The organism is Flavobacterium cauense R2A-7 (assembly GCF_000498475.1).
GTDB classification, from domain to species: domain Bacteria; phylum Bacteroidota; class Bacteroidia; order Flavobacteriales; family Flavobacteriaceae; genus Flavobacterium; species Flavobacterium cauense.
Window position 1 is genome coordinate 1 of sequence record NZ_AVBI01000010.1, and the last position, 57,671, is coordinate 57,671.

The 57,671-nt window shown below is 36.5% G+C and carries 52 protein-coding genes and 1 pseudogene (1 of these 53 running past the window's edge); 27 read left to right on the forward strand and 26 right to left on the reverse strand.

The features are described from left to right. Nucleotides 1-45: 45 nt before the first annotated feature. From FCR2A7T_RS03475 to FCR2A7T_RS03550, 16 genes and pseudogenes are all read left to right on the forward strand, one after another. Nucleotides 46-453, forward strand: coding sequence for a hypothetical protein (locus tag FCR2A7T_RS03475; RefSeq protein ID WP_035117222.1), 408 nt, complete (start codon nucleotides 46-48; stop codon nucleotides 451-453). Nucleotides 454-655: 202 nt separating this feature from the next. Beyond that, on the forward strand, nucleotides 656-1,105 hold the full coding sequence (locus FCR2A7T_RS03480; protein ID WP_023569893.1) for a hypothetical protein: 450 nt from the start codon (nucleotides 656-658) through the stop codon (nucleotides 1,103-1,105). Between the two features lie 256 nt (nucleotides 1,106-1,361). After that, complete coding sequence (locus FCR2A7T_RS03485; protein ID WP_023569894.1) at nucleotides 1,362-2,426, forward strand: DUF262 domain-containing protein; 1,065 nt, start codon at nucleotides 1,362-1,364, stop codon at nucleotides 2,424-2,426. Beyond that, the gene (locus FCR2A7T_RS03490) at nucleotides 2,423-3,103 is read left to right on the forward strand and encodes an MAE_28990/MAE_18760 family HEPN-like nuclease (RefSeq protein ID WP_035117225.1); all 681 of its coding nucleotides are present in this window, start codon (nucleotides 2,423-2,425) and stop codon (nucleotides 3,101-3,103) included. Before FCR2A7T_RS03485 ends, FCR2A7T_RS03490 begins: the two co-directional genes overlap by 4 nt. A 204-nt stretch (nucleotides 3,104-3,307) precedes the next feature. Beyond that, nucleotides 3,308-3,832: a hypothetical protein gene (locus FCR2A7T_RS03495; protein ID WP_023569895.1), complete on the forward strand. Its 525-nt coding sequence runs from the start codon at nucleotides 3,308-3,310 to the stop codon at nucleotides 3,830-3,832. A 176-nt stretch (nucleotides 3,833-4,008) separates the two neighbouring features. Beyond that, nucleotides 4,009-4,692 (forward strand): hypothetical protein, encoded by a 684-nt coding sequence (locus FCR2A7T_RS03500; protein ID WP_023569896.1) that lies wholly within the window; start codon nucleotides 4,009-4,011, stop codon nucleotides 4,690-4,692. A gap of 210 nt (nucleotides 4,693-4,902) precedes the next feature. Beyond that, entirely contained in the window at nucleotides 4,903-6,201 is a 1,299-nt protein-coding gene (locus tag FCR2A7T_RS03505) for a TIGR00341 family protein (protein ID WP_023569897.1), read from the forward strand. A gap of 210 nt (nucleotides 6,202-6,411) precedes the next feature. After that, a pseudogene (locus FCR2A7T_RS03510) lies at nucleotides 6,412-7,469 on the forward strand (IS30 family transposase). Between the two features lie 91 nt (nucleotides 7,470-7,560). After that, entirely contained in the window at nucleotides 7,561-7,965 is a 405-nt protein-coding gene (locus FCR2A7T_RS03515; protein ID WP_035117227.1) for a hypothetical protein, read from the forward strand. Nucleotides 7,966-8,286: 321 nt separating this feature from the next. Continuing rightward, nucleotides 8,287-9,321, forward strand: coding sequence for a sensor histidine kinase (locus FCR2A7T_RS03520; RefSeq protein WP_023569901.1), 1,035 nt, complete (start codon nucleotides 8,287-8,289; stop codon nucleotides 9,319-9,321). Further along, nucleotides 9,314-10,003 (forward strand): LytR/AlgR family response regulator transcription factor, encoded by a 690-nt coding sequence (locus FCR2A7T_RS03525; RefSeq protein ID WP_035117229.1) that lies wholly within the window; start codon nucleotides 9,314-9,316, stop codon nucleotides 10,001-10,003. Before FCR2A7T_RS03520 ends, FCR2A7T_RS03525 begins: the two co-directional genes overlap by 8 nt. A 134-nt stretch (nucleotides 10,004-10,137) precedes the next feature. Continuing rightward, nucleotides 10,138-11,787 carry a serine hydrolase domain-containing protein gene (locus FCR2A7T_RS03530; protein ID WP_023569903.1) on the forward strand — a complete coding sequence of 550 codons (1,650 nt, stop codon included), beginning with the start codon at nucleotides 10,138-10,140 and terminating at the stop codon, nucleotides 11,785-11,787. A gap of 142 nt (nucleotides 11,788-11,929) precedes the next feature. Then, nucleotides 11,930-12,883, forward strand: a complete 954-nt coding sequence (locus tag FCR2A7T_RS14660) for a hypothetical protein (protein ID WP_023569904.1) — start codon at nucleotides 11,930-11,932, stop codon at nucleotides 12,881-12,883. Between the two features lie 172 nt (nucleotides 12,884-13,055). Beyond that, entirely contained in the window at nucleotides 13,056-13,553 is a 498-nt protein-coding gene (locus FCR2A7T_RS03540; RefSeq protein ID WP_023569905.1) for a hypothetical protein, read from the forward strand. 186 nt (nucleotides 13,554-13,739) lie between these two features. Further along, nucleotides 13,740-14,531 (forward strand): hypothetical protein, encoded by a 792-nt coding sequence (locus FCR2A7T_RS03545; RefSeq protein ID WP_023569906.1) that lies wholly within the window; start codon nucleotides 13,740-13,742, stop codon nucleotides 14,529-14,531. A gap of 332 nt (nucleotides 14,532-14,863) precedes the next feature. Continuing rightward, on the forward strand, nucleotides 14,864-15,712 hold the full coding sequence (locus tag FCR2A7T_RS03550) for a class I SAM-dependent methyltransferase (RefSeq protein ID WP_023569909.1): 849 nt from the start codon (nucleotides 14,864-14,866) through the stop codon (nucleotides 15,710-15,712). A gap of 33 nt (nucleotides 15,713-15,745) precedes the next feature. Here the strand turns inward: FCR2A7T_RS03550 and FCR2A7T_RS03555 are convergent, their stop codons facing one another. The 11 genes from FCR2A7T_RS03555 to katG all read right to left on the reverse strand — a co-directional run bounded on the left by FCR2A7T_RS03555 (nucleotide 15,746) and on the right by katG (nucleotide 31,966). Further along, on the reverse strand, nucleotides 15,746-16,924 hold the full coding sequence (locus tag FCR2A7T_RS03555; RefSeq protein WP_023569910.1) for an AIR synthase related protein: 1,179 nt from the start codon (nucleotides 16,922-16,924) through the stop codon (nucleotides 15,746-15,748). Between the two features lie 170 nt (nucleotides 16,925-17,094). Beyond that, nucleotides 17,095-17,949, reverse strand: coding sequence for an OmpA family protein (locus FCR2A7T_RS03560; protein ID WP_023569911.1), 855 nt, complete (start codon nucleotides 17,947-17,949; stop codon nucleotides 17,095-17,097). Nucleotides 17,950-18,007: 58 nt separating this feature from the next. Beyond that, the gene (locus FCR2A7T_RS03565) at nucleotides 18,008-18,766 is read right to left on the reverse strand and encodes an OmpA family protein (RefSeq protein WP_023569912.1); all 759 of its coding nucleotides are present in this window, start codon (nucleotides 18,764-18,766) and stop codon (nucleotides 18,008-18,010) included. Between the two features lie 591 nt (nucleotides 18,767-19,357). After that, nucleotides 19,358-21,547: a glutamine synthetase III family protein gene (locus tag FCR2A7T_RS03575; protein WP_023569914.1), complete on the reverse strand. Its 2,190-nt coding sequence runs from the start codon at nucleotides 21,545-21,547 to the stop codon at nucleotides 19,358-19,360. A gap of 222 nt (nucleotides 21,548-21,769) precedes the next feature. After that, nucleotides 21,770-22,285, reverse strand: a complete 516-nt coding sequence (locus FCR2A7T_RS03580) for a hypothetical protein (protein ID WP_023569915.1) — start codon at nucleotides 22,283-22,285, stop codon at nucleotides 21,770-21,772. A 114-nt stretch (nucleotides 22,286-22,399) separates the two neighbouring features. Continuing rightward, nucleotides 22,400-23,002, reverse strand: coding sequence for a hypothetical protein (locus FCR2A7T_RS03585; RefSeq protein ID WP_023569916.1), 603 nt, complete (start codon nucleotides 23,000-23,002; stop codon nucleotides 22,400-22,402). A 59-nt stretch (nucleotides 23,003-23,061) separates the two neighbouring features. After that, nucleotides 23,062-26,487, reverse strand: a complete 3,426-nt coding sequence (locus FCR2A7T_RS03590) for a methylmalonyl-CoA mutase family protein (protein ID WP_023569917.1) — start codon at nucleotides 26,485-26,487, stop codon at nucleotides 23,062-23,064. A gap of 116 nt (nucleotides 26,488-26,603) precedes the next feature. Further along, nucleotides 26,604-27,158, reverse strand: a complete 555-nt coding sequence (locus FCR2A7T_RS03595) for a DUF4494 domain-containing protein (protein ID WP_023569918.1) — start codon at nucleotides 27,156-27,158, stop codon at nucleotides 26,604-26,606. A gap of 135 nt (nucleotides 27,159-27,293) precedes the next feature. Further along, nucleotides 27,294-28,589 carry an erythromycin esterase family protein gene (locus FCR2A7T_RS03600; protein WP_035117230.1) on the reverse strand — a complete coding sequence of 432 codons (1,296 nt, stop codon included), beginning with the start codon at nucleotides 28,587-28,589 and terminating at the stop codon, nucleotides 27,294-27,296. Beyond that, nucleotides 28,582-29,361, reverse strand: coding sequence for a hypothetical protein (locus tag FCR2A7T_RS03605; RefSeq protein ID WP_023569920.1), 780 nt, complete (start codon nucleotides 29,359-29,361; stop codon nucleotides 28,582-28,584). Before FCR2A7T_RS03605 ends, FCR2A7T_RS03600 begins: the two co-directional genes overlap by 8 nt. A 394-nt stretch (nucleotides 29,362-29,755) precedes the next feature. Further along, a complete protein-coding gene (gene katG, locus FCR2A7T_RS03610; RefSeq protein ID WP_023569921.1) occupies nucleotides 29,756-31,966 on the reverse strand; it encodes a catalase/peroxidase HPI in 2,211 nt (736 codons plus the stop codon). A gap of 207 nt (nucleotides 31,967-32,173) precedes the next feature. Here katG and FCR2A7T_RS03615 point away from each other — a divergent pair, with 207 nt between their 5' ends. Beyond that, complete coding sequence (locus tag FCR2A7T_RS03615; protein WP_023569922.1) at nucleotides 32,174-32,884, forward strand: DUF4197 domain-containing protein; 711 nt, start codon at nucleotides 32,174-32,176, stop codon at nucleotides 32,882-32,884. A 316-nt stretch (nucleotides 32,885-33,200) separates the two neighbouring features. Continuing rightward, the gene (locus FCR2A7T_RS03620; RefSeq protein WP_035117242.1) at nucleotides 33,201-34,358 is read left to right on the forward strand and encodes an MFS transporter; all 1,158 of its coding nucleotides are present in this window, start codon (nucleotides 33,201-33,203) and stop codon (nucleotides 34,356-34,358) included. On the opposite strand, the gene FCR2A7T_RS03625 is transcribed toward FCR2A7T_RS03620, so the two are convergent. The 3 genes from FCR2A7T_RS03625 to pyrF are packed head-to-tail and all read right to left on the reverse strand — an operon-like array spanning nucleotide 34,355 to nucleotide 36,462. Beyond that, nucleotides 34,355-35,200, reverse strand: a complete 846-nt coding sequence (locus tag FCR2A7T_RS03625) for an ABC transporter substrate-binding protein (protein ID WP_023569924.1) — start codon at nucleotides 35,198-35,200, stop codon at nucleotides 34,355-34,357. The genes FCR2A7T_RS03620 and FCR2A7T_RS03625 overlap by 4 nt on opposite strands. Before the next feature lie 18 nt (nucleotides 35,201-35,218). After that, entirely contained in the window at nucleotides 35,219-35,614 is a 396-nt protein-coding gene (locus FCR2A7T_RS03630; RefSeq protein WP_023569925.1) for a DoxX family protein, read from the reverse strand. A 35-nt stretch (nucleotides 35,615-35,649) separates the two neighbouring features. Next, on the reverse strand, nucleotides 35,650-36,462 hold the full coding sequence (gene pyrF / locus FCR2A7T_RS03635) for an orotidine-5'-phosphate decarboxylase (protein ID WP_023569926.1): 813 nt from the start codon (nucleotides 36,460-36,462) through the stop codon (nucleotides 35,650-35,652). A 255-nt stretch (nucleotides 36,463-36,717) separates the two neighbouring features. On the opposite strand from pyrF, the gene FCR2A7T_RS03640 reads away from it, so the two are divergent. From FCR2A7T_RS03640 to FCR2A7T_RS03655, 5 genes are all read left to right on the forward strand, one after another. Further along, a complete protein-coding gene (locus tag FCR2A7T_RS03640; RefSeq protein WP_023569927.1) occupies nucleotides 36,718-37,275 on the forward strand; it encodes a helix-turn-helix domain-containing protein in 558 nt (185 codons plus the stop codon). Between the two features lie 14 nt (nucleotides 37,276-37,289). Continuing rightward, a complete protein-coding gene (locus tag FCR2A7T_RS03645) occupies nucleotides 37,290-37,736 on the forward strand; it encodes a response regulator (RefSeq protein ID WP_023569928.1) in 447 nt (148 codons plus the stop codon). A gap of 18 nt (nucleotides 37,737-37,754) precedes the next feature. Next, on the forward strand, nucleotides 37,755-39,524 hold the full coding sequence (locus tag FCR2A7T_RS03650; RefSeq protein WP_023569929.1) for a CHASE3 domain-containing protein: 1,770 nt from the start codon (nucleotides 37,755-37,757) through the stop codon (nucleotides 39,522-39,524). A gap of 174 nt (nucleotides 39,525-39,698) precedes the next feature. Beyond that, complete coding sequence (locus FCR2A7T_RS15075) at nucleotides 39,699-39,851, forward strand: lmo0937 family membrane protein (RefSeq protein ID WP_023569930.1); 153 nt, start codon at nucleotides 39,699-39,701, stop codon at nucleotides 39,849-39,851. A 19-nt stretch (nucleotides 39,852-39,870) separates the two neighbouring features. Further along, entirely contained in the window at nucleotides 39,871-40,530 is a 660-nt protein-coding gene (locus tag FCR2A7T_RS03655; protein ID WP_023569931.1) for a hypothetical protein, read from the forward strand. A 56-nt stretch (nucleotides 40,531-40,586) separates the two neighbouring features. On the opposite strand, the gene prfA is transcribed toward FCR2A7T_RS03655, so the two are convergent. Further along, a complete protein-coding gene (gene prfA / locus FCR2A7T_RS03660) occupies nucleotides 40,587-41,660 on the reverse strand; it encodes a peptide chain release factor 1 (protein WP_023569932.1) in 1,074 nt (357 codons plus the stop codon). 134 nt (nucleotides 41,661-41,794) lie between these two features. On the opposite strand from prfA, the gene FCR2A7T_RS03665 reads away from it, so the two are divergent. Then, nucleotides 41,795-42,310, forward strand: a complete 516-nt coding sequence (locus tag FCR2A7T_RS03665) for a DUF6265 family protein (RefSeq protein ID WP_035117244.1) — start codon at nucleotides 41,795-41,797, stop codon at nucleotides 42,308-42,310. A 33-nt stretch (nucleotides 42,311-42,343) separates the two neighbouring features. Here the strand turns inward: FCR2A7T_RS03665 and FCR2A7T_RS03670 are convergent, their stop codons facing one another. The 4 genes from FCR2A7T_RS03670 to FCR2A7T_RS03685 all read right to left on the reverse strand — a co-directional run bounded on the left by FCR2A7T_RS03670 (nucleotide 42,344) and on the right by FCR2A7T_RS03685 (nucleotide 47,637). Then, nucleotides 42,344-44,686: a hypothetical protein gene (locus FCR2A7T_RS03670; protein ID WP_023569934.1), complete on the reverse strand. Its 2,343-nt coding sequence runs from the start codon at nucleotides 44,684-44,686 to the stop codon at nucleotides 42,344-42,346. Then, on the reverse strand, nucleotides 44,646-45,671 hold the full coding sequence (locus tag FCR2A7T_RS14665) for a hypothetical protein (protein ID WP_051369496.1): 1,026 nt from the start codon (nucleotides 45,669-45,671) through the stop codon (nucleotides 44,646-44,648). The genes FCR2A7T_RS03670 and FCR2A7T_RS14665 overlap by 41 nt, the downstream gene beginning before the upstream one ends. Nucleotides 45,672-45,794: 123 nt before the next feature. Further along, a complete protein-coding gene (locus FCR2A7T_RS03680) occupies nucleotides 45,795-47,258 on the reverse strand; it encodes an aminoacyl-histidine dipeptidase (protein WP_023569935.1) in 1,464 nt (487 codons plus the stop codon). A gap of 94 nt (nucleotides 47,259-47,352) precedes the next feature. Continuing rightward, the gene (locus FCR2A7T_RS03685) at nucleotides 47,353-47,637 is read right to left on the reverse strand and encodes a (2Fe-2S) ferredoxin domain-containing protein (protein WP_023569936.1); all 285 of its coding nucleotides are present in this window, start codon (nucleotides 47,635-47,637) and stop codon (nucleotides 47,353-47,355) included. A gap of 99 nt (nucleotides 47,638-47,736) precedes the next feature. Between FCR2A7T_RS03685 and FCR2A7T_RS03690 the strand changes: the two genes are divergently transcribed. Continuing rightward, nucleotides 47,737-48,798, forward strand: coding sequence for a DUF3810 domain-containing protein (locus tag FCR2A7T_RS03690; protein WP_023569937.1), 1,062 nt, complete (start codon nucleotides 47,737-47,739; stop codon nucleotides 48,796-48,798). A gap of 81 nt (nucleotides 48,799-48,879) precedes the next feature. Here FCR2A7T_RS03690 and FCR2A7T_RS03695 read toward each other — a convergent pair whose 3' ends face one another. Further along, a complete protein-coding gene (locus FCR2A7T_RS03695) occupies nucleotides 48,880-50,184 on the reverse strand; it encodes an NAD(P)/FAD-dependent oxidoreductase (protein WP_023569938.1) in 1,305 nt (434 codons plus the stop codon). Nucleotides 50,185-50,512: 328 nt separating this feature from the next. Between FCR2A7T_RS03695 and FCR2A7T_RS03700 the strand changes: the two genes are divergently transcribed. Next, nucleotides 50,513-51,007 (forward strand): RNA polymerase sigma factor, encoded by a 495-nt coding sequence (locus tag FCR2A7T_RS03700; RefSeq protein WP_023569939.1) that lies wholly within the window; start codon nucleotides 50,513-50,515, stop codon nucleotides 51,005-51,007. 13 nt (nucleotides 51,008-51,020) lie between these two features. After that, entirely contained in the window at nucleotides 51,021-51,662 is a 642-nt protein-coding gene (locus FCR2A7T_RS03705; RefSeq protein ID WP_023569940.1) for a hypothetical protein, read from the forward strand. A gap of 46 nt (nucleotides 51,663-51,708) precedes the next feature. Here the strand turns inward: FCR2A7T_RS03705 and FCR2A7T_RS03710 are convergent, their stop codons facing one another. The 6 genes from FCR2A7T_RS03710 to FCR2A7T_RS03735 all read right to left on the reverse strand — a co-directional run. Next, on the reverse strand, nucleotides 51,709-52,344 hold the full coding sequence (locus tag FCR2A7T_RS03710; RefSeq protein ID WP_023569941.1) for a DEAD/DEAH box helicase: 636 nt from the start codon (nucleotides 52,342-52,344) through the stop codon (nucleotides 51,709-51,711). A 66-nt stretch (nucleotides 52,345-52,410) separates the two neighbouring features. Continuing rightward, entirely contained in the window at nucleotides 52,411-53,574 is a 1,164-nt protein-coding gene (locus FCR2A7T_RS03715; protein ID WP_023569942.1) for a sigma-54-dependent transcriptional regulator, read from the reverse strand. Nucleotides 53,575-53,651: 77 nt separating this feature from the next. Beyond that, entirely contained in the window at nucleotides 53,652-54,956 is a 1,305-nt protein-coding gene (locus FCR2A7T_RS03720; protein WP_035117233.1) for an ABC transporter permease, read from the reverse strand. Continuing rightward, nucleotides 54,956-55,879 (reverse strand): ABC transporter ATP-binding protein, encoded by a 924-nt coding sequence (locus tag FCR2A7T_RS03725; RefSeq protein WP_023569944.1) that lies wholly within the window; start codon nucleotides 55,877-55,879, stop codon nucleotides 54,956-54,958. The genes FCR2A7T_RS03720 and FCR2A7T_RS03725 overlap by 1 nt, the downstream gene beginning before the upstream one ends. A gap of 129 nt (nucleotides 55,880-56,008) precedes the next feature. Further along, a complete protein-coding gene (dnaJ, locus tag FCR2A7T_RS03730) occupies nucleotides 56,009-57,136 on the reverse strand; it encodes a molecular chaperone DnaJ (protein WP_023569945.1) in 1,128 nt (375 codons plus the stop codon). A gap of 19 nt (nucleotides 57,137-57,155) precedes the next feature. Continuing rightward, a protein-coding gene (locus tag FCR2A7T_RS03735) for a nucleotide exchange factor GrpE (RefSeq protein WP_394330442.1) crosses the window boundary here: on the reverse strand, nucleotides 57,156-57,671 show its 3' portion. 21 nt of this gene lie beyond the right edge of the window; only the last 516 of its 537 coding nucleotides appear in the window; its start codon lies beyond the right edge, outside the window; it ends in the stop codon at nucleotides 57,156-57,158.

The window sequence follows — 57,671 nt, forward strand, 5'->3', positions numbered from 1 at the left end:
AGCCGGCGGGACGTTAGCAGCAATTTTTGACGAACGATTCGACATATGAAATCAGTAATATTTTTTCTTTTTCTTATTCTTGTAAAAAATCCTCTTCAGGAGAAATTTAGATTGAATGGAAAATACAAAGTAGTTCCATCAAATGGTAGAACTTACTTTATTGAATTTAATGATTCAATCTACGTCAAAACACGACCAAATGGCACTACAAGTACCGGAATTGTTCAATATGGAGGGAATCTAATTTATCTCCGTGATTTTGAACGAGAGTTAAAAATGGTAAACCGCCGTGTGATTACTGTAGAGACTAAACCGAAAGAAATGGATTTAATAGCTTTAAAAACTGGTAAACAAGATTCAATTGAATATTCTCACCATGCTTATCGTGAAGGTGGACCTATTAATTGGTTACATATTACTGACGAGCAAGGTAAATTAATCAAAATCAAATAAAACTGCTGCTAACAGCGGTTTTATGCAATGGCGGGGCTTGGGATTTTTTTGGAAAGTTTTTGCTCGCACTTTTTGTATTAAAATTCATGTATTTCTTTCACTCTTTTCGGTATATTTGTAAACGTCAGTAATAAAAATTCCGCCACTGACATAAAGCCGGCGGGACGTTGGCAGTAATTTTACAAAACAGACGTACTAACAAATGGAATGGTTAAATAATTTTGAAAAAATTGGACATTGGGAGTTAAATGATAAATTCAAATCTCATAAAGTTTTAAATCATTTAAACTTGAGAGGAATTAACTTTGTAGTAGACTATGAAAAAGCAAGATTGGAAAATGTAGTATATGTATTTAAGACAGAAAATGAGATATTATACATTGGTGAAACTACAAAAGGAATTAAGGAGAGATTTTCAAGTTATAGATACGGATTTGACAAATTAATTGATACCGATAATAGAATTAAAGTAGAAATTACAAAAATATTATTGGAAAACAAACCTATTGAAATCTATTTACTACAACCCAAAGCGATTGTTAAATTCAATAATGAAAATATAGAGCTACCAGTTTCAAAATCATTGGAAGACTATTTAATTACAACTTATCGACCAAGGCTTAATAAAAAAGAGAACAAATCCCTTAAATAAACAATTCACTATGTTGAAGATGTTGCAGACTAAGGGCTTGAAATTTTATTAACTTACTTAAAAAAATAAAAAACTACTGCCAACAGTGGTTTTATGAAATTGGGGCTTTAGGGCAAAATTAAAGGTAATTTCATATATTTGACTTCCGTGAGAATGGAATGGTTTGGGGATATATAAACCCCAACTTCATAAAGCCACGGGACGTTAGCGGTAATTTTAACATAACTAAATAGTATTCAAGATATTACAACAAAATATGATAAATAAATTAGAAAAAGCAGAAGAACAGATATATTCAGAGCAGCAAGAAGTTTCGTACGATACAAGGGAATTGACTATTGAATATCTTGTAGATAAGTATATGAAAGGAATTGAAAACGAAGATAATGAATTGTTTGTTCCTGACTATCAAAGGGATTTTGTATGGGAAGAAGAAAGACAAGCTAAATTTATTGAATCTGTCATCCTAGGTTTGCCTATACCCTTCATATTTGTAGCAGAAATAAAAGATAGCGGTAGACTTGAAATTGTTGATGGTTCTCAAAGGATTAGAACCCTAGCAGCTTTTTTAAATAATGAATTAAAGCTTAAAAAACTTGAAAAACTAACTCTTTTAAATAATGTTAAGTTTTCAGAGTTAAGCATTCCAAGACAAAGAAAGATTAGAAATATTCCTATTAGGATGATCGTTTTGACTGATAAAGCTTCTGAACAAGTTAGAAATGACATGTTTGAAAGAATCAATAGAGGTAGTGAATTACTTAAAGATATGGAGAAAAGAAAAGGTATCTACAAAGGTTCCTTTAATGATTTCATTTATGAAATCTGTGAAAAAGAATCTAAGTTTAAGAAACTAACACCTATTGTTAAATGGTTAAAAAATCGTCAAGAATTACAAGAACTTGTGTTGAGATTTTTCGCTCTGTCTGACCATTATCAACACTATCCAAGTGGAACTGGAATTTCTAAATTTTTAGACAATTATTTGGAAACAAAAAACAAAAATTTTACTGAAAAGGAAAAGGAAACAAGATTAAGGGATTTTAGAACAGTTGTAAACTTTGTGGAGAAAAATTTTGAATATGGTTTTGCTAAATCTAATGTTCCTCAAGTTTCCAGAGTTTATTTTGAAGCCATTGCTGTTGGAGTTTTAATGGCTCTTAAAGATAATCCTCAATTAAAAACTTCGAAAGTTGAAACTTCGAAATGGATAAAATCTAAAGCTTTTAACGAAGTCATAGCTGGAAAATATGAAACTCATAGTCCTCGTAGAATAAAAGAACGTATTGAATTTGTTAGAAACGCATTGAATAAAAAATGAATACTATAAAAAACGAATTTGATGAAAAATATGCACATATCAATTTATATTTTGATATGTTGGACAAACTTATTAATAAAGCCGCAAAATTACAAGATAACACAGGTGATATACACGAAGTTAATCATGATTTAATTAAGGTTTTGAAAGCAAATGTTTTTTTATTGCTCTACAATTTGTTAGAATCTACTGTTCGAAAATCTACAGAACATATTCATATATCTTTGTCAACTGATACCCTACAGTATAAGGATTTTCAGAAAGAAGTTCAAAAGATATGGATTGAGTTTAAATACAATAATTTGAAAGATCAAGGATCTTCACAAATTTTAGATGTTTTTGAAAATATTTCTACAGATTTAATTAATGTAGGATATGATGATTATATAAACAAACGAAAAGCTAACGACATGTCAGGAAATGTAGATGCCAAAAGTGTTCGGGAACTTTCAACAAAATATGGATTTTCGAACAATTCCAGGGTTAAAGGTGGCTCATTAGTTATAATAAAAAACAGGAGAAATAATCTAGCCCATGGAAATATAACTTTTGCTGAATGTGGTAAAGATTATACATATTCAGAATTAATTAAATTCAAAAAGGAAGTTTATCTCTTTTTGAAGGAATTTTTAAACAATGTGGAAAAATTCACTTCAATAAAATCCTATAAAAAATAAAAACTACCGCTAACAGCGGTTTTGTGCAAGTGGGGTTTTGGTGCTTAATGGGACGATCGGGAACCAAAAGTCTTTGCTCCTTTTCAACTTTCTTCTTTCAAACTTTTCGGTATATTTGTCAACATCAGTAACAAAATTCCGCCACTTCTTAAAGCCGGCGGGACGTTAGCAGTAACCTTTGCCAAAAATTACGCATAAAAAAATATGACGATTACAAATAAAGATTTAAAACTAATTATTCCATTTATTCTGTTTGTAGCGCTTGGTGTATATGGAATGTATTCCGTTAATTATATTTCAGTAAGTCAAACGATGAAAGCTACATTTAGTTGGTGCTTAATTCCTTCAATTGCTTTTGCATTGTACTATGCTTATTTTTCAACTTTTGGATATAAAAAAATATCGGTATCTCTTTGGAGAAAGATTATAGGTTTTATTGCAATGACAATTATAACTGGACTTATTGCATTATTTTCATTTCAGGGAATTTTAATGATTATAAATTCTAAACTTGGTAATCAAAAAGAATATTTACTCTCTGGAAAAATCATAAAATTGAACTATCCAAAAAAGAAAAAAAGTGGCAATAAATATTCTATAGAAATCGAAAGAAAATTAGAGAATGACACAATCGAATTAAATGTTCCAACAAATGAATATCAAATAGGGCAAAATTTCGAAAAACAAATGAAAATTGGCTCACTAAATTTTATCTATATAGAAAAATAAAAGGCTACTGCTAACAGCGGTTTTGAGCAAGTGGGGTTTTAGGGCAAAACTGAAACTCTTTTTTGTATATTTGGCTTAGTGATAAAACAAACTGAAGGAACAAAAACCCCCACCTTCTCAAAGCCGGCGGGACGTTAGGCGAAATACAAACCAACATACATCAAAAAACCAAAAATATGTTTACAGTCAACATCAATTCGAAAGGAACAAACAGCTGCTACGAACAATTCGAAGAAGAATTTTTAGAGATATGCAACCAACATAAAAATGAAGGACGAGCATTAGTTTTCGCTTTTATTGTTTATGATTTCGAAAATGCTCATATTTCTCAAATGCTCAATAATTCAGATTATTGGATCAGTCTAAATGCAGTTTCTGGAAACTACTTAACAGTCTTTAGTCTTCATTATAAACCAGAAGATATGAAAGAGAAATTGATGGAAATGATGAGACAAAAAATGGATGGTGCAATTAAAAATCTTCATTTCATTCCAGCAAATCAAAATCCTTCTTTAGATTCAAATAACTTAATAAAAAAATATTTTGGCAACGACATAACAATTAATTATCCTTCAGTGCTATTTTTTCAAACTAATGGTGAAAAAGTCACAGATTACAGACTAATAGAGTTAGACCAAGAACGTCTCGAAGATTCTTTCATAGAACTAAAAAAATATATTCGCTCTGCAGCAAATGCGTTGACTGAAGTTAATCGCGAACAATATGACGAAAAAACCGTTTTTAATTTGGTTGACCAAACCGTTTCAGGTATAAGACAAGCAATTCAAATTAAAAAGGGAATTAAAATTATCTCATCAATTACAGAATTAGCAACAACCGTGACAGGCCTAAATCAATAATGTACTTCGCCTAACAGCGGTTTTAAGAAATTGGGGGTTGAGTGTATAATGGAATGGTCTTTTTGTATATTTGACTTCAGTCTTAACGGAATGGTTTGGGAACAAAAATCCCCAACTTCTTAAAGCCGGCGGGACGTTACCTGCAACCCTAAACTACGACTATACAAACATTTAACAAAAAGACGAAAGTCATTATTATTATTATACAATATGATAAACAATTTTTTTGACTTTATAAGTCTTCATACAGGTGAAGAAAAAAAAGAAAAGGTTTTAGAAAATATTAAATCTAACATTTCTTTTCGTGGTTCAAATTTATGGATTTTAGCTTGTGCTATTGTAATTGCTTCGGTTGGTTTAAATGTAAATTCAACCGCTGTAATAATTGGTGCAATGCTTATTTCTCCACTAATGGGTCCAATTGTTGGAGCTGGGTTTGCTTTAGCTATTTTTGATTTTGATTTGCTAAAAAAGTCAGGGAAAAATTTGCTTATTGCTACCTTTGTTAGTTTATTAGTTTCGACTATTTATTTTTTTATTAGCCCTTTCAAAGAAACACAATCAGAATTATTAGCGAGAACTTCACCGAATATTTATGATGTAATGATTGCATTTTTTGGTGGTTTAGTTGGCGTTATTGCGTTAACAAGAGTTGAAAAAGGAAACCCTATTCCTGGAGTAGCTATTGCAACAGCATTAATGCCACCTCTTTGTACAGCAGGATATGGTTTGGCAACTGCAAATTTTTCTTATTTTTTTGGGGCATTTTATCTTTATTCTATAAACTGCTTTTTTATTTGCATTTCAACATTCTTAATCATTAAGTATCTTCAATACCCCCCGGTAAAGATTATAAATGAAAAGTTTGAGAAAAAAATTCGTTATAGTATCACAGTACTGATATTTTTAATGATTTTACCAAGTTTTTATTTAGCTTATACATTATTTCAAGAAAAAAAATTTAATCAAAAGGTAGAACAATTTGTAACTAATGAGTTTGCCAACAATGGATACACCTTGATATATAAAAACATTTCATACAAGACAAATCCCAAAAAAATAGAGTTTGCTTTTCTTTCAAAAAAATTTACACCACATGAATTGAAAGATTTGAAAAAGAAACTACTACAATACGATATAACCAATACAGAGATAAACATTCGACAAGACACCAAAGACATTAAAGGGGAAATTTTGAATGAGTTAAGAAAACAGAATAAAACTTTAACAGACAAAGACATTATAATTAATAACCTTAATCAAGAACTAAACGAATACAAAATTGACAACACAGAAACATTAAAAGAATTAGCAATTTTATTTCCTGAATTGAAAGATGTGTCTATTGGAAGACATATTACAAATCCAAATACTGACTCCACGACAACATTGACTGTTTTACTTTATCAAACAGATAAGTCGAAACAAGAAATTGATATAAAAAAAATAGACCTGTGGTTAAAGCAAAAATTTAAAACAGACGATATAAAAATAGTACAACAGCAATAAGGGCAGCAGGTAACAGCAGTTTGGCAAAATGGCGGAGTAAGTGCTAAATTGAGCATTTGGTTTTCAAATAAACATTAGTGCTAAATTGAAAGTAAGTGCTTCTAAATCCGCCACTTCGCCAAGCTGCAAACCGTTAACTACAATTTAGCCAAAAAATGGAGAATTCAATAACTTAATGCAACAAATGATAAATTTTATCTTTGTTGAATTATGGAAAAATCACGCAAACGATTAACCCTAAATGAAAGGGTAATTATTCAAACTTTATTGGGTGAAAATAGAACCAAAAGTTACATTGCTGCACAACTAAACAGATCACGTTCTTCCATCACTAGAGAAGTCAACAATTGGATTAGAAAACCTTCAGACAAATACGATGCACAAATGGCGCATTGGTTTGCTAAAGACGAATATCTAAACAAAAGAAATCTCGATAAAATCAATACCTATAAAAGACTCAAATTCTTTGTCTACAAAGGTTTATTATCCAAACACAGTCCAGAACAAATCGCAGGTAGAATCAAGGAACAATATCCTAATGATCCGATAATGTCCATCTCTCATGAAGCTATTTATCAGCACATTTACAGACACAGACAATCCTATTTGGGCAAGAAACTAATCAAGCTCCTTCCCTATCATCATCACAAGCGAAGAGAGAAACGAAAGTTTGCTAAAAACAGAATCCGAATCAAAGACCAAGTCAGTATTGACCAAAGACCAAAGCACGTGGAACTCCGAAAAGAAGTGGGACATTGGGAAGGAGATTTAATGATTGGTGTGGGGCAAAAAAGCGCCATTGCAACAGTAGTGGAACGTAAAACACGCTATACTTTAATTCTAAAAATCGATAACAGAAAATCCAAAACAGTAACAAAAGCAATGGCTAAGGCATTAAATACATTACCACAACACATCAGAAAAACAATGACTTACGATAACGGAATTGAAATGGCAAATCACAAATGGCTAACTAGTAATACGGGAATGAATGTTTATTTTGCACATCCCTACTCCTCCTGGGAAAGGGGTACAAACGAAAATACCAACGGCCTAATCAGGCGTTTTTTCCCAAAAGGAACCGACTTTAACAACATAACAGCCAAACAGATAAAAGAAGCTGAAGCAGCCTAAATAACCGTCCAAGAAAGGTGTTGGGATACAAAACCCCAACCGAGAAATTAAGAGAAGAAATACCATTTTCGGAAATAACTTTTGGCTCCTTAAAAAGCCTAAAAAGTTATTCTGAAAATAAACGCAATATTTAAGAAAAATACTAAATTTGAAAAACCGAATATTAACTGACCTTGTTGCATTAAGGTCTTGAAACCGCCCGTTAGCTTTCATATAATACCTTTAATGATGATGGATTTTATTTTAAAAACATGGATTTGGATTACTTTTATAAGAAATAAAGAAACATTACCAACTGAATCAAAAATAATTAATCCTAAAATGGAATATGAAACAATGTCTGGAGCATTTATTTGGGAAGACGAAGGGTTATGGGAACTTAGAAATAATCAACTAAAAGATGCTTTTAAATATGTCATTAATCATAGAATGAAATTAATTGTAGGTCGAGATAGTGATGTTGAAGTTATGCGCTCTAAAAATTTTGATAAAAGGATTTTTGAAATGGCAAAAAAATATTTTCCTAACTGGATTGGATTTGAAAAATCGAGATGCTCTTACAATTCTGAACTTGCAGATAGAATACTTAGAATTAAAAAAGTTGAAAATTGGAGATTTCAAAAATATTGAATGAATAATAATAAATAAAAGCGAACGCATAACAGCGGTTTTCTGCAATGGCGGGTTTGGGGATTTTTTGGAATGGTTAGTGCTTGCACTTCTCTCCTATTTTTCAACTTTTTTCTTTTATCTTTTATCTTTTCGGTATTTTAATAGTAACTGTAGCAAAAAAGCCCATATTTAAAATCCCACTTCTCAGATTTAGAATGAATCGAAACACCTACCAATATTTCCATTTTGCAGATGAATTAGCCCAGTTTACAAATTAATTTTGTTCCAAAAAAAATAAACTAAGACTTTTGAATCAGTTAATTATTTAAAACATTTATTATGAAAAAGTCGATTGTTCTTGCTATTCATATAGGATTTTGGTTCTCTTATTTTTTAGTGCTTTTTTTCATTATTGCAGCGGCGACTCAGGGTTTTTCTACAGGGCCAAATTTAGAATACCTCATTAAATTTGGCTTCCCATTTACTGTAGTACCTTCATTGTCTTGCTTTTATCTGTTTTATTTCTTCCTTTTTCCAAAGTACATTCAAAATCGAAAAATAGGACGTTCTTTTTTATACAGTGTTCTTATTTCGGTTGGCTGTGCTTTTATTTCAGGATTCATAATAAGCATGTTATTTGGAACAAAAATCATGTTCAAAGGAGGCTATACCAGCTTTATTTCCGAAATTGTAACAATGGCTCTTATTGGCTTTGTTATTGGTATTATAGGGGTTATTATCAGAGGATTCATAACATGGTATGATGAACTAAAAGTAAAGGAAGAGCTAAATCTTAAAAATCATAAAATTGAATTGGCCTTAGTGAAATCGCAATTGGATCCTCATTTTTTGTTCAATACCATTAACAATATTGATGTATTGATACTTAAATCGCCTGAACTTGCTTCTGAATATCTGAATAAATTATCCGATATTCTACGGTTTATGTTATTTGAAACAAAGCTTGAAAAAATAGCATTATCAAAGGAAACAGAATACATAAAAAAATATATCGAACTGCAGAAAATAAGAACGTCAAATGAAAATTTTGTACGCTTTACTATCAACGGTGAAATTTCAAATGAAACGATACCGTCAATGCTTTTAATTCCTTTTATCGAAAATGCTTTTAAACATGTAAGCAATAAAAAAACAGAGAATGCCATAACAATATCGTTATCGGTTGAAACTAAAAAAATAATTTTTGAATGTGAAAATAAATTCGGTGAAAGCAATAAATCTTTAGAATTTAATGGTTTAGGGAACGACTTAATTAAAAAGAGAATTGAACTTTTGTATCCAAAAAAACATACCTTAGACATCACAAATCAAAACAACACCTATAAAGTAAATCTAGTTTTATACAATGACTAAATTCTCATGCATCATCATTGAAGACGAACCTTTAGCGCTGGAAAGAACTAAAGGCTTTGTCATGAAAACACCTTTTCTGAATCTGTTAGATACTTTCGATAATGCACTGGACGGATTGGCTTTCTTAAAATCCAATAAAGTTGATTTACTTTTTTTAGACATTAATATGGATGAGTTATCCGGTATCGAACTGCTCGAAAGTTCCAAATTAGACTGTCGTGTAATTATTACTACCGCCTACTCCGAATATGCTTTAAAAGGATATGAACTCAACATCACTGATTACTTATTAAAACCTTTTACTTTCGAACGTTTTTTACAGGCCATCAATAAAATTCAGGACAACAAAGCTATTGTTTCTAATGAGTTGAATTCAAATTTTATTTTCGTTAAAACCGAGAATCGATTGGAAAAAATCAACATCGATGAAATTCTGTTTATTGAAGGAATGAGAGATTACAGAAGAATCCATACGATTCATAAAAGAATCATGACACTTCAGAATTTTTCGGAATTGGAACAACTTCTTCCGGCAAAATTAATATGCAGAGTTCACAAATCTTACATGGTTTCTATCAGTAAAATTGATGAAATTGAACGGAGCAGAATTAAAATTTCAAAGCACATTATTCCTATTTCTGAAACCTACAGAAATCATTTCTTTTCTCAGATTAACAGTTAAATCCATCTACTTTCTAAGTTTTTTTTAAACCTAATTCCATTTTGCAGATGAAAATACGGAGTTTGCATAATTAAGTTTTATAATCGTATTTCAGGTTTCAACTTTGTTTCATAATCAATTTAAAAACTATTAAAATGAAACAAATCACATTATGCTGTATAGCACTATTTATTGCTTTTTCAGCTGTAGGTCAGAATTCTAAAAATGATATCGATGGTTTATTTTCGGAATGGAAAAAACCGAATAATCCAGGAGGTGTTGTGATGGTAACACACAAAAATCAAATTATTTTTTCACATGCGTATGGGTTAGCCAATATTCCATACCGAATTCCAAATGACAAAGAAACGATATTTAATGTTGGTTCAATATCTAAACAATTTACAGCAATGGGAATTGTTTTATTGCAACTCGAAGGGAAATTGTCTGTTGATGACGCTATACAAAAGTACTTACCCGAAATGCCGCAATTTAAACAAACAATCACTATTCGACACTTATTGCATCATACCAGCGGACTAAGAAGTTCACCAGAATTGTTTGGACTTGCAGGATGGAGAGACGGTGATGCGATTACCAATGAGGATGTTTATCGATATTTGGCGAAGCAAGTTGATTTAAACTTCGAACCGGGTTCAGAATATATGTATTCGAATTCCGGATATATTTTACTTGCCAAAATTATCGAAAACGTGACGAAACAAGATTTTAAAAGCTGGATGAAAGAAAATATATTTCTACCGTTTCAAATGAATGCAACTTTTATTGAAGAAGATTGTTCTAAGCTAATTTCAAATACTGCGGTATCATACACTGAAATCGAACCGTCTGTTTTTAAAACCATAGAAAACAATGATTTAACCTATGGCGCCTCTAATGTATATTCAACAAGTACCGATTTGTTAAAATGGGCAAAAAACTTTTATGAAACTCCTAAAGAATGGCAAACAGCATTCACCATGCTTGAAACTTTAGAGGTATTAAACTCCGGAAGAAAAAACAATTATGCTTTTGGGATTTTTGTTGATGATTTTTTTGGAAACCGCAGAGTGCAACACACAGGCGCTATTGCAGGTTTTCGATCAATCCTATATTGTTATCCTGATGAAGATTTAGAAATTGTTATCCTTTCCAATTTCACATCCAATCAACTCTTCAAAATTGCCGATCAGATAAGTCAGCTATTCTTAGACAATAAATCAATTGCCAAGAAGGAAGAAATCGCCATAAATCCGGTTAAACTCAACAGCGAAGTTTTAAAAAAACACGAAGGTTTGTATTGGAATGATACCGATAATTATTCCCGCAAAATTTATTTCGAAAATGATACTTTATGGTACTTGAGAAGCAATAATAAAAAATCCCCTTTACTTCCTATATCGGAAACCGAGTTTCAAATGGGAGGCATAAATGAAAAATTGGTAATAAAATTTGAAGATCATTCGAATACAATGAAATTGATTTCCAGCGATAATTCAATTCTGAAATTTAAAAAATATGAATATAACGTCCCCACACCTAAAGAGTTAAAATCCTATACCGGAACTTATTACAGCCCAGAATTAGAAACTTCGTATACAATAAGTCTAAAAGACGGAAAACTATATGGATATCACAGTCGCTTTGGCGAATTTGAAATTCGAATTCTTAAAAAAGATGTTTTGGATTGGTCAGGAATGTCCATTTCAAAACACATAAGAGATAAAAAAGGAAATGTTCTTGGTTTCAAAATTACCCTGAATAGAATTCGAAATTTGTGGTTTGAAAAAAAACAGACGCTATAGACCACAAGGTTTTGCGAAGTTTAGGTGTGACTCTGTGTCAGGAAAAGTCAGGTTTTGTACTTTCTGAAGTAAACTTGGCTTTTTTCTTTCAGCTTTCGATATATTTGTTGGCAACAGTATTAAAAAAAACCGAAGCGAAAACATGAAATTAACCAACATTATACTTTTATTATTTACAATAAATATTTCTTTGGCACAAAAAACCGAAACTATTACTATTCCAAAAGGAATTGTTTACAATTATTGTGATAATAAGACGATTGAAAAAGCAAAGAAAACAATTGCTGATAACTTATCTAACAATAACAATTATACACTTTTGCAAGACAATCTCATTATTGGTCCTGAACTATGGAAACGGTTTAAAGACAACAAAAAAATACAACAAATTGAAAAAGGTAAAGTACAATTTCATGTTGATAATTTAGTTTTAGAAGGAAAAATGAGTCAGGAACTTAATGATTCAAAAATAATTTGGGATGAGTTTCGAAAAGAAATATCTCAAAAATATATCATTAGAAAAGCTAATGAAGAAGAATTAAAATATTATTGGTCTGTAATATCCTTTGATATTGATGAACCATTATTAATTATCGAAACAAAAGAACATAATTACATTTTAAACATTTTAAAGGATGATTTAAAATTAATGTGGTTAGATGAAGCACCCAAAAAAACAGAAAATCATAATGAATCCGGTAATGTGGGTTTCAAAAAATATCAAAACGGGAATGAAATTGAGTCAATTTCTAAAGGCATTAAAGAGACTGCGCTTGAAAAAGTTATATTGCTAAGTACTGATAAAGAACTGAAAGAAAACAGTTCAATTGAAGACATTAAAGCCATCATAGACAAAACAAATATAATATTTGAAGAACTATTCAAAAATTCAGAAAAACCCGGAAAAATCATGGTCTATTTTGAATTACAAAAGAAAAAAAATGAAATCCTATTCGCTGTTCGAGACGACTTAGATTTAGAAATAATGAAAGAATTTGAAAAAAGAGTGAATCGGGAAAAATATCCTAACTCAAAAAAAGACTCCATAAAACTTCAATTAGTCTACAAAGTAAATTCATTTAATGATACCGAGTAAAAGTTTTTGCCACTAAGGATTTAATGAAATTTGGGGCTAAGTATTAAAAGGAAGATCTTTTGCATATTTGGTTTCATTCCTAATGAAAAGGGTTGGAAATATACAAACCTCGACTTCAAAAAGCCATGGGGGCGCTATAATACATTTAAAAAAGACTAACCTTAAACAGATAATGAAGATTCTGCCGATTGAAAAATTAACTTTAGTTTCAAATTTATCAAAATCTGAAGTACTTGAAGAATTAAGTTCAAACACCAGACCAACACAAAGTTTAAGCTTTGGTAGTCCAAAAGTTGAAAATGCTAAACTTTTTCATGGAACTATTTATGAAGACAGTTTCAACATTAAAAGGGTGATTGATTACAGAAATTCATTTCTCCCAGAAGTTAATGGGAAAGTTATCGAAAAAACAAATGGGACAGAAATCGAAATAGAGCTGAAACCGGTTTCACTCGTTATGGCATTTATGATAATCTGGTTGGGTGGAGTTTCGTTTGCATTTATCACAGCTCTAATAGGAGCTATTACTGGCGAAAGTCCATTACAAATTTCATTGATTCCTCTAGGAATGCTGCTTATTGGTTTTGGAATGTTAAAATTTGGTTTCTCAACTGAAACTGAAAAAACAAAGAACAATATTATTAAAATTTTAAAAGCGAAAGTGAAATAAAAAGGTTGTTAACTTTGGCTTCTGTAATGGTCGGTTTAAGGCATTTTTTTTAAAATGGTCGGTGTTTGTATTTTCGCATTAAATTGAACTTTTTTCTTTCAGCTTTCGATATATTTGTTGGCAACAACAGCAAAAACCTCAAACTTAAAAAACCAGGGAACTTCGTAGCAATTATAAAAAACCGAAATGAAAATCCAGATTACTTTTATAATTCTTTTATTTTTTATCAGTTGCAAAAAAGATGATACTGAAAAATCTATTCAAAATTTAGAAAATCAGTCCCAAAACTTAATCAAATCAACCGATACCAGTAAAATTGGAAAAGTTGTATTTGAAAAACATCCGGCATTTGGAATCATTATATATCAGAACCATAGCCTGTTTGACGAAAACCTAAACGAAATAGGTCAAATCTATTCAAAAGGCTTTGAAAAAGTGCATATTGTAGAAAGAACTAAAATGATGTATAATCTAAAAAACAGCTCTGAAGATTGCGAAAAAGCATATTTCATAAAAATTAAATATAACAACCAAGAGTGCATAATTTTCGGAAAAGAAGTTTTTGAAATCAATACTGAGCAACTATTTTCATTTAAAAACTTAGATGGAGAAAAATTTTCATTATTTCCAGTTACAAATTTCGAAATGGGCGCATCAGATGAAAATGGATTAACCGGTTGTGATGATTATAGTATTTTAATTATCGAAAATAAAACCAGGCAAAATTTTGCTTCAATACGTTATCCAATAAACGGAACTAATCGCAATATTCAAAAATTAGAAAAAGCTGTTTTAATACATGACGAGGGTTCTGATGAAATCATACAAAATGTTTCTATAAAAAATGACACTTTAGTTATAGGAATAAAAGCAATTTATCAAGAAGGCGGAAGTTCATACAATTTAAAAACAACATTCAAAGACAATTTTTCAAAATCTATCATAACTGACAAAATCAATTTTGAAGAAGAAGAGTAAAATAACAACTGAGAAAAGTACTTTTTCGAAAATTAAACTTCAAGGCAATAATTAAAGCTATTACATACACTTTTCTTCAGAGCTAATGGAAATTTTAGGAACATCCAATCCGAAATTCCATGAAGCATGAAGCGTTTGTTGTCATTAAAAAATGCGTCGCTTAAAAAAATATTTCTAAAAAACAATACGATAAAACAATCACTTATTTTTCAAGATCAACTTTGCTTACCGTTGTTATAAGCTGTAACTTTACAATTGCAAAAATCTAACAACCAATAACTTAACCCAACGCTGTGACATTAAAAAATCATTAATTCTAAACTTCAGAAACAATGGAACAGCAACTTGAACAAATTCGCGAACAGCAAAAAGCTTCGTGGAATAAATTTTCTTCCGGATGGAAAAAATGGGATGACCTTACCATGGATTTCTTAAAACCAATGGGCACTGAAATCATAAAAGAACTAAATCTAAAAAACAACGATATTGTCTTAGATATCGCAGCAGGAACCGGCGAACCGGGTTTAACAATAGCCGCCGCGATTCCGGACGGAAAAGTTATCCTAACCGACCTGGCCGAAGATATGCTGGAAATAGCCCGTGAAAACGCTATGTTGAGAGGAATCAAAAACATTGAAACGATGGTTTGTGATGTTTGCGAACTGCCTTTTCCTGACAATACTTTCGATGCAATAAGCTGTAGATTTGGTTTCATGTTTTTCCCGGATATGCAGCTCGCTGCCAAAGAAATGATGCGGGTTCTCAAACCAAACGGAAGAATTGCCACTGCGGTTTGGAATGTCCCTGAAAAAAACTTCTGGGTTACAGCAATTATGGGAACCATCAATAAAAATATGGAATTGAGCGGACCGCCACCCGGAGCACCGGGAATGTTTCGTTGTGCTGCAGACAGTTTCATGACCGATGTATTCAAACAAGCCGGATTCAAAAATGTTTCACAAAAGGAAATTAACGGAAAACTAAACTGCAAAACAACTGATACCTATTGGAATATGATGACGGAAGTTGGCGCACCTATTGTCGCTGCCTTAAGCAAAGCTGATGAATCTATGAAAGAAAAAATCAAAAGAGAAGTATTTGAACTGGTAAATCAAAAATTTCCCGACGGCAATGTTGTGATTGACTCCAGTGCTTTAATCATTTATGGTGAAAAACCTTAAAACATAAAAAATCCCTCAGCTGAGGGATTTTTATTAATATTCAAATACTCCGTATTCCGAAGTTATGGTGAGTCTTTTTTCTTCGGAAGCTTCTACTCTTCCTATTATCTGAGCATCCACACCAAATGATTTTGAAATTTCGATGATGTCTTCAGCAATATCAGCCGGAACATAAAGCTCCATACGATGTCCACAGTTAAATACCTGATACATTTCTTTCCAATCGGTATTGGATTGTTCCTGAATCAGTTTGAATAATGGCGGAACCGGGAATAAATTGTCTTTAATAATATGCAGATGATCAATAAAGTGAAGGATTTTCGTTTGCGCACCACCACTGCAATGTACCATTCCGTGAATCAATCCTGAAGTATATTTATCCAAAATCGCTTTGATAATCGGAGCATACGTACGGGTTGGAGACAGCACTAATTTTCCCGCATCAATTGGAGAACCTTCAACCTTATCGGTCAATTTCACGTTTCCGGAATATACTAAATCTTTGGGTACTGAAGCATCGTAACTTTCAGGATAGGTATCGGCTAAATAATTGGCAAACACATCATGACGTGCTGATGTTAATCCGTTACTTCCCATTCCTCCATTGTATCCTTTCTCATAATTGGCCTGTCCGAAAGAAGCCAATCCCACAATCACATCGCCCGCTTCGATATTGGCATTATCCACGACATTTTTACGTTTCATACGTGCCGTTACTGTAGAATCTACAATAATAGTTCGTACCAAGTCGCCTACATCAGCTGTTTCTCCACCTGTAGAGTGGATTGTTACACCATATTCTTTAAGTTCTGCAATCAGCTCTTCCGTTCCGTTGATAATGGCCGAAAGTACTTCACCGGGAATCAGATTTTTATTTCTTCCGATGGTTGAGGACAGCATGATATTATCGGTAGCCCCTACACACAATAAGTCATCAATATTCATGATTAACGCATCTTGCGCAATTCCTTTCCAAACCGAAATATCGCCCGTTTCTTTCCAGTACATGTAAGCCAAAGACGATTTCGTTCCGGCACCGTCGGCGTGCATGATTAAACAATACTCTTCATCTCCGGTTAAATAATCGGGAACAATTTTACAGAAAGCTTTTGGAAATAATCCTTTATCGATATTTTTGATGGCGTTGTGCACATCTTCTTTGGAAGCCGAAACTCCGCGCAGATTGTAACGTTGGCTGTTATCAGAACTCATTTGTTGTAGTTAGTTGCCCTTCGACAAGCTCAGGGTAAATGTTGTTGTGCTGCAAAGATAAGTAGAAAGGAGAAAATAGAGAATAGAAAATAGAATAAAGAAAACATCTCATCAATAAAAATTAATATTTTATAATTAACACCTGTATCTCAATTACAATCTCTATTCTCTTATTTACTCAAAATCATAATTTCCACACGGCGATTGGCCAAAGCCTGTTCTTCGTTAGCTTCCGGGATTGGATATTTAGGATGTGAAACGCCAAAACCTTTTACTTTCACCCTTTTCTGAGCGACTCCATTACCTTCTAAAACTCTTCGAATCTGTTTGGCGCGATCCAGAGACAAATTTCTGGCATCGGCTTTTACACAACAGATATGACCTTGCACTTCGATAACCATCGTTGGATTTTTCATCATCACATCAATCAATTCATCCATCGCCGGTTTTGAGGTAGGCATCATTCCGAAAGAATTCTGATAAAAGAAAATATTTTTAATAACGATTTTAGTACCGGGTTTGGCTAACGCAACTTTTTCCTCTAAAGTCGCATTTGCGGGGAAATGCATGTCTTCTTCTTCAATCGGAACCACTTCAGCAACAACAGGCTCAACGGGTTTGATTCCTAAAATTTCATTTTCACGGGCTAGATCTTTCGGAAGAATATAATAAATCACCACTTTTCGGTTCTCGGCTTTATTCCTGGATTGATTGTGGGTTTCACCAAAGCTGCGCGTTTTAAAATCGTCGCGGATCTTCACATTATTCTTCACTATAAGATTATGGATAAAATTCACGCGGCGTTGGGAAAGCGAATCGTTATGCACATTGGTTCCGTCTTCGTCTGTAAATCCGCTAATGGCTACTACTTTTGATTCTTTATTAGTGATAATCCAATTATTCAAAATCTCAGTTTGCTTTTTAGTTAACTCATGCTTATTAGTTTCGAAATAAACCGAAAACTGCTCCTGTGCCGAAATAAACAAAGGAAAAATAAGAACAAAAAACAGGAGGAATCGTTTCATAAAAATGCTTTTAGGCTATAACGAATAAACGAAAATATTATGATAAATAAAACAGTTTTTATTGATTTTCAAGAATAAGAATTTCCACCCGACGGTTTTCGTCTTTCTCAAATTCGTTTTTTTCCGGAATCTTATAAAGCGGCTGCGAACTTCCGAAACCTTTATACGACAAACGATTTACTGCGATGCCGTTTTCTATCAGATAATTGTAAACGGTTTTACAGCGTAAAGTGGCAATATCTTCAATATCAAATTCCTGTTGGCAACAAATATGTCCCTGAATTTCGATTTTGAGTTTCGGATTTTGCTGCATGATTTCGAGCAGTTCGGCTAAAACCGGACGTGATTTCGGCACTACTATTCCGGATCGGTTATAGAAGTTTAAATTTCTGAGTCGGAGTTTATCCCCCACTTTCAATTGGGCGACTTTATCGGACAGTTTTTCTTCTTTCTTCTGAAAATAAATTTCCACTTTCCGGTTTTCGTCCTGAATTTTGGATTGTTCGAAACGTTTGCCAAAACCTTTGGTTTCCATCGTTTTCGACAGATTGATTTTATGCTCCCGTAAGATCTTTAAAACCGAATTTACTCGTTGTACCGAGAGTTTGTCATTGTATTCATCCGAACCCACACTATCACAAAACCCATAAACACGAACCACTTCTGCCGTTTTGTTATGGTTCATCCAATCTGTTAATTTTTCATTTGAGTCGGAATTGGTCTGATGGATATCAAAATCAAAATAAACGGTAAATTTCTCTTGGGCAAAAAGAGAACCGAATGAAGAAATTAAAAGACACATCAGGTATTTTTTCATAACTCGTTTTTATAGTGTACTAAGGTAGTAAAAAGAAAAGCACTCCCTTTTTAAAAAAAAGAAAATGCTTTTCACAATTAAAAAACAAGTGTACTGAATTCGGATTAAAAAAGTGAGACAGACATTGCCCGTCTCACTTTTTCTCTATGGGTTGGTTTGTTTCTGAGTACAGGAGCAACTAACAAATTATCGATTTTTAAAACACAAACGATGTGTCTCACCTTGCAAAATAAATTCTTCAAGGCTAAAAAGGATGTTTGCTCCTGCTCGGTTAACGAAATTCTTAGCAGAAAATCGTGTACTTTAAATGTGAACCCATACAGTTATAAACAATAAAAAAACTCGCAGTAATGCAGGGAAATAAAAACGTTTAGGAAAAGAAAACTACCGTTTCGGCAGATGGAAAATAAATCTTGTGGTTGATTTATGATTCAAATTTAGCGCAATTATTTTTCAGAAAAAAAATCTTTAACAGTTTATTTTTCAAAGGATTACATTTTTTCTATAAAGCGATAAAAAAAGCAGACCAACTACAAAAGCACCATAAAAAAACCTCCCGAAGGAGGTTTAAAAAAAATAAAAACAAACAGATTATTTTGTAAATAACAATTCTCTGTATTTTGTTAAGGTCCAAACTTCATCATCCACTAACAATTCCAACTTGTCGCAGTGGTTTCTGATGATATCAAAGTATGGTTTTACTTTATCGCAGTATGCATCAGCCATTTTTTCCGTGCTGGAAAGGTTGTTGGCTTTTTTACGCTCTTCCGTCATCAATTCCACATTGGTATTGATACCTTCGATATGTTCTGAAATTTCTTTGATTAATCCGATTTGTTCTTTCGCAATCTTCTCAAAGTCTTTACCGAAAATTTCTTTTAAACCTCTTACGTTTTCGATTAACGTATTTTGATATTTAATTGCTGTCGGAATCACGTGATTACGAGCGATATCACCCAACACACGTCCTTCAATCTGGATTTTTTTCGTGTACTCTTCCAATTCAATTTCGTAACGGGATTCTACCTCAACATGGTTCATTACGTTCATTTCGCCGAAAAGTTCAATCGCTTTTTTAGAAACCTTAGCTTTTAATGCTTTCGGAGTCGTTTTATGATTGCTTAAGCCGCGTTTTTTCGCTTCTTTTTCCCATGCCTCGCTGTATCCGTCGCCTTCAAACAAGATCGTTTTGGTTTGTTTGATGTATTCTCTCAACACATTGAAAATGGCATCATCTTTCTTCATGTCTTTTTTCTCGATTAAGGCATCCACCTCAATTTTGAAATCTTTCAATTGTTTTGCCACAATCGTATTTAAAGTCGTCATCGAAACCGCACAGTTTGCCGAAGAACCTACCGCTCTGAATTCGAATTTATTTCCTGTGAACGCAAATGGAGATGTTCTGTTTCTATCGGTGTTATCTAATAAAACGTCCGGTAATTTTCCAACTACGTTCAGTTTTAAATCGGTTTTTTCTTCCGGAGATAATTTCCCTGTCGAAACTCCTTCCAATTCCGCTAATACTTTTGTCAATTGTTGTCCGATGAAAACCGAAATAATGGCCGGTGGTGCTTCGTTCGCTCCCAAACGATGATCATTACTTGCTGATGCAATGGACGCTCTCAATAATTCTTCATAATCGTGTACCGCTTTGATGGTATTGATGAAGAATGTTAAGAACTGTAAGTTGCTCATTGGCGTTTTACCCGGACTTAACAAGTTAATACCAGTATCAGTAGCCAACGACCAATTGTTGTGTTTTCCGGATCCGTTTACCCCTTTGAATGGTTTTTCATGGAATAACACTTTGAAATCATGACGTTCCGCAACTTTTTGCATCACATCCATCAATAAGGAGTTATGGTCTACCGCTAAATTTGTCTCTTCAAAAATCGGAGCCAACTCAAACTGATTCGGAGCTACTTCATTGTGACGCGTTTTTACCGGAATACCTAATAACATACATTCGTTTTCCAAATCTCTCATGTATTGCAATACACGCGTTGGAATCGATCCGAAATAATGATCGTCTAATTGTTGTCCTTTAGAAGACGTGTGTCCTAACAAGGTTCTTCCTGTGGCTAAAATATCCGGTCTTGAAGAAGCCAAAGCGCTGTCAACTAAGAAATATTCCTGCTCCCAACCTAACGTTGGTGTTATTTTTTTTACGTTTTTATCGAAATATTTTGCTACATCGGTTGCAGCGGTATCGATAGCGTGTAAGGCTCTTAATAAAGGCGTTTTATTGTCCAATGCTTCACCTGTATAAGAGATGAAAACCGTTGGAATACATAAAGTGGTTCCGTAGATAAACGCAGGAGAAGTTGGATCCCAAGCCGTATAACCACGAGCCTCGAAAGTATTACGGATTCCTCCGTTCGGGAAAGAGGATGCATCCGGTTCTTGTTGTACCAATTGGCTTCCGCCGAATTTTTCTACCGGGTCACTACCGTCCATTGACGTTTCGAAGAACGCATCGTGTTTTTCTGCTGTTGTACCAGTTAAAGGCTGAAACCAGTGTGTATAATGAGTTACACCTTTAGACAACGCCCATTCTTTCATTCCCATGGCGATATACTCTGCCAGTTTTCGGTCGATTTTGGTTCCAAATTCGATAGCGCTTTTAACCGCTTTGTATGCTTCCGGAGTCAGGAACTGTCGCATTGCCTTATCTCCAAAAACGTTGCTGCCGAAAATCGCCGATTTTCTGTCCAATTCTTCTACCGCTACCGGCTTTCTGTCTGTTGCTTTTTCTAAAGCCTTGAAACGAAATGTTGCCATAAAGTTGTGTTTTTAAAATTATACCCTATAATTATGGTACAAAAATATAAAATTTTAAATTACAAAATACAACACCCCTAAAAAAATAGGGGTGAATTTTAAAAAACACTAGAAAACTAAACAATCACCCTTAAAATTTAACTAAAAGGCTTTTCAAAATAAATAAGAGCATAAAAAAAAGCTGCCAAAAGGCAGCTTTCATCATTTTATAGTATGCAATCATTACATTTTTATCTTTTTCACTTTGGATTCGTCGATTTTATAAGCTTTAATTACCGCATTATAATCACTCACATCCACTTTGCTGGTAGATTTCCCAAAGGAAGCAGGAATTACCACCACACGGAAAACCTGATCTAATTTATAGGCATTCGACAATCCTGCCAAATCATAACCGTATAAATTAATTTTAACATCATACTGTGTAAAATCATTATTATAGCCGAAGTCTAGTGTTCCGTCATCAAAATAATAGGTTTCAGGAAGCAATTTCCAAACGTCACCTGCCGAGCTACCACCCGCCAATCGATAAACCAAAACCATATCTGAAGAATAAATAGTATGTGGAAAATCAAGAAAAAGACTGTAATTGCCAGGATAGAAATCGACATTGGTATATTCCCAAACCTCGCTAATCGTATCCTGATCGTAGGTATCTTGTACAACGGTTTCTTCTCTAACGCAACTTGTAAGCCCAATCATCCCGATAAAAGCTAATACTAAAGTAATTTTTTTCATAGGTCTATATTTTATTGTTCCAGTTTTAAAAATCATGCTTTTCATGATAAAATGTTTTACGATTTTTTGATATCACTATATAACCAATAGTCGTGCCAAAAATAATCTTACGCTTCAATCGGGCCATTTTAAATATTTTGAAAATTGATTTACAAGCGTTTCCACTGATACCGTACTGGCCGAAGAAGTCGAATTCAGTATTACACAATCCAAAATACGATTGTCAAAACGAACCGTAAACTGCTGTTCCGACTTGATTTTGAAATCATCCGGAAAAACAGCCTGTATATTTTCCTCTTTCAGATAGCGCATAAACGCATGTGCAGCACTGTTCTTTGCCGAAAACCCCAACAGTACAATCCTTTTCAATTCCGGATGATTCGAAACGATTTTCCGGATGTCCTGATATTTTAGAATTGTAATATTCGAATCCAGTGAACTGTTGTTATTTCGTTTGATTTCCAATCCTACATCATGGATTCCCAATTTCAGTTTTTCCATTATCCTTTTGCGTTCTTCTACCGCTTTTTCTTTCTCTGTCAACGGCACTTCCAATGGCATTTCAGCAATAAGAGAAGCTACTTTCCAGAAACGGTTTTGCTTGTTCGGATAATAAAACGGAAACGCGTGCTTGCTCTGATGCGGTGGAAAACTCCCCAGAATCAGACTGTGCATCGGATGAAAATCATGAAACCAATTGGGATGTTGCTCTATCATATTGTATGTATAAAAAAACCTTCCGTTTCCGAAAGGTTTTTAATTTATTTAAGAATGTATTACATATTTCTTCTGTACTGGCCTCCTACTTCAAATAACGCCGAAGTAATCTGACCTAATGAACATACTTTCGTAGCGTCCATCAGTTTTTCAAAGATATTATGATTTTGGATGGCCGCTTCCTGAATAACATTCAACTGCTCTTCCACTTTATGTGCATTGGCTTTGTGCAGATTATCCAACATTACAATCTGATATTGTTTTTCTTCTTCCGTAGCACGGATAACTTCCGCCGGAATTACCGTTGGTGAACCTTTTGAACTCAGGAACGTATTTACACCGATAATCGGGAATTCTCCGGTATGTTTCAATGTTTCATAGTACAACGATTCTTCCTGGATTTTCGAACGTTGGTACATGGTTTCCATGGCACCTAATACACCACCTCTTTCGGTGATTCTGTCAAATTCCTGAAGAACTGCAGCTTCCACCAAATCGGTTAATTCTTCGATAATGAACGAACCCTGAATTGGATTTTCGTTTTTCGCCAAACCTAATTCTTTGTTAATAATCAACTGTATCGCCATTGCACGACGCACTGATTCTTCGGTTGGTGTGGTAATCGCTTCGTCATACGCATTGGTATGCAACGAGTTACAGTTATCATAAATCGCATACAATGCTTGTAATGTTGTACGGATATCGTTAAAGTCGATTTCCTGTGCGTGTAACGAACGACCCGATGTTTGAATATGATATTTCAACATTTGCGCTCTTTCGTTAGCGCCGTATTTGTTTTTCAAGGCTTTTGCCCAGATTTTACGTGCCACACGACCGATTACCGCATATTCCGGATCGATACCGTTCGAGAAGAAGAACGATAAGTTCGGACCGAAATCGTTGATGTTCATACCACGGCTTAAATAGTATTCCACATAAGTAAAACCGTTTGCCAAAGTAAACGCCAACTGCGTAATAGGATTTGCTCCTGCTTCTGCAATATGGTATCCTGAAATCGAAACCGAATAGAAATTACGAACGTTCTCCTTAATAAAGTACTCCTGAACATCACCCATCAAACGCAATGCGAATTCTGTAGAGAAAATACAGGTATTTTGTGCCTGATCTTCTTTTAAGATATCGGCCTGAACCGTTCCGCGAACCTGCGCTAAGGTTTTTATTTTGATATCGTTATAAACATCTGCCGGTAAAACCTCATCGCCGGTAACACCCAAAAGCATTAAACCTAAACCGTCATTTCCGGCAGGCAATTCGCCTTGGTAACGTGGTCGTTCTACCCCTTTTTCTTTATAAATTTTAGCAATTTTTGCTTCAACTTCTTTTTCTAAACCGTTTTCTTTGATGTATTTCTCACAGTTCTGATCGATAGCCGCATTCATGAAGAATCCAAGCAACATCGGCGCAGGACCGTTGATGGTCATCGAAACCGAAGTCATCGGGTGGCTCAAATCGAAACCGGAATATAATTTCTTAGCGTCGTCCAAACAACAAATGGAAACTCCGGCATTACCGATTTTTCCGTAAATATCAGGACGCACGTGTGGATCATTTCCATATAACGTTACACTGTCAAAAGCAGTCGACAAACGTTTGGCTGGTAAACCGGCACTTACATAATGGAAACGCTTGTTGGTTCTTTCCGGTCCGCCTTCCCCGGCAAACATACGCGATGGATCTTCGCCTTCACGCTTAAACGGATACAATCCCGAAGTAAACGGAAATTCTCCCGGAACGTTTTCCTGTAAATTCCATTTTAAAATATCGCCCCAAGCTTGGTATTTCGGTAAGGCAACTTTTGGAATCTGAGAGTGTGATAAACTCTCAGTATGGGTTGCAATTTTAATCTCTTTATCGCGTACTTTAAACGAGTACACCGGATTTTTGTATTTATTGACTTTTTCGTCCCAGGTTAGAATGATTTCCCAGTTGTACGGGTCCAAATTCATTTTTACGCGGTCGAATTCTTTTGTTAATAATGATAAGAATTCTTGTTTTTCCGGCGAATGATTCAACGATTCTTCCACTACCCCCGATTTATCCAATTTAGGAGCTTTTCCTGAAACCGTTTCGATGGTTTTGAAAATTCCGTATAATTTTTGCGCCACATCTACCTGAGATAGCGCTGTTTCGTCATATTTACGGTTGTTTTCTGCTATTTCCGACAAATAACGCGTTCTGTGTGGCGGAATCACGAAGATTTTTTCGCTCATTTCACGCGTAATTTCAAACGTCGAGTGTAAATCGATTCCCGTTTTCTCTACAATTTTATCCATAATGGATTTGTAAAGCGTATTCATGCCCGGATCGTTAAACTGCGAAGCAATTGTTCCGAAAACAGGCATTTTATCCGGGTCAACATCCCACAAATTGTGGTTGCGCTGGTATTGTTTTTTCACATCGCGAATAGCATCTAAAGCACCGCGTTTGTCGAATTTATTTAAGGCCACCAAATCGGCGAAATCCAACATGTCGATTTTCTCCAACTGAGTTGCCGCACCAAATTCAGGCGTCATTACATACAACGAAACATCAGAGTGGTCCATGATTTCCGTATCCGACTGACCGATTCCGGACGTTTCCAACACAATCAAATCGTATTTAGCAGCTTTCAGCACTTCAATAGCTTCCTGAACGTATTTTGACAATGCTAAATTCGACTGACGGGTTGCCAATGAACGCATATAAACACGAGGATTATTGATAGCATTCATACGAATTCTGTCACCTAACAAAGCTCCGCCTGTTTTACGTTTGGACGGATCCACAGAAATTAATCCGATGGTTTTTTCAGGGAAATCGATTAAGAAACGACGAACCAATTCATCTACTAACGATGATTTTCCAGCACCACCTGTTCCGGTGATTCCCAAAACCGGTGTTTTACTGTCTTGATTTATTTTATAGATTTTCTCCAAAGCAGGTTTCGCCACTTCAGGGAAATTTTCAGCCGAAGAAATTACGCGGGCAATCGCTGTCGGATTTTTGTCTTCCAAATGATTCAACTCGCCATTTAGCACATCGCCTACCGGAAAATCGGAACGCATCACCAAATCGTTAATCATTCCCTGCAATCCTAACTCACGACCGTCATCCGGAGAATAAATTCTTTCGATACCGTATTCGTGTAATTCGGAGATTTCGGAAGGAAGAATTACGCCGCCACCGCCACCAAAAATTTTGATATGACCTGCTCCTTTTTCCTTCAGCAAATCATACATATATTTGAAATACTCGTTGTGACCGCCTTGATAAGATGTCATTGCAATAGCATTAGCATCTTCCTGAATTGCCGTGTTTACTACTTCTTCCACGCTTCTGTCGTGTCCTAAGTGAATCACCTCAACACCTGTAGCCTGAATAATTCTGCGCATGATGTTAATCGCGGCATCGTGTCCGTCAAAAAGCGATGCAGCCGTAACAATTCTTACTTTATTTTTTGGTTGGTATGGTTGTACTTGTTCCATTTGGGTTTACTAAATTTTGAGGCTGCAATTTACGCATTTATTAAAAATTAACTATTTAAAAATTAATTTCTTCTGCACAAAAAAGGCGGATTTAAAAACCCGCCTGTATTCTATAACTAGATTGTTTCTTCAACAATTTCAGGGTCAAATTCCATGTGATCCTCAATTTCTTCCACTTTTTCCGGTTTGGAAGCTTTAAGAGCATTGAATTTCTCGAGTTGTTCCAATGCATCTTCTTCACCACTGAAATACGGAAAAACATCCATAATTGGAGATTCTGAAATGGCCGGAATGGTGTATTCGCCCATCGTGTTTTTCATGGCAAAAACGGTGTTATCATACGCCTCTTTCACATCGTTAGCCTGCACTAACAGATAAAAACTCGTTTTACGTTCTTTGCCACTTTCCTCATCATAAGCCAATAAAGACACCTTCGATTTGAACCATCGGTCGGTATTCTCGAAAGGATGAATCTCAGCATAATTCGCCACTTTTATATTCGTGATTTTAAATTCTTCACTCACATAAGCCGACATTTCTTCGTTAATTCTGGATTCGGCTTCCGTATAGGATAAAGCGTCTACCAAATATGGTTCGGTGGTAACCTTTTGTATCCCGTTTTCGTCTATTTTTCTGTATTTTACTTTGCACTCATACCAAATTGCTCCCATATCTGTATTTTTTTAAGGATGGCAAAGTTAAATTTTAAACGGATTTGAAGGCGTTATTTACGAAATAGATATTCACAATTTGCAATGAATACTGTTCTGATTCTTTACACCGTGAATTTTAGCTACTATTAATTTTCAACCTTTTGGCAGGGCAATTTCGTTTTCTTTGATATACAGCAAACCATCAAAAAGCTGCAACCATTTTCCTTTTTGATTATAATGTCCTAGCATTATACTGTTAAATATTTCATCACGTTTTTCAGGGTTCTTTTTATAAATTTCTCTAAAATCAATATAGCCAAAATTGAATTTTCGTTTATCTAATTCGAATTCCAAAGATTCTTTTGGCGCAATGATTTTAGTCTCTTCAACACCTTTATTATAAGGCATTTTGGAAAAACCTCTAGTCGAGGTAGTCGCTATGCTATAAACTTTATCTGAATATTTATTCTTAATATGCTCGCCGAAAACTGTAAATTTAGAATACATCTCCGGGTCACCATCGGCAAAAGTCACTTCTTTTAAATTTGTGGCGCCGTGAAAATTGGCAAGCCAAACTATAATTTTTGCCTTTGGATTTCTTTCTTTAAAGTAGATTAAATTCCGTGCCATTTGATAATCTCTGGTTCTTACTCGGTAAGCTGATTCTTCGTCCTCATTACTGAAAGTTTTAGGATTAAATTCCATACTTACATGCGTAATCAAATTCTCTAGCATTTGCGTAAAAAAATTGTCGCCGAAAAAAATAGTTTCATTGCTTTCAATTATTCTCTGCAATTGCAAAGTGAAAAAATCATATTCCGCTATAGTAAGTGGCTTTTCATTATTTTGAATTTTATCAAAAATTGGAGATAATTTCTCCCATTGATCTTTGTTTAAAGATGACCAATTACTTTTTTCTAATTCATTTTTAATAAAATCGATATTTATAATTGCAGTAATTTTTTGATACGACTCTATACCCACTAAAGAAATCTTTTTGCTTTTAATAAAAGTTTCGAACGGCATCAATTGCTTAGCAGGATTCCAGGGATTCCAATAGCCATACCAGTCACTTTCAAAGTTGTCTGCCAAATTGTTTTTTAAAACACTACGCCCATTAATGTATTCCAATTGTAAGAAATCCATACCTTCCAAAGCGATTGTATTGAAACCTTTTTTCTCCACTAGATATTTTACAATTTGGGTTTTTACCTCAAATGTTTTTCCTTCACCATGAGCCGCTTCACCAAGGAGTATTATTTCTTTGCTTTCAATAAATTGATCTAATTTACTAAAATCGTCAGGAACGCTGTTTTCTGAGTCCAATGGAATCATTTTCCGGGAGAGTTCCGTTGTTATTTTTTTATTACACGAGATACAGAGAACTGCAACAATCAGTAAGGCTAAATTTTTCATTTCCAGTACTCTTAATACAATTGTTTTATTCATTTTGCTTGGGTTTCCAATATATTTTCGCCACTTCAAATTTCTTTAATTGAGGATTGAAATTGTACTGTATCGCATTTCCAATAAAACAATCACTGTAACTTTCTTCTGTTAAATACCAGGAACTCTCAATTTCAATTTTGTTCGGACCTGAAAAATTATAGACAAATATCGGGTCATCTAATTCTTCAAATTTTTCATCACAATTAGCATCCGACACTTTTTTCTTTAAATGTTCTTTATAATCCGGTAACAGCAGATTTTCGTTCAAACATTCTTTTATAGTATTGGATTTAACTTCATAAAAATTCAGCGTATTTCCATCACCAACACGATCATCCGTTACTACTACAAATGAGTTTTCTGAAGTTTTATATATGTTAATCGACCAAAAACCGTCAACAATTGAAAAGCCGGCTTCATTTGGTTTTAAATATTTGAGATTAAAAAAGTTCGGATTATTATCAATGTAATAATTATTAGCTTTTATCTCTTTATACCACTGGATTCTATCTTCTGATTTCCATTCCCAACTCGAGAAACTCTTTTCTGGCAAAAGCAGTATTATATCAAGTAAGTCTTTATTTTTAGTAAAGTCGACAGCAACTTTGTTTACAGAATTTAAAATTTTATTATTTTCTGTAACTGCATTTTTCACAGTGTCTTTTATTCCAGAAACTACAGAAGTTTCATCAGGAAGTTGCTTTTTACAAGAAGCTATTGTCAAAATACAAATCAGAAGAAGTAATCGTTTTGTGTTAAGTTGTTTTATCATAGAATATTTCAAACCTATCGGGGACTTATTGTCGATAGAGTTAATTTAACCCAAAACTAACTATTAAAGATAAAGATTACAAATACACACTAAGAATTGTTTAATCATTAAAAGCAAGCGCTTTTGGACAAACCTTTTTCTCTAAGCATTTAGGTGTTTGAATACAATTATCTAAAAAGAGTTTCAATTTAAGTATAAACAAAGTATTTACCTGCTACCACTAAAGTTTCTTATCTCAAGAAAAAAGTAAGTTAATCAAAAAAAGCCGTAACGATAAGTTACGGCCTTTTCTTCATCTTATAAATAAACCCTAAAAAAACACTCGGATTGACATTTACCAAAATTCACAGTTTTTCCAATCATCCGAAAATCTAATATAGTGTTTTACATTTACTTAAGCCAAATCAAAACGATCAAGATTCATCACTTTATCCCAGGCCGCAACGAAATCTTTTACAAATTTTTCCTGTGCATCGGCACTGGCATATACTTCGGCAAGCGCCCGGAGTTCTGAATTCGATCCAAAGATAAGATCCGCACGGGTTCCGGTCCATTTCAGTTCACCAGTAACACGGTCATGTCCTTCAAACAATTCCTTTTGCTCATCAACCGCTTTCCAGGTAGTCTCCATGCTCAGTAAATTCACAAAGAAATCGTTGGTAAGTACTTCCGGGTGGTTGGTAAAAACCCCGTGTTTTGAATTGTCGAAATTGGTATTCAACACACGCATACCGCCAACAAGTACCGTCAATTCCGGCGCTGTAAGTGTTAGCAATTGTGCTTTGTCCACCAGTAATGCTTCTGTGGAAATGGTGAATTTGGTTTTCAGATAATTACGGAAACCATCGGCTTTTGGTTCCAATACCGCGAAGGATTCCACATCGGTTTGTTCCTGTGAAGCATCCATACGCCCCGGAGTAAACGGAACCGTTACAGCATGTCCAGCATCCTTAGCTGCTTTCTCTACACCGGCGCAACCCGCCAATACGATTAGATCGGCCAAAGACACTTTTTTACCATTCGTTTGTGCCGCATTGAATTCTTTTTGGATGGCTTCAAGCGTGTCCAAAACTTTCGACAATTGTACCGGATTATTCACAGCCCAGTACTTTTGAGGCGCCAAACGGATGCGAGCGCCATTAGCACCACCACGTTTGTCCGAACCACGGAAAGTAGATGCCGAAGCCCAAGCTGTGGCCACCAATTGAGAAACCGAAAGACCGGAAGCCATTACTTTTCCTTTTAAAGAAGCAATATCACTGTCATTAATCAGTTCATGATTTAACGCTGGAATCGGATCCTGCCAAATCAATACTTCCGAAGGAACTTCTTTTCCTAAATAACGGGAAATCGGCCCCATATCACGGTGGGTTAACTTATACCACGCACGGGCAAAAGCATCGGCAAACTGATCCGGATTTTCATAGAAACGTCTGGAAATTTTTTCATAAACGGGGTCAAAACGTAACGACAAATCGGTAGTTAGCATCGTAGGCGCATGTTTTTTGGAAGCGTCATGAGCATCCGGAATCGTACCGGCACCTGCTCCATTTTTAGCCACCCACTGAAATGCTCCGGCAGGACTTTTGGTTAGCTCCCACTCGAATTTAAACAAATTATCAAAAAAAAGATTGCTCCATCGTGTAGGGGTTTGTGTCCAAGTTACTTCGGGTCCACCTGTAATGGTGTCTCCGCCTTTACCGATTCCGAAAGCACTTTTCCATCCTAAACCTTGCAATTCGATATCGGCTGCTTCGGGTTCTGGGCCAACCAATGCAGCATCTCCGGCTCCGTGAGCCTTACCGAAAGTATGACCGCCTGCGATAAGCGCTACGGTTTCTTCATCGTTCATCGCCATGCGGGCAAAAGTTTCACGGATATCTTTTGCGGCAGCAATCGGGTCGGGATTTCCATTAGGTCCTTGCGGATTTACATAAATCAATCCCATTTGTACTGCTGCCAACGGATTTTCAAGATCGCGTTCCCCCGTGTAACGATTATCGCCTAACCACTCGGTTTCCGAGCCCCAGTACACATCTTCTTCCGGTTCCCATACATCTTCACGACCACCGGCAAAACCAAAAGTTTTGAATCCCATCGATTCCAAAGCAACATTTCCGGTAAGAATCATAAGATCTGCCCAGGAAATTTTACGACCGTATTTTTGTTTGATGGGCCACAACAATCGACGTGCTTTGTCCAAATTCGCATTATCCGGCCAACTGTTAAGCGGTGCAAAACGTTGCTGTCCGGCTCCTGCTCCTCCACGACCATCACCAATACGATACGTACCCGCGCTATGCCATGCCATACGAATAAAGAACGGCCCGTAATGTCCGAAATCTGCCGGCCACCAGTCCTGTGAGTCGGTCATCAATGCGTTAAGGTCTTTTTTAACAGCGTCCAGATCCAGACTTTTGAATGCTTCCACGTAATTAAACGTTTCGTCCATCGGATTGGACAGTGACGAATGTTGGCGCAGTATACTTACTTTTAACTGATTGGGCCACCATTCCCGATTTTTTGTTCCGATTCCTCCCAAATTTTGTTCCGGATTCGCAGCGGAAAAGGGGCATTTACCATTGTCGTTCGTGTTGTTTTCCATAGTAATGAATATTTTGATTATATTATTTAAAAAAATCAAATCGCTGTAAATCAAAAATTTACAACCTTTAAATTTAGTTAAAATTACGCAAATGAGAAAGGAAATACTTATAAATCAAATTGATTGTTTTTATTTTCTCATCACCAAAAACTATACAATAAAAATTGGCACACGGTTTGCTTATCTTTGAAAAACAAAAACAATTTTATGAAAAAGATAGTACTACTTTTAGCTTTTATTCCCTTTTTAGGATGCGCAGAGATGCAACAGGTAATGGATCAGTTGCCACAAACACAAGGCGTTTTAGGACAAGCAGAAATCGCCTCCGGACTTAAAGAAGCCCTGAATAAAGGAATTGAAAAACAAGTAGTAAAACTGACCAACGTGGACGGTTTCTACAAAAACGAAATGGTAAAAATCCTTTTGCCGGAAGAACTGAAAAAAGTAGACAAAACCCTTCGTGACATCGGCATGAGTAAATTGGCCGATGAAGGTTTGAAGGTCATGAACCGTGCAGCCGAAGATGCCGTAAAAGAAGCCACTCCAATTTTTGTGGATGCCGTAAAAAGCATGAGTTTTTCGGATGCCAAAAACATTTTATTAGGCGATGATCGTTCTGCAACAACCTATCTACAAACCACAACCTCATCTGCGTTGTACACCAAATTTAATCCGGTGATTAAAAATTCGTATGCAAAAGTCGGCGCTGATAAAGTCTGGAATCAAATCATTACCAAATACAACAGTATTCCACTAGTTAAAAAAGTAAATCCGGATTTAACCGATTACACGACCAATAAAGCCATGGAAGGTGTTTTCAAAATGGTGGCCATTGAGGAAAAAGACATCCGTAACAACCTGGCAGCGCGTACTTCCGATTTATTAAGAAAAGTATTCGCATTACAGGATGGCAAATAAATGTAAAAAATTAGCATTCAATAACATACAAATAACAAATTGTTAACATTAACGAATGAAAAATTATCGGAACTTTGTACCATAATAAATAGTTTCTCATTTGGTTAGGGTTAGTTAAAAAAAGAATTCCACGCTTTCGGGCGTGGTTTTTTTGTTCCATAGCGTTGGATTTAAGCACCGACTCTGCCTATTTAACTATTTTTTTACGGTATTTTGAGATGGGCGCAGTACTTTTGCACCGAAATTTATTGGCAAACCAGTTTTATTTATCACTTTAAAAAAAGGTTTGCTGCATTATATAGTAACTGCACTCATGATAAACAAAAGTCTTATTGCGCTTGCCTTTGGCGGACTTGCCATTGGGATGACCGAATTTACAATGATGGGAATTCTGCCCGATATCGCAAAAGATTTAAGTATCGACATTCCAACTGCGGGACACCTGATTGCGCTTTACGCGATGGGCGTTGTGGTAGGCGCACCCATTCTTGTTTTGTTTACCGGAAAATATCCTCCTAAAAAAGTATTATTATTCCTGATGCTCCTGTTTGTGGTCTTCAACGGAATATTTGCCATTGCTCCCGATTATACTACGTTATTGGTTTCCCGATTCATGTCGGGATTGCCGCACGGTGCTTTTTTTGGAGTAGGTTCTGTCGTAGCCGCGCAATTGGCCGACAAAGGAAAAGCCGCACAAGCCATTTCCATTATGTTTACCGGAATGACTATTGCTAATTTAGCCGGAGTTCCCATCGGTACTTATATAGGACATCACTATTCCTGGCGCTATACTTATGCTTTTATCAGCTTGTTGGGATTGGTTACATTTATTGCCATTTATTATTGGTTACCCAAAATAGAAGCCAATCAAGGCGGGAATTTATTCGGACAACTGAACTTTTTTAAACGATGGGAAGCCTGGTTATTAATCGCCATCATTTCTATTGGAACCGGTGGATTGTTTGCCTGGATAAGCTACATCGCCCCAATGGTCACCAATGTATCGCGATTGGATCCGAATCGTGTACCGTTAATTATGATTTTGGTCGGACTGGGAATGTTCTTCGGAAATTTATTGGGCGGAAAATTAGCCGATTCTATGTCGCCCACAAAAGCGGCTATGGCCTGTTTTTCGATGATGGCGGTTTGTTTGGTCGTTGTTTATTTAACCGCTCACATTGAAGGAATGGCTTACGTGATGTCGTTCGTAACCGGATTGATTGCTTTTACCATTGGTTCGCCGTTACAGATGATGTTAATTACCACTGCAAAAGGTGCCGAAACTTTAGCCGCTGCCGCTGGTCAGGCCAGTTTTAATATCGGGAATACATTAGGAGCTTTCTTTGGCGGTATTCCGATTGCTTTGGGATATGCCTACAATACGCCGGTATTGATTGGTGTGGGAATGGCGAGCATCGGAGCGTTACTTTCATTCGTATTTCTCCGAATGATTGTGGTTAAAAAAGGTGTTTAAAGTCGCTCGTGAAGACTTTTGAAATACTCAATCGCTTTTACTAAACGGCTGCCGTACCAGGAAAACATTTCACCATCTACGAAAATGGTTGTGGCATGATGCGTGTGTCGGCCCAATTCGAAAGCATGTTCGTCTTTAAACGGAAAAGGTTCGGAAGACAATAGTACATAATCCGGATCGCCCTGAATACGCATTTTCTGAATTACGATTTCAGGATAACGACCTTCGTATTTAGCTACGTGCTGTTCGGCTCCGCGTAGGTTTTCATGATTGTCGTAGATATTTTCGAATTTGTTCAGCTTTAGCAATTCGTTGATAAAAGTATCGCCACCGGCTACCATATACGGATTCGCCCAAATAAAATAAGCAACTTTCTTTACTTCCTTGTCTTTGATGAAATGCTGAAAATCGGCTAAAGCAAAATTGGTTTTGTCAATCCACTTTTGGGCTTCGATGCGTTTATTGAACAACTGTCCGAAATCCGAAATCATTTGCAGATTGTCTTCAATCGTAATAATATCCGTTACCCAAACCGAACAAATGTCTTGTAGCGATTCGACAATTTCCAGCGTATTTTCTTCTTTGTTGGCGATGATGATATCCGGCTGTAATGCTTTTATCTTGTCGATTTTCACCTGTTTTGTACCGCCCACAATAGCTTTAGTGGCTTTCAGATGAAACGGATGCACACAGAATTTCGTGATTCCTACAATACTGTCTTCCAATCCCAAATCATACAACAATTCGGTTTGAGAAGGCACTAAAGAAATGATTCGTTTTGGCGTTTGATTAAATCTATGTTGGTTTCCGAGTTGATCGGTATACGTTTTCGAATTCGGCATCAAGGTGCAATATTTAAATTATAAATCGGAAGTTGAACTGCTTTTTTGAAATCCGTTTGGAAACATGATGGCCAAAAGCACAAAAATGAGTAGAAAATTAAATTCCATTCCGTTTCTTCCGCCGCCAACCACAAACCAGCCTTCCTGAAAATGAATCATGATAATTCCCATCATCAGGACAAATATCGTTACGATTGACGCTAATTTCACATATCGATTCGCCAATAGCAAAATAGCTGCAACCAAATGCGAAATTTTTATCATCCAAGCCAGTATCAACCCAAAAGGGGCAAAACCGACCGCATCCAGATAAAGTCTTCCGAAATCATTAACGCCGCCGTTGAACATTCCGGCCACACTGTGTACAACCAATATTACGGCAACCGCAAAACGAAGTATAAAAGTACTTTTCATTAGAGGAATAAAATTACGATGAACCGCAAATATAACTATTTCAGAATTTCCGCCATTTCCTGTTGCAGTTTCAAGGCTTCTGCTCTTGCTTTTTCAGCGAAATCAGCCCGGTCGGATGCATAAATGATACCGCGGGACGAGTTGATTAACAAACCTACATTTTCATTCATTCCGTATTTGCAAACCTCGGCCAGACTTCCGCCTTGAGCGCCCACACCGGGAACCAACAAAAAACTGTCGGGTACAATTTTACGGATTTCAGTGAAATATTCCGCTTTAGTTGCTCCTACCACATACATCAGGTTTTCGGAATTTTTCCAGGATTTAGAAGTTTCCAAAACTACTTTGTACAATTCCTTTCCGTCGACATTTTGGGTTTGAAAATCGAAAGCACCTTCGTTTGAGGTTAATGCCAACATAATGGTATGTTTGTCTTCAAAAGCCAAAAAAGGTTCTACGGAATCTTTTCCCATATAAGGCGCCACGGTAACCGAATCGAAATTCAAATCTTTGAAAAAAGCTCTGGCATACATCGAAGACGTGTTTCCGATATCGCCGCGTTTTGCATCGGCAATGGTGAAAATTTCAGGATATTTTTCGTTAATGTAATGAATGGTTTTTTCCAAAGACTTCCATCCTCTTATTCCGTAGGCTTCGTAAAAAGCAGTATTCGGTTTATAGGAAACGCACAAATCGTGGGTAGCATCAATTATCGCTTTGTTGAATTCGAAAATCGGATCTTCGGTTTGTAAAAGATGTTCGGGAATTTTGTTTAAATCGACATCCAAACCGATACATAAAAATGATTTTTTGGTTTGAATCTGTTCCTGTAGTTGTTGTGTTGTCATGTTTTTAGTTGCTGAGCGGCAAAGTTACGAAGGTTCATGGGTAAATATCAAAATTTTATAACATTAGCCTGTAATTATATAACAAATAGTATTCAAATACATCTTAATTTCATCAAAAGGAAAAATTAAGAATAGTATTTTTACCTGGATAGAACCAAAAAACACAAAATTACAGACGTACTAACCTGAAAGATTAATAACTAATTAATTATCTTTATGGTTCGTAACTTTTTATTTACAACTCAAAAATAACAAATGAAAGCATTCCTTAAATTTGATTTTAACGTAGTAACTAAAAAACTGCTGGAAGAAAAGCTGGAAGGACTTGGAGTAAAATTCAACATCGTAGGTTTTGGTGAAGTCGAATTTCTGGAAACGCTCAAACCGGAAAAGATGGACGAAATTACCTTGCTGTTGAACAGTTACGGAATAGAAGTCATCGAAAATCAGAAGAGCATTCTGGTTCAGAAAATCAAAGATCTGATTACCGAAATGGTCTTTCAGGAAAACAATCCGAATGTAAAAAGTTCAGTTTATCTGGCAGAAAAACTAAATCACAGTTACGGGTATCTCTCCAATCTTTTTTCGGAAGTAACCTATACCTCTATTGAGAATTATATCATATTGCAGAAAATCGAATTGGCCAAACAACTCATTGTGAACGACAAATTGAGTTTAACCGAAATCGCCTACAAACTGAATTATTCGAGCGTTGCCCATTTGAGTACGCAATTCAAAAACACCACCGGCATCACGCCTACCGCGTTTCAGAGAATCATTGAACGAAGAAGAAAAATTGCTAACGAGAAATAAAAACCTTGTGAAAAATGAATAAAGAATACATTCATATCATTTTAGCCGATGACGACGAAGACGATCGCTTGTTTTTTACCGATGCGTTCAGTGAGCTTAAAATCAGCACGAAAGTGAGCACTTTTAATGATGGCGTGGAGCTGATGAACTATCTGAATGATTCGGAATCTGTTTTGCCGAACATCCTTTTTCTCGACTTAAACATGCCGAAAAAGAACGGTATCGAATGTTTGCACGAAATTAAAAGCAATTCGCGTTTTGATGATATTGCCATTGCGATTTATTCCACCTCCTCTTCCGAAGAAGATATTGAAGAAACATTTGTGCTCGGAGCCAACATTTACATCAAAAAACCCAGCGATTTTGCTTCTTTGAAAAAAATATTAAGCGATGTGATTTCCATCAACTGGCAATACCACACTTCGGGTTTGAACAAAGACAACTTTCTTCTTCGTTTGTAACGATTAAATAAACGCCTTATGAAATTTGCAGGATTTTTACAGAAACCGTTAGCACTCAAAATACTCTTTGTTATTTCCATAGCGGTAATTTTCTTTATTTCCGGCATAACTTATAAACACCTTTCCAAATTATCCGATTCCTCGGAAGAAGTTACCCGCACTCACGAGGTCAGCCTGCAACTGGAACGATTGCTGTCGCAGATACGAGACGCAGAAACCGCTACCCGAGGCTATATCATTACCCGGGATTCCAGTTATCTGAAACCCTATACACTGGCTCCTATCCGAATAGATGCCGCCATTAGCATTGTAGATCATTTATCAAAGCAAAATGACAACATCCCATTGCTTCGCAAGCTAATTGACAACAAATTGCGCATTATGGGTAAATCGATCGAGCTTACCAACACCAATAAGACCGCAGAACTGCGATTGAATTTATTAAAAGGCAAACAAACCATGGACAGCATCCGGTTTTGTGTGGCCAGTATGTCGGAACTGGAAACCAAAATCTTATCCATCCGTCAGGAAAAATACAACAATACCTTTTCCAACACTCCGATACTGATTTACATTACTATTTTAATCGGACTCATTTTAAGTGTCGTTTCCTTTGTAAAAATCAGTCGGGATTTGAATGAACTAAAAAAAACCAACAACCAGTTATCCATTGCAAATGAATCAAGCAATATGGCTGAAATGGTAGGGAATTTTGGTTCCTGGCAATGGGAAATCGAAAAAGATCACTATCGTTTTTCCGACAACCAGTACCGTTTATTGGGATGCGAACCACAATCGTTTGAGGCCAATTTCGACAATCTGATGAAATACATCCATCCGGACGATTTGGAACACGTTCAGCATGTAATGTCGCGGATGATTCAGAACGAAAAACTGCCGTCTTTCAATTACCGGATTATTAAAGAAGACGGCGAAATTCGTTATTTCAGAGGCATCGGAAAACTGATTACCAACAAATCGGGCGATAAAATCCTTTTAGGAACCACCAGCGATATTACCGAAGAATACAATATCATGCAGGAAACGGAGGAACGAAACCGCGAACTGGAACGCAGCAACAAGGAATTGATGGCTTTTAATTATGTGGCCAGTCATGATTTGCAGGAACCGTTACGAAAAATACAAACCTTTATTTCCCGCCTCAACGATAACGAAGCCGCAAATTTATCCGATACCGGTAATGATTATCTCAAAAGAATTATCGTTGCTGCAGACAGAATGCGCAATCTGATTGATGACTTACTTCAGTTTTCAAGATCCAACAAAACAGAAAAGAATTTCGAAACAACCGATTTAAATCAGTTATTAGAAAATGCCAAACTAGAAGTATCGCCAACAATTGAAGAAAAAAATGCTGTTATTATTAGCGAAAAACTCCCGGAACTGAATGTCATTCCTTTCCAGATCCAACAACTGTTTACCAATCTGATAAGCAATTCTTTAAAATACAGTAAAGAAAACGTAGCACCAGAAATATACATTAAGGTTTCCGAAACGAATGCAGCCGATGAAACGCAGTTGCCGTCTTCTGCAAAAGACAAATACTACCGAATAACATTTCGCGACAACGGCATCGGATTCGAACAGGAATATGCCGAAAAAATCTTCATTCTTTTTAACCGCCTTCACAATAAAAACGAATATGCCGGAACCGGAATCGGATTGGCGATTTGCAGAAAAATTGTGGAGAATCACAAAGGCTACATTTTTGCAAAAGGCGAACCGAACATCGGGGCTACTTTTACCGTTTACCTTCCTTTAGAATAAACCAATTCTCAGCACCCTTTCAAAAAAAATGCTTTCAGAACTTATTTTAGTGCCTGAAAAAAAAGACTTTATGGAAATTCTGTAACAATTAAAAAATATGTTGTAACAGGAAACGGCGCTATCGGTTGCAACTTTGTAATGTAAATAACAATAATCAATTAAAAACTGAATAGTATGCAAAACTTACTTTATATGGTCGCGATAGTATTGGTAATATTATGGGCCTTAGGCTTTTTTGTCTATAGCGCGGGGAATTTAATTCACATCTTATTGGTGATTGCCGTTATAGCGATTCTGTTACGAATAATTAAAGGAAAAGAATTATAACCGTTAAAAACTGAAAATTATGAAAAATGCAAAATTTTATATTACAGTAGTAACGATTGCCACTGTAATGATATCGTGTAAAGATGAAAAAAAAGAACAAGCAGATAAAGCCGTAAGCAGCTATGAGACCTATGTGGATTCTATCAGTAAAGTAGCACCTAATGACGCTTTAGGAAATTGGGAGACCATTGAAACTTCAGTGAACAATAAAAAAACAGAAGCCGAAACAGCTTTAACAGATGTAAAAGACAAAACCGCTTATGAAACTAAAATTGCAGCATCGTCAGAAAAATATGAAGTATTTAAAGCAAGTCTGATAGCCGAAAAACAAAAATCGGAAACTGCCAATTACAAAACCACTATCCGAAAAGCGTTATTTGGAGTAGAAATTGGTGACGACATGAATTTTGATTGGGTTAACAAAGACAACATTCTTAAGGTTTATGACAATTTTGTCACCACTGTATCCAATAATAAAGATTCCTATTCAAGAGAAGACTGGGATGAAATTAAATTATTGTATGAAGCCCTTGATGCCCACAAAAATACCGTAGAAAAAAATGGTTTAACTCCGGAGGATAACCGAAAAATTGCCGGTTTAAAAATCAAATTTGCACCTATGCTTAAAATCAACAGAATGAGTGCCAAATCAGAAGAAAATGCTAAAGCCAAAGAATAATGCGTACCATTTGGTATAAAAAAACGAGATAGTTGACTATCTCGTTTTTTTTATGTTTAGAAAACTTCGTTCTCTTTAAGTTTTTCCATATTGTTTACCAACTGAAGCTCGTCAACAAATTTTTGGATTTTTCCGTTCATCACGCCATCCATATCAAAAACATCTAAACCAATTCGGTGATCGGTTACACGACCTTGCGAATAATTATAAGTTCTGATCTTTGCCGAACGGTCACCCGAACTAACTTGCGAAGAACGTTTGGTTGCATCTTCTGCTTGTTTTTTTGCCAATTCCTGTTCGTACAAACGGGAACGCAATACTTCTAATGCTTTGTCTTTATTTTTATGCTGCGATTTCTGATCCTGACATTGCGCTACCAATCCGGTTGGAATGTGTGTTAAACGCACGGCTGATTTTGTCGTATTTACCGACTGACCTCCAGGACCTGACGAACAGAAGAAATCCACACGAACGTCGTTCATATCGATTTGTACATCAAATTCTTCGGCTTCCGGAAGTACCATTACCGTCGCAGCGGAAGTATGCACACGCCCTTGTGTTTCAGTTTGCGGTACACGTTGCACACGGTGAACACCTGCTTCAAATTTTAACGTTCCGTAAACGTCTTCACCGGTTACTTCAAAAATAATCTCTTTGAATCCGCCTGATGTTCCTTCGTTCATATCTACCACCGAAGTTCTCCAGCCTCTGGCTTCACAATATTTAGTGTACATACGGAACAAATCGCCTGCAAAAATAGACGCTTCGTCACCTCCGGTACCCGCACGGATTTCCACCATTACGTTTTTCGCGTCTTCCGGGTCTTTCGGGATCAGCATGTATTTGATTTCCTCTTCCAGTTGTGGCAAACGTTCTTTGGCTTCATCCAACTGCATTTTGGCCATTTCCACCATTTCGGCATCCGAACCATCGGCAATGATTTCCTGCGCTTCCTTGATATTTCCGTCAAGATTGATGTATTCCTCGCGTTTTTCAACCAAGGCTTTCAAATCTTTATATTCTTTATTTAACTGAACATAACGTTTTTGATCGGCGATAACATCCGGCTGAATAATCAAATCCGAAATTTCGTCGAAACGCTGCTTCACATATTGCAATCTGTCTAACATATTCTTTACGCTGTTTTCGGGTGCAAATTTACAAAAAAAATAGGTTCAAAAAACAGTGAATAAACAGCATATATTTTTTTGTAAAATATTATGCAATTTACATACCTTTAACCCGTCTAATATCTTTAATGAAAATGAAAAAAATTACTGTTACTTTAGCGGCAATTGCGCTTGTTGCTTGTAACCAAAAAAAGGAGAGTTCACTGCAAATTGGTGAACCGGAAGAGATTGTAACCAAAGACTATGAAAAGCTTGAAAAAGCAAATTGGCTTTTGGGGAAATGGGGAAATACTTCTGCGGAAGGTAATTTAACCGAAACCTGGAAACAGGAAAACGACAGTACGTTTGTTGGAGACAGTTTTGTTACCGTTGAAATTGACACTGTTTTTCATGAAAATGTTGTTTTAGAACAGAAAAATGACAGTTTGTTTTACAAAGTGACCGTAAAAGGACAAAACAACAATGAACCTGTAGCATTTTATCTGACTACTGCCAATGACGATCAGCTTGTTTTTGAAAATCCGAAACATGATTTTCCCAACAAGATTACCTACAGCAAAATTTCAAACGATAGTTTAGTTGCCGAAATTTCCGGAATGAAAGACGGAAAAATGAGCAAAGAACTTTTTGCGATAAAGAAAAAATCGTAATAAAAAACCTCGTCACTGACGAGGTTTTTTTTGTTATCTGCGGGATTTAAAATAATCCTCAAAATAAGAGCAATCACTGGTTAACTTTCCGTAATCCTTCGGATATGCAGTATTCAAATCGGAGTAGTATTTGTTTTTACCGAAAATGTACTTTCCGTAATCTTCAATCTCTTTATCGTAACGGTACGGATACAAATATTCCAGCCTGTTTCGCTCGCAGCGTCCGATCATTCGTAAACATAGCGCTCTGAATTTATCGGTTTTGGCATTTTCTTTTGCTTTCAGATAATATTTCTTAGCCAAATCGCACTGAAAATATTCCGCTTCATCTTCCAATGGCGAATGGTTGCCATAGCTGGTCCAGGTATAGCGGCGCATCATCCAGGAATTTCCGTATTGTGTCATGTTATAATAACAGTTCCCAATTAAAAAATAATAGTAGTCGCGATCCTTTTCCTTCGTATTTTCCGCTTTGGCGATATATTGTATCAACTGATTCGTTATCGCGGTTTTAGTCAGTCGTATTGTATCTTTTATCGGAATAAAATCCGGCGTATATTTCAGTTCGTAAAAAGGGTTCGCATCAAAAATATTGCTTCCGTCCCAATTGTATTTATTTCTTTCCCAAGCCGAATATTTCTCATTCCAAAACACATTATCCACTTTTTTGAAATTCGTCAATGCTTTTTGCAAATTGTTCTGACGGATGTATTTCGTACCCAATAAATCATACAGATCCGGAACCTGCTGTTTTAGCAAAGCGTATTTCCAAATCGAAAACTCGTCTTTAGCTTTAGAATTTTTAAAAATGTTATTGAGTAAATCTTCCATCTGTTTTGGAGTATACATGATGTTGATATAATCGAAATAATCATAATAGAAATCAGAATAGGTTTCTCCTTTATTTTTTATGGTTCTCCAATAAGCAACATTATAATTATCGTGATCTTCCGTTAATTCGTTATCATTCATCTTCGAATACAAAAGTGCGGCATCAGAGGTATTTCCTTTATACTCCAACTCCCGTCCCAAAGCAAAAAGAAACTTCTTGAACTCTTTATTTTTCAGAATAACCGCTTTTACCTCATTTGAAATAACAGCTTTTCCATATTCCTGATTTGCAATCAGATTCAAGGCTTTTATGATTTCTAACTGTTTCTGAAGTTCTCCGGATTTTTCAGTAGATTTTTCCAATTCACGGATAAGTGACAAACTGGATGTATAGTCTTTCGTAATAAACAACAAATGCGCTTTGCATACTTTCCAGAATTGTGGATCCTTCACTTTGCTCAAATCAACCTGATTCACAAAACGCAGAACCTCAGCAGCATAAACCCGGTCCGTTTCCACCCTTTTAAAAATATTTTGTATCGAAATTTCCTCATCGTCCCAAAAATTATTGGTTTCCACAGAAGGGCTAAACAGGGAGTAATACGGGGTAAAAACCCAGTCTTCCATTTTATTAACCTCTCTTAACAACAGAAAATTCAAACCTTCAAAGTTCGGATTGTACTGATATACTTTTTGCAGGTATTCAAGCGACTTATCGTGTTTTTTTATTCCGGCCAACAAATACACATTGGCTCTTTCTTCATTGGTTTTAGCATGTCTCAAAACCGATTGAACAGGCACTTTTGTATCGAAAAACTGTGCAATCATGAAACGTTTATCGGGTGCATTCACAAAAACCTGTGCCGCGTAAAAATTAGCCAAAGACGCATCGCCTTCGGCTATGGTTCTGAAATACAGACTCCAATAATCAAGGATATTGTTTTTTGTTTTCAGTTTAAATACCGTATCATAAAGACTTCTGATTTTGGTAAAATCCTGATTATAAAATGCCAGTCGGATGGCCAAAAAAGTATATCGCAGCCTGATTTCTTCTTTTTGGGATTGTTTCGAAAGTAAAATCGCTTCGTTTAAAAGCTTCGTTCTTTTGGGCAGGGCCATGACTTCATTTCGCTCCCAGGGATCATCCATCCAGGAATTGAAAAACTCACAGTTCTTGGCAAATTTCAGATAGTGCAACGCTTCAAAATCCTTAGTCTGATAGAGATATTGAATCCACTTGTTTGCACTTTTTTTGTTGATATCATCGGCACTAAATTCATCCAGAACCTTACGAATATCGTAAACCGATACTTTATTTCCGGAATACTTCAGCCAGAGTCTTTCATTAGGCTGCCATTCAAAATCCCTGTAAACATCTTTAGGCTCAAAAGAATTCGAGGAATAATCAAACTCGGAATACGAATAATACCCAAATGCTTCGGGATTGAAAAACGAAAAGCGCAATTCCTCCCCGTACGGATAAAATCCGCAGGCAAACAGATGCTTACTTGCAAAAATCAGAATAAAAGCCAGAAAGTTCTTCATTGGAATAATTGCTTAATTGTTTTTCGTCTAAGTGAAATAAGGTAATCGTAGTGTTTTTATCCAGCTTTATCTGGCGCTTTATAATTGAAATAGCTTTTTGGATATTACCCGCTGTAAGCTCTTCCAGCTTTATTTTATCGCCAATCCGCAGATACGTATCTTCAATAACAGTGTCTTTCGTAACTTCATACCACAATGGTTTTACCGGTTTCAGGATTTTCTTTGTCGCTTTCACATCGGTATAAATAACTTTCGAAAACTGATTGTTCTGATAGACCTGTATCCAGGAATACGTTGGCAGCGCAACATCCAAATGCAGCGGATAAGCATTATCGGTATCGAGATATTGTTTCATTTCCTCTAAATCGAGAATTGAGTTCTTAGTATGATTTTCCAGAGGATTCATCAGATTATAACACATTAAGGTTACTTTATCCACAGGAGGCACGCCCATTTTGTCCGGGTATTTATACGGATACAAACGAAGTGTACAGCTAATTTCCTTCTTCGAAAGAACTTTCAGTTGCTTCAGAAAATAGAAATAATTGTCTTTTGATTTTAAAGTCCAATCGCAATCCATCTGAAATTCTTTTACCGGTAATTGCCTGTCGAATTTCTCATTGACGTATTTATTGATTAAGAAATTCACGTTATTGGCCAAAGTATCCAAACTCCCTTTACTGGCATTTATAAAAACCGAATTTCTTAAATATACCGTGGGAACAATGGTAAGACTGTCTGCTCTGTACATATTTAAATTCGTTTTTGAAATCGGGTAATTTCCCATTGCATCACTGTGCTCGACTTCAAAAAATTTGACATACAGCTTATTAACCTTTAATTTCTTTAGTAACGAATCTTCTTTTTCGGAAAAATTCCACTCATCGCTTTTCCAATAATAGAACGATTTTTCGACATTTTCCACTTTATGGGAACACGAGAAAAGGGTTGTCAAAATAACCCCAAAAAGAAACCAGGTTTTCATTGCTGTTGCAGTTTTTATCTTAACGTAAATTCGTATTAAAAGTATATCATTTCGCTAAATTATTTTACAAAAAAACCCGTTTATTTCTAAACAGGTTTTTCAATTCTTTATAAAGGTGAATTTTTAATTCTTCATCGGAATATTCTCCAGAATCTCCATTACAAATTTCCAGTATTTCTGAGCCGAAGCAATCGACGCTCTTTCATCCGGGCTGTGTGCGCCTTTGATGGTCGGACCGAAAGAAATCATGTCCATATCCGGATAATTTGTTCCTAAAATTCCGCATTCCAAACCGGCGTGACAAGCTACCACGTGTGGCTTTGAACCGTTTTGTTTTTCGTAAATCGATGTTAAAACATCCAATATTTCCGATTTTACGTTTGGTGTCCAACCTGGATATGAACCTGCAAAGGTTACTTCACATCCGAACAATTCAAAAGCAGAACGCAAAGCATTCGCCAAATCAAATTTGGAAGATTCTACCGAAGAACGCGTTAAGTTTTGGATTGAAATCTCACCGTCTTTCACGATGATTCTTGCAATATTATTGGAAGTTTCCACCAGATTTTCCATATCGGCACTCATTCGGTACACACCGTTATGCGCAGCGTAAACCGCACGCAACAAGCCTTCCTGAACACCTAAATCCATTACTTTTGAAGGTAAATCGGATTTTACGATTTCGATCGTTAATTTAGGTTCTGTTGTTTTGAATTCGGCTTTGATATCTTTGATGATTTCCTGCATGTCGAACACGAAAGCTTCATCGTAAATTCCAGCAATAATCACTTTGGCAACACTTTCACGCGGAATGGCGTTACGCAAACTTCCACCGTTGATTTCGACAATCTGCAAACCGAAGTTTTCAAATCCGTCGAATAATAAACGGTTCATGATTTTGTTGGCGTTTCCTAAACCTTTGTCGATGTCCATTCCGGAGTGACCACCATTCAACCCTTTTACAGTAATAGTATAACCTACCGAATCTGCAGGAACTTCTTCTTCATTATATTGACGGGTTGCCGTAACATCTACCCCACCGGCACATCCGATATCGATTTCGTCGTCTTCTTCGGTATCTAAATTTAAAAGAATTTCACCGTTAAGTAAACCACCTTTTAAGCCCATCGCTCCAGTCATTCCCGTTTCTTCATCAATAGTGAATAACGCTTCGATTGCCGGATGTTTGATATCTGTGCTTTCTAAAATCGCCATGATGGTGGCAACTCCTAAACCGTTATCAGCACCTAAAGTGGTTCCTTTAGCGCGAACCCAGTCGCCATCCACATACATTTCAATGCCTTGCGTATCGAAATCGAAATTGGTATCATTATTTTTTTGGTGCACCATATCCAAATGCGATTGCATCACAATGGTTTTACGGTTTTCCATTCCTGCCGAAGCCGGTTTTTTGATGATTACGTTTCCAACCTCATCTTTAATGGTTTCAAGACCTAATTTCTTTCCGAAATCCATCATGAATGCGATTACACGCTCTTCCTTTTTAGACGGACGCGGGACGGCATTCAGGTCGGCAAATTTATTCCAAAGCTGTTTAGGCTCAAGGTTTCTTACTTCCTGGCTCATATTTTTTATTTAATGTTGTTGTTTTTTAGAAGTCCCAAAGTTACGAAGTTTTAGCGCTTTGAAGACAAGAATGTAAGGTAATTTTCAGCGGAAATTATTCGTGGTTAAATAGCTTCTGATGCGCTACATATTCCTCGAAAAGTTGCGGTATTTTTTTCTCGGACACTTCGCCAAACCATGCGTTATCCGGTTGAAAACCAACTACCGGTGCGCATTTGCAATTGTCGGTACATTCGATTTTCACCATTATGACTTCTTCTTTCATTTCGGTTTGTTTCAGGAGACCGCGAAACACTTTCCGGTTGTGTTTGTTGGGCTTTCCGCATTTGCTTCCGTTACAAAAGAGAATGACTTTTTTCGGAATATCTAACTTTTTCATGCTACCGTATTTATTTCATCCCTGTTTATTACAAATTTACGATAAGTCTTTCATAACCACATTCAATTAACATTTTTTATATTTAGCAAAATTTTCTCCATGAACCGTAAACTGATTTTACCGCTTTTTCTCGTTATCCAGCTTATCGGATTAAAAATACTTTCTTTTTTTCCGGAAGCCGTAGAGCGGTATTACAGCAATGGTTTCTATCCGCCTTTAGCAAAAATTTCGAGAATTACGTTGGGAAAAATTCCGTTTTCTGTGGGCGATGTTATTTATTTTATTGCCATTTTCTTTTTACTGCGATGGTTTTGGAAACAACGAAAAACATGGAAAACAGATTGGAAATCAAATCTTTTATCGCTTTTGGGATTTGTATCGGTGTTTTATTTTTTCTTTAACTTGCTTTGGGCCATCAATTATTTGCGGATTCCGATGTATGAAAAACTGAAAATCGAACGCGAATACACTCAGAAAGAGTTAATTGATTTCACTAAAATGATGATTGTAAAAACCAATGCGATTCATTCCCAATTGGTTAAAAATGATTCTGTAAAAGTGGTGATTCCATTTAACAGAAAGCAAATCTTCGACAAAACGCAAAACGGCTATGACAATCTGGCAAAAGCTTTTCCGTATCTGAAATATGAACATCATTCGGTAAAACCTTCACTAATCAGCACACCGTTGACGTATATGGGATTTGGCGGGTATCTGAATCCGTTTACCAATGAAGCGCAGGTGAATAATTTGATTCCGCTACACAATTTTGCTACGACAACCGGACACGAAATGGCGCATCAGATTGGAATCGGTTCTGAAAGTGAAGCCAACTTTATCGGATACATGGCCACGATTTACAATGACGATTTGTATTTTAAATACTGTGGTTATTCGTATGCTTTGCGGTATTGCCTATCGAATATGGAGAATTTTGAAGAAGGCTCTGCCAAAAAACTACTTCCGTTGATTCACCCCGGAATTTTGAAAAACTTTGACGAAACCGAACAATTCTGGGACAGTCATCAAACGTTTATCGATGTGATTTTCCATACGTTTTACGATAATTTCCTGAAAGTGAACCAGCAGAAAGACGGTTTGGAAGGCTACAGCAAATTTGTCGGATTGATGGTGAATTATTATAAAGGAAAAGACTTGTAAGAAACAAGAACCAAGAGTCAAGATAGTTTAATCATTATGTTTGCTTCTTGCTTCTTGCTTCTATTTTCTATTTTCTATTTTCTATATCTCATCTGTGGTGAAACTCTGAATGTTTTTCTTTTTGTACGGACGGATAATCAAACGGCCTTCACGATCGAATTTGATGTAGTTGTACACCCAGTTCATTAAAACTACCGCTTTGTTTTTGAATCCGATGAGTGAAAACAAATGTACAAACATCCAGACGAACCAGGCGAAAACCCCGTGAAAATGCCATTTCGGTAAATCCACCACCGCTTTGTTTCTTCCGATGGTGGCCATGGAACCTTTATCGTTGTATTCGAACGGTTTCATTTCCTTATTCTTAAGTTTTCGAATTAGGTTTTCGGCCAGTAAATTTCCTTGCTGAATGGCCGGTTGTGCCATCATGGGGTGACCTTGCGGATTTTTTTCGGAAGCCATTAAGGCGATATCACCGATGGCAAAAATATTATCGTATCCCAACACCTGATTGAATTCGTTGACTTTGATTCGGTCGGCGCGTTCTATAACTGCTTCCTTTTTTAAACCGTTGATTACAGCTCCTTTTACTCCGGCTGCCCAAATTACGGTTGCGGTATCGAAAGCTAAATCAGAACTCGTAGTTACCGTTCTTCCGTCGTAATTGGTAACGCGAACGTTTTTCCAGATGCTTACGCCCAATCCGTGAAGAAAATCTTCCGCTTTTTGCGACGATTGTACCGACATCGCATCCAGCAAGCGATCACTTCCCTGAACCAAATGAATACCCATTTTACGGATATCCAAATCGGGGTAATCTTTGGGCAGGATGGCTTTTTTCATTTCCGCCAAAGCGCCGGCCAATTCTACTCCGGTGGGTCCGCCGCCTACGATTACGAAGTTCATTAAAGCGTTTCGTTCGTTGATATCGTTAGTCAGTAATGCCTGTTCAAAATTTTCCAGAATCAGACTGCGGATGTTGAGCGATTGCGGTATGGTTTTCATCGCCATACTGAAACTCTCGATTTCTTTGTTTCCGAAATAATTGGTTTTGGAACCCGTGGCAATTACCAGATAATCGTAATATAAATCTCCGATATCCGCCAGTACCTTTTTATTTTCCGTATCGATTTCCTTTACATTGGCCAACCGGAAATAAAAATCCTGATATTCCTGTACCACTTTTCGAATCGGGTACGCAATGGAGCCGGCTTCCAAACCACCAGTCGCCACCTGATACAACAAAGGCTGAAACGTGTGGTAATTGTGCTTGTCGAGAAGCACCACCTGAGCGTTCTTGTTTTTTAGTTTTTTGGCTAATGAAATTCCGGCAAAACCACCACCAATGATGACAATGCGCGGGAAACTGGAGCGGGGAATATTCATATTTCTGAGTAGCTGAGTTACTGAGTAGCTAAGTTACGAAGAAGTGGTGAGAAAAGTTATAAAAAGGGAGAAGAGAATAGAGAGAAGAGTAAAGAGCAAAGAGAAACAAATATGGAATAATCCGCGTTGCCTGCATCGGTGTTATCTGCGTCCCAAAAATCCCAAAATTTTAAAAGAAGCCTAAAGCCTTCCCTTAGCCCCGATGGGAGCGGTACCTCGTAAAGCGGACAGCGGGAACATGGCTTAAAAAATGCCCGAAAGTATTGCTCCCGAAAATAAAAAAAATGCAATTTTGTAACAATCCGTGATGAACTAACACTAATGCTTTATGAATTCGAGTTTAGAACAAACTTTTGTTTCGCAGTTACAGGAACATCAGAATATTATCCACAAGATTTGTAGGCTATATACTTCTGATGAGGATGCGCATAAGGATTTGTTTCAGGAAATTACCATTCAGCTCTGGAAAGCGTTTCCGCAGTTTCGCGGGGAAGCGAAGTTTACCACTTGGGCGTATCGTGTGGCATTGAACACCGCAATTACACTTTATCGAAAGAAAACCAAATCGATAAACACTATCGAGTTTGACAGTAAAATTCACAAGTTCAGCCACGACGAATACAATTATGAAGAGGAAGAACAGATAAAATTGCTGTACAAAGCGGTACACCAGCTGAACGACATCGAGAAAGCCTTGGTTTTCATGTATCTGGAAGACAAAGATTATACGGAAATCGCCGAAACGCTGGGAATCAGTGAAGTCAACGCAAGGGTAAAAATGAACCGAATCAAAGGAAAGTTAAAACGAATAGTAAATCCGTAAGGAAAGGGAAAATATGGACGAGTTAGATTTATTAAAAAAAGACTGGAAGAAAAACGACACGCAATATCCGAAGATTTCGGAGCAGGAAATTTATGCGATGCTGCATCAGAAATCGTCTTCTATTGTGAAGTGGATTTTTGTGATCAGTGTGTTGGAAATACTGCTTTGGAGTGCTATCAGTTATTTTACGGCAGATGAAAATTATTTTAAAACACTGGAAAATTATCATATTGACACACTTATGAAAATATTCACCTTTGTGAATTATGGCGTTATCGCTGTTTTCATTTTTCTGTTTTACAAGAATTTCAAAAGCATCAATACCACCGACAGTGTTAAATCGCTGATGAAAAGCATACTAAAAACCCGCAAAACGGTTCAGTATTATATTTGGTACAATCTTAGTATGATTGGACTGACGTTTATCGTAATTATGATAGCTACGTTCAAATACGACAACCGTATTAATGAAATTGCCGTTAAGGCATCCGGAAGTGACAGTAACACTTTGTTTTGGATTGTGTTATTCGGATTTACCATACTCTTTTTTGCTATCATTTTTGGATTGTTCTGGTTGTTCTACCGATTAATTTACGGTTACCTGCTCAGAAGACTCCACAAGAATTACGAAGAATTAAAGAAAATCGATTTATAAAACAAAAAAGCTTCAACAGTGTTGAAGCTTTTTTTATTACTTTTTTTTATTCTTCGTCGTCATCCTCATAATCCTCAACGCCAAAAAGAAAAGGTTCGAGCATAATTTTATCGGCCATTATTTCTATTCTTTCCGTTAGGTTTTCGGAAAAGAAAATACGCTGTGTTTTTTCGACACTGTTGGACAAACGTAAAACAATGGCGTCCATTCGGAGTTTAAACAATTCATCGGCATCGTCAATAACGAACATTTTTATGGTATTCATGTTGAATCCCGCAGACGAAAACATCGCATTAAGACGATTAGGTGTTCCGATTAAAACATCCACACCTAAGGAAATCTGGTTTTTATCGTAATCGATATCGCCTTTATCGTGTGAACCGAAAAAACGCAAATCAGTATAATGTCCGAACTTTTTGAATAGTTCCAGCATTTCCAATACCGCTTCTTTGTCTTTTACAACAACCAAAGCACGGGTAGATTCGCCAACTGCTTTTTCCAGTTTTTGAATCACCGTATAGACGATAGTGGTTGTCTTTCCTTCACCTTTTGGCATGATTACCACGGCATCAGCACCGCTTTTCAGTGTCCCGAAACAGTCTTTCTGGGTTTCCGTTGGCGTTTCGATTCCGTTTTCTGACAACGCTAAAGCCAGCTTTTCGTTTATTTTTTTTAGTTTCATTTTTTTGTAATTAGGAGTTAGGGATTAGCATTGAAAAAACTAAATCCTAACTACTTTTTCCTGATATTATTTACTTGCAAACAGTTTCACATCATTCTCCGAAATTTCGTTTCCGCCTAAGATAATCAAGCGTTCCACTACGTTTCTGAGTTCACGGATGTTTCCGGTCCAATCGTATTCCTGTAATAGTTTAATAGCCGAAGCCGAGAACTTTTTAACGGCTGTCCCCTGCTCTGAAGCGATTTTTTCCGCGAAATGATTAATTAGTAACGGAATATCATCACGACGGTCGTTCAACGCCGGCACTTTAATTAAAATTACCGCCAAACGATGGTACAAATCCTCACGGAAACGTCCTTCAGCGATTTCTTTTTTCAAATCTTTATTGGTAGCGGCTACTACACGAACATTGACTTTAATATCTTTATCTGCACCCACACGTTGAATTAAATTTTCCTGCAAAGCACGCAACACTTTGGCTTGCGCTGGAAGACTCATATCGCCGATTTCATCCAGAAATATGGTTCCTTTATCCGCAGCTTCAAATTTACCGGCTCGGTCTTTTACGGCAGATGTAAAGGCGCCCTTCACGTGACCGAACAATTCACTTTCAATCAGCTCACTTGGAATTGCCGCACAGTTCACCTCAATCAAAGGTGCATTCGAACGCTCGCTTTTTTCATGTAACTGATGGGCTACCAATTCTTTTCCGGTTCCGTTAGGTCCGGTAATTAAAACACGGGCTTCGGTGGGCGCCACCTTTTCAATCATCTCTTTAATGTGATTGATGGCTTCGCTCTCGCCTATCATTTCGTAGTTTTTGGAAACTTTCTTTTTCAGAATTTTGTTTTCCACTACCAGCTGTTTACGATCTAAAGCATTGCGAACGGTATTCAGCAAACGGTTTAAATCCGGTGGTTTTGAAATGTAATCGAAAGCTCCGAGACGCATCGTATTCACAGCCGTTTCCAAATCGCCGTGACCTGAAATCATCACCATCGGGATTTCGGGTTTGATTTTTTTAACGGCTTCCAAAACTTCTTCGCCATCCATTTTAGGCATTTTGATGTCGCACAAAACCAAATCGTAATCTTCGTTCTTGATTTTTTCCAAGCCTTGCAGACCATCTTCGGCTTCATCGACTTTATAAGTATCGCTTTCTTCCGACAGGATTTTGGTTAAAACCCTGCGAATAGCCGCTTCGTCTTCTATGATTAATATTTTTGACATTCTTTTTTTGAGTTTCTGAATTTCTGAGTAACTAAGTTACTGAGATTTTTCAAATTATAATTAAGCAACGAAGTCACTTAATACTTAAGCCATTTGTACATTTCTTTCCAGGTTGGCTTTTTACCGTACATTAAAATACCCACGCGGTAAATTTTGGATGCGAACCAAACCACTCCGAAAAAAGTACCAAATAACAATACAATGGATAAGACGATTTGCCACAAAGGTACGCCAAACGGAATTCGCATTAACATTACAATAGGTGAAGTAAACGGAATCATGGAGAAAACCGTAGCCACCGTTCCGTGCGGATCGTCCATTACCGTAAAGAAACCTACGTAAACACCTAACATTAAAGGCATAATAATCGGTAACAAAAACTGTTGGGAATCGGTTTCAGAATCAACTGCGGCGCCAATGGCTGCGTAAAGCGAACTGTATAAGAAATAACCGCCAATGAAATAAATGATGAAACATGTGATTAAGGTTCCGATTGGTAAATTCCAGATTTCATGAAGATACATTTGGATTGTTCCGCCCAATTCCTGCTTCGCGGCGTTAATCATTTCCGGATCTACTGAAGAAGCCGCACCGGCCTGCACACCAAAGAAAGACGAAACACCAACTAACAGCACTACCCCAACAATCGCCCAAATGGCAAATTGCAAAATTCCGGCCAAAGAATTCCCAATGATTTTTCCCATCATTAACTGATAAGGTTTCACCGAAGAAATGATAATTTCAATAATTCGATTCGTTTTTTCTTCGATGACACTTCGCATCACGAAATTTCCGTAGATGATAATGAACATCATAATCAAATATCCGAAAGCCGAACCAATTCCGATTTTAATTTCGTTTAGCCCTTTCAGACTGTTTTCGCCCGAGAATTTCGACAAATGAATATCAGATTTCACCTGAGCAGAATCTATTTTAACCGAATCAAAACCTAATGCTTTCAGATTGTTTTGGGTAAGTTGATGGTTAATTACATCTTCCATTTCCATGATGAATTCCATACTCGGACTGTCGTCTGAAATGTATTCCACTTTAGTAGCCAACTCTTTCGGATTCGCAACCTTAGGAATGTAAATTAAGCCTTCGTAACTTTTACTGGCCGTATCTTTTGCCGCTTTAAAAGGCAGGGCTGACAAATCTGTATAGGTCGTTTCTTTCGAATTTTTAAAATCTTTTTTAAACGTTCCGGTTTCATCGTGAATGGCGATTTTCTTTACTTCACCCGCATTCATATTGGCAAGATAGCCGATTAAAAATGACATACCGACAATTAAAAGCGGACTAAGAAACGTCATTACAATGAATGATTTATTGCGCACTTTGGCAATAAATTCTCTTTTTATGATTAATGCTAGTATTCCCATTATTTTTGACTTACGGTTTGGATAAAAATATCGTTGATACTCGGAATTTTTTCCACGAAATGTGTTACTTGTCCGTTTTGCGTTAAGATATTCAGTAACTCATTCGGTGCGGAACCGTTTAGTTGTACTTCCAGTTTCAGTTCGTCGTTGAGCGATTTGAAATCCGTTTGCTGCAATTGGAATTTTTGCGTCAGATCGTACATCAGACGTTCCACATTATTGGACAAAATGCCAACTTCATACGCATTGGTTCGGTGTGATTTTTTAACGTCAATCAGTTTTCCTTCAATCAGTTTGTTGGATTTGTGAATCAGCGCAATATAATCACACATTTCTTCCACACTTTCCATACGGTGCGTTGAAAAAATTACCGAAGTTCCTTTTTTGTTCAGTTCGATGATTTCATCTTTTATCAGATTGGCATTCACCGGATCGAAACCTGAAAACGGCTCATCCAAAATCAGTAATTTCGGTTCGTGCAGTACCGTAACGATGAACTGTACTTTCTGTGCCATTCCTTTAGAAAGCTCCTGAATTTTTTTATCCCACCAAGTTTCGATTTCGAATTTTTCGAACCAGTATTTCAGTTGTTTTTTGGCATCGGCATGCGACATTCCTTTTAATTGTGCCAGATACAGACATTGTTCACCAACTTTCATGGTTTTATACAAACCACGTTCTTCCGGCATATAACCGATATGCTGCACATGATGTGGCGACAATTTTTCCCCATCGAGAAAGACTTCACCACCATCAGGCATGGTAATTTGATTGATGATTCGGATTAAAGATGTTTTTCCGGCACCGTTCGGACCAAGAAGTCCGTAAATACTGCCTTGCGGAACTTCTAATGAAACGCTGTTCAGTGCGGTATAATCGCCATATTGTTTGACAACATTTCTAACTTCAAGAATTGAACTCATGAATTGATTTATTTTGGTAAAAGTACGTATTAGATACTTAATGTGAGAATTTGTTACACAAAAAACCCACCCTAATTTACACCAGGATGGGAAAAAAATTGTCATGTTAAAAACATAACAACAAAAAAATTATGAAAACATGTCTTTTACTTTCTCAAAGAAAGACTTGTCTGTTTTTTCAGGTTTTGGGATAAAATTATCATCCGTTAGTGCTTTTTCAAAAAACTGTTTCTGTTCTTTGGAAAGGTTTTTAGGTGTCCAGACATTAACGTGTACCAGCAAATCGCCGTTTCCGTAGCTGTTGATACTTGGAATTCCTTTTCCTTTCAAGCGAAGAATTTTTCCGGACTGAATGCCTTCTTCCAGTTTAATTCGCACTTTTCCGCCGATTGCTTCGATATCTTTTGACGTTCCCAAAGCCGCTTCGGCAAAACTGATGTACAAATCGTAATGCAGGTTTTCGCCTTCGCGCTTTAAAAACTCGTGTTCCACTTCTTCAATCACTACGATTAAATCACCCGGAATACTGTTGGCACCCGGAGCGTCGTTTCCTTTTCCGGATACTTTCAGTTGCATACCGTCTACCACTCCTGCAGGAATTTTGATGGAAACTGTTTCGTCTTCCATTACCATTCCGTGTGCATCGGCCTGATTTGGTTTGCTGTCAATCATCTGCCCTGTTCCTCCACAAGAATGACACGGAGAAGACGTTTGCATTCTTCCCAAAATCGTATTGGTCACTTTCATCACCTGACCCGAACCATGACAGGTTGGACAAGTTCTGTAAGTAACCCCTTGTGCCTGAACTTTACGTTTTACTTTTACTTTTTTCTCTACACCGTTGGCAATTTCTTCCAGCGTAAGTTTTACTTTGATACGAAGATTTCCGCCTTTCATTCTGCGTTGACCTCCGCCTCCGCCGAAACCGCCTCCGAAACCGCCGCCAAAGGCACCTCCGAAGATATCCCCGAACTGACTGAAAATATCATCCATGTTCATGTGATGACCGCCGCCGCCAAATCCGCCGGCACCGTCAAAAGCAGCATGACCGTATTGATCGTAACGTGCTTTTTTGTCAGCATCGCCTAAAACTTCATAAGCTTCAGCCGCTTCTTTGAATTTATCTTCCGCCGCTTTGTCACCCGGATTTTTGTCGGGATGGAATTCAAGTGCTTTTTTACGGTAGGCTTTTTTAATCTGTTCCGCCGTAGCGCTTCTTTCAACTCCTAATACTTCGTATAAATCTCTTTTCTTCATTAGTCTGATCTATTTTGGCTTACTGCCCGATAACTACTTTAGGGAAACGAATGATTTTGTCTCCCAGTTTGTATCCTTTTTCCACAACATCTACCACTTTCCCTTTCATATCATCTCCGGCAGGAATTTGAGTGATTGCTTCGGCAAAATCAGCATTAAAAGCATCTCCAGCCTTCACTTCCACTTCTTCCAACCCTTTTGAAACCAGCGTTGATTTTAATTTTTCGTAAATCAATTCGACACCTTTCAGAAGGTTTTCATCTTCGGTTTTTGAAATCTGAATCATTGCACGGTCAAAGTCGTCCATTACCGGCAACATCGACTGTAAAACTTCCTGTCCGGCCGTTTTGAACAAATCCATACGCTCTTTTGCAGTACGTTTTTTATAATTTTCAAATTCGGCGAACAAACGCAGGAACTTGTCTTTTTCTTTTGCTAAATCTTCTTCAAGCTGCTCTTCGGCACTTAAAACAGGATTTGCAATTTCCTGATTTTCTGAAACATTTTCATTGTGTAACTGTTCATTCTCGATGTT

Coding starts and splice junctions, on each gene's coding strand:
- FCR2A7T_RS03475 (WP_035117222.1), top strand. CDS start 46: ATGAAATCAGTAATATTTTTTCTTTTTCTTATTCTTGTAAAAAATCCT.
- FCR2A7T_RS03480 (WP_023569893.1), top strand. CDS start 656: ATGGAATGGTTAAATAATTTTGAAAAAATTGGACATTGGGAGTTAAAT.
- FCR2A7T_RS03485 (WP_023569894.1), top strand. CDS start 1,362: ATGATAAATAAATTAGAAAAAGCAGAAGAACAGATATATTCAGAGCAG.
- FCR2A7T_RS03490 (WP_035117225.1), top strand. CDS start 2,423: ATGAATACTATAAAAAACGAATTTGATGAAAAATATGCACATATCAAT.
- FCR2A7T_RS03495 (WP_023569895.1), top strand. CDS start 3,308: ATGACGATTACAAATAAAGATTTAAAACTAATTATTCCATTTATTCTG.
- FCR2A7T_RS03500 (WP_023569896.1), top strand. CDS start 4,009: ATGTTTACAGTCAACATCAATTCGAAAGGAACAAACAGCTGCTACGAA.
- FCR2A7T_RS03505 (WP_023569897.1), top strand. CDS start 4,903: ATGATAAACAATTTTTTTGACTTTATAAGTCTTCATACAGGTGAAGAA.
- FCR2A7T_RS03515 (WP_035117227.1), top strand. CDS start 7,561: ATGATGATGGATTTTATTTTAAAAACATGGATTTGGATTACTTTTATA.
- FCR2A7T_RS03520 (WP_023569901.1), top strand. CDS start 8,287: ATGAAAAAGTCGATTGTTCTTGCTATTCATATAGGATTTTGGTTCTCT.
- FCR2A7T_RS03525 (WP_035117229.1), top strand. CDS start 9,314: ATGACTAAATTCTCATGCATCATCATTGAAGACGAACCTTTAGCGCTG.
- FCR2A7T_RS03530 (WP_023569903.1), top strand. CDS start 10,138: ATGAAACAAATCACATTATGCTGTATAGCACTATTTATTGCTTTTTCA.
- FCR2A7T_RS14660 (WP_023569904.1), top strand. CDS start 11,930: ATGAAATTAACCAACATTATACTTTTATTATTTACAATAAATATTTCT.
- FCR2A7T_RS03540 (WP_023569905.1), top strand. CDS start 13,056: ATGAAGATTCTGCCGATTGAAAAATTAACTTTAGTTTCAAATTTATCA.
- FCR2A7T_RS03545 (WP_023569906.1), top strand. CDS start 13,740: ATGAAAATCCAGATTACTTTTATAATTCTTTTATTTTTTATCAGTTGC.
- FCR2A7T_RS03550 (WP_023569909.1), top strand. CDS start 14,864: ATGGAACAGCAACTTGAACAAATTCGCGAACAGCAAAAAGCTTCGTGG.
- FCR2A7T_RS03555 (WP_023569910.1), bottom strand. CDS start 16,924: ATGAGTTCTGATAACAGCCAACGTTACAATCTGCGCGGAGTTTCGGCT.
- FCR2A7T_RS03560 (WP_023569911.1), bottom strand. CDS start 17,949: ATGAAACGATTCCTCCTGTTTTTTGTTCTTATTTTTCCTTTGTTTATT.
- FCR2A7T_RS03565 (WP_023569912.1), bottom strand. CDS start 18,766: ATGAAAAAATACCTGATGTGTCTTTTAATTTCTTCATTCGGTTCTCTT.
- FCR2A7T_RS03575 (WP_023569914.1), bottom strand. CDS start 21,547: ATGGCAACATTTCGTTTCAAGGCTTTAGAAAAAGCAACAGACAGAAAG.
- FCR2A7T_RS03580 (WP_023569915.1), bottom strand. CDS start 22,285: ATGAAAAAAATTACTTTAGTATTAGCTTTTATCGGGATGATTGGGCTT.
- FCR2A7T_RS03585 (WP_023569916.1), bottom strand. CDS start 23,002: ATGATAGAGCAACATCCCAATTGGTTTCATGATTTTCATCCGATGCAC.
- FCR2A7T_RS03590 (WP_023569917.1), bottom strand. CDS start 26,487: ATGGAACAAGTACAACCATACCAACCAAAAAATAAAGTAAGAATTGTT.
- FCR2A7T_RS03595 (WP_023569918.1), bottom strand. CDS start 27,158: ATGGGAGCAATTTGGTATGAGTGCAAAGTAAAATACAGAAAAATAGAC.
- FCR2A7T_RS03600 (WP_035117230.1), bottom strand. CDS start 28,589: ATGAATAAAACAATTGTATTAAGAGTACTGGAAATGAAAAATTTAGCC.
- FCR2A7T_RS03605 (WP_023569920.1), bottom strand. CDS start 29,361: ATGATAAAACAACTTAACACAAAACGATTACTTCTTCTGATTTGTATT.
- katG (WP_023569921.1), bottom strand. CDS start 31,966: ATGGAAAACAACACGAACGACAATGGTAAATGCCCCTTTTCCGCTGCG.
- FCR2A7T_RS03615 (WP_023569922.1), top strand. CDS start 32,174: ATGAAAAAGATAGTACTACTTTTAGCTTTTATTCCCTTTTTAGGATGC.
- FCR2A7T_RS03625 (WP_023569924.1), bottom strand. CDS start 35,200: ATGCCGAATTCGAAAACGTATACCGATCAACTCGGAAACCAACATAGA.
- FCR2A7T_RS03630 (WP_023569925.1), bottom strand. CDS start 35,614: ATGAAAAGTACTTTTATACTTCGTTTTGCGGTTGCCGTAATATTGGTT.
- pyrF (WP_023569926.1), bottom strand. CDS start 36,462: ATGACAACACAACAACTACAGGAACAGATTCAAACCAAAAAATCATTT.
- FCR2A7T_RS03640 (WP_023569927.1), top strand. CDS start 36,718: ATGAAAGCATTCCTTAAATTTGATTTTAACGTAGTAACTAAAAAACTG.
- FCR2A7T_RS03645 (WP_023569928.1), top strand. CDS start 37,290: ATGAATAAAGAATACATTCATATCATTTTAGCCGATGACGACGAAGAC.
- FCR2A7T_RS03650 (WP_023569929.1), top strand. CDS start 37,755: ATGAAATTTGCAGGATTTTTACAGAAACCGTTAGCACTCAAAATACTC.
- FCR2A7T_RS15075 (WP_023569930.1), top strand. CDS start 39,699: ATGCAAAACTTACTTTATATGGTCGCGATAGTATTGGTAATATTATGG.
- FCR2A7T_RS03655 (WP_023569931.1), top strand. CDS start 39,871: ATGAAAAATGCAAAATTTTATATTACAGTAGTAACGATTGCCACTGTA.
- prfA (WP_023569932.1), bottom strand. CDS start 41,660: ATGTTAGACAGATTGCAATATGTGAAGCAGCGTTTCGACGAAATTTCG.
- FCR2A7T_RS03665 (WP_035117244.1), top strand. CDS start 41,795: ATGAAAAAAATTACTGTTACTTTAGCGGCAATTGCGCTTGTTGCTTGT.
- FCR2A7T_RS03670 (WP_023569934.1), bottom strand. CDS start 44,686: ATGAAGAACTTTCTGGCTTTTATTCTGATTTTTGCAAGTAAGCATCTG.
- FCR2A7T_RS14665 (WP_051369496.1), bottom strand. CDS start 45,671: ATGAAAACCTGGTTTCTTTTTGGGGTTATTTTGACAACCCTTTTCTCG.
- FCR2A7T_RS03680 (WP_023569935.1), bottom strand. CDS start 47,258: ATGAGCCAGGAAGTAAGAAACCTTGAGCCTAAACAGCTTTGGAATAAA.
- FCR2A7T_RS03685 (WP_023569936.1), bottom strand. CDS start 47,637: ATGAAAAAGTTAGATATTCCGAAAAAAGTCATTCTCTTTTGTAACGGA.
- FCR2A7T_RS03690 (WP_023569937.1), top strand. CDS start 47,737: ATGAACCGTAAACTGATTTTACCGCTTTTTCTCGTTATCCAGCTTATC.
- FCR2A7T_RS03695 (WP_023569938.1), bottom strand. CDS start 50,184: ATGAATATTCCCCGCTCCAGTTTCCCGCGCATTGTCATCATTGGTGGT.
- FCR2A7T_RS03700 (WP_023569939.1), top strand. CDS start 50,513: ATGAATTCGAGTTTAGAACAAACTTTTGTTTCGCAGTTACAGGAACAT.
- FCR2A7T_RS03705 (WP_023569940.1), top strand. CDS start 51,021: ATGGACGAGTTAGATTTATTAAAAAAAGACTGGAAGAAAAACGACACG.
- FCR2A7T_RS03710 (WP_023569941.1), bottom strand. CDS start 52,344: ATGAAACTAAAAAAAATAAACGAAAAGCTGGCTTTAGCGTTGTCAGAA.
- FCR2A7T_RS03715 (WP_023569942.1), bottom strand. CDS start 53,574: ATGTCAAAAATATTAATCATAGAAGACGAAGCGGCTATTCGCAGGGTT.
- FCR2A7T_RS03720 (WP_035117233.1), bottom strand. CDS start 54,956: ATGGGAATACTAGCATTAATCATAAAAAGAGAATTTATTGCCAAAGTG.
- FCR2A7T_RS03725 (WP_023569944.1), bottom strand. CDS start 55,879: ATGAGTTCAATTCTTGAAGTTAGAAATGTTGTCAAACAATATGGCGAT.
- dnaJ (WP_023569945.1), bottom strand. CDS start 57,136: ATGAAGAAAAGAGATTTATACGAAGTATTAGGAGTTGAAAGAAGCGCT.